General features: G+C 63.2%; 58 protein-coding genes and 1 riboswitch (1 of these 59 cut by a window edge). Of the genes, 25 read left to right on the top strand and 33 right to left on the bottom strand.

The genetic code is table 11. From position 1 onward, the window contains the following. The 5 genes from AC0L15_RS24620 to tlpA all read right to left on the bottom strand — a co-directional run. Nucleotides 1-772, bottom strand: partial view of a sn-glycerol-3-phosphate import ATP-binding protein UgpC gene (locus AC0L15_RS24620; RefSeq protein WP_287245761.1) — the 5' portion only. Its footprint begins 296 nt before the window's first position; the window shows 772 of its 1,068 coding nt (coding positions 1-772); the start codon lies at nt 770-772; its stop codon lies off the left edge, out of view. Between the two features lie 7 nt (nt 773-779). After that, nucleotides 780-1,628, bottom strand: a complete 849-nt coding sequence (ugpE, locus tag AC0L15_RS24615; protein WP_287212881.1) for a sn-glycerol-3-phosphate ABC transporter permease UgpE — start codon at nt 1,626-1,628, stop codon at nt 780-782. Between the two features lie 8 nt (nt 1,629-1,636). Then, complete coding sequence (gene ugpA, locus AC0L15_RS24610; protein ID WP_473497370.1) at nt 1,637-2,521, bottom strand: sn-glycerol-3-phosphate ABC transporter permease UgpA; 885 nt, start codon at nt 2,519-2,521, stop codon at nt 1,637-1,639. Nucleotides 2,522-2,605: 84 nt separating this feature from the next. Next, entirely contained in the window at nt 2,606-3,916 is a 1,311-nt protein-coding gene (gene ugpB / locus AC0L15_RS24605; RefSeq protein ID WP_091593059.1) for a sn-glycerol-3-phosphate ABC transporter substrate-binding protein UgpB, read from the bottom strand. A gap of 241 nt (nt 3,917-4,157) precedes the next feature. Next, nucleotides 4,158-4,844 (bottom strand): thiol:disulfide interchange protein TlpA, encoded by a 687-nt coding sequence (gene tlpA, locus AC0L15_RS24600; protein WP_287245760.1) that lies wholly within the window; start codon nt 4,842-4,844, stop codon nt 4,158-4,160. 34 nt (nt 4,845-4,878) lie between these two features. Between tlpA and argH the strand changes: the two genes are divergently transcribed. From argH to lysA, 3 genes are all read left to right on the top strand, one after another. After that, nucleotides 4,879-6,279, top strand: coding sequence for an argininosuccinate lyase (gene argH / locus AC0L15_RS24595; RefSeq protein WP_287245759.1), 1,401 nt, complete (start codon nt 4,879-4,881; stop codon nt 6,277-6,279). A gap of 227 nt (nt 6,280-6,506) precedes the next feature. Beyond that, a complete protein-coding gene (locus AC0L15_RS24590; RefSeq protein WP_023797221.1) occupies nt 6,507-6,713 on the top strand; it encodes a hypothetical protein in 207 nt (68 codons plus the stop codon). A 52-nt stretch (nt 6,714-6,765) separates the two neighbouring features. Continuing rightward, nucleotides 6,766-8,034, top strand: coding sequence for a diaminopimelate decarboxylase (gene lysA / locus AC0L15_RS24585; RefSeq protein WP_027153380.1), 1,269 nt, complete (start codon nt 6,766-6,768; stop codon nt 8,032-8,034). A 75-nt stretch (nt 8,035-8,109) separates the two neighbouring features. Here the strand turns inward: lysA and AC0L15_RS24580 are convergent, their stop codons facing one another. Further along, nucleotides 8,110-8,412: an ArsR/SmtB family transcription factor gene (locus AC0L15_RS24580; protein WP_287245758.1), complete on the bottom strand. Its 303-nt coding sequence runs from the start codon at nt 8,410-8,412 to the stop codon at nt 8,110-8,112. 50 nt (nt 8,413-8,462) lie between these two features. On the opposite strand from AC0L15_RS24580, the gene AC0L15_RS24575 reads away from it, so the two are divergent. Both AC0L15_RS24575 and AC0L15_RS24570 read left to right on the top strand, forming a co-directional pair. Further along, nucleotides 8,463-9,404, top strand: a complete 942-nt coding sequence (locus AC0L15_RS24575; RefSeq protein ID WP_287245757.1) for a threonine/serine dehydratase — start codon at nt 8,463-8,465, stop codon at nt 9,402-9,404. Nucleotides 9,405-9,577: 173 nt separating this feature from the next. After that, nucleotides 9,578-12,226, top strand: a complete 2,649-nt coding sequence (locus AC0L15_RS24570) for a TIGR02302 family protein (RefSeq protein WP_287245756.1) — start codon at nt 9,578-9,580, stop codon at nt 12,224-12,226. An 11-nt stretch (nt 12,227-12,237) separates the two neighbouring features. On the opposite strand, the gene AC0L15_RS24565 is transcribed toward AC0L15_RS24570, so the two are convergent. Further along, nucleotides 12,238-13,095: a LysR substrate-binding domain-containing protein gene (locus tag AC0L15_RS24565; protein WP_287121945.1), complete on the bottom strand. Its 858-nt coding sequence runs from the start codon at nt 13,093-13,095 to the stop codon at nt 12,238-12,240. A 312-nt stretch (nt 13,096-13,407) separates the two neighbouring features. Between AC0L15_RS24565 and AC0L15_RS24560 the strand changes: the two genes are divergently transcribed. Further along, nucleotides 13,408-14,358 (top strand): DMT family transporter, encoded by a 951-nt coding sequence (locus tag AC0L15_RS24560; protein WP_287245754.1) that lies wholly within the window; start codon nt 13,408-13,410, stop codon nt 14,356-14,358. 12 nt (nt 14,359-14,370) lie between these two features. Here AC0L15_RS24560 and AC0L15_RS24555 read toward each other — a convergent pair whose 3' ends face one another. The 3 genes from AC0L15_RS24555 to AC0L15_RS24545 form a co-directional block, all read right to left on the bottom strand. Continuing rightward, nucleotides 14,371-14,742 (bottom strand): response regulator, encoded by a 372-nt coding sequence (locus AC0L15_RS24555; protein ID WP_287245753.1) that lies wholly within the window; start codon nt 14,740-14,742, stop codon nt 14,371-14,373. A 61-nt stretch (nt 14,743-14,803) separates the two neighbouring features. Then, entirely contained in the window at nt 14,804-15,346 is a 543-nt protein-coding gene (gene hpt, locus AC0L15_RS24550; protein ID WP_287245751.1) for a hypoxanthine phosphoribosyltransferase, read from the bottom strand. 27 nt (nt 15,347-15,373) lie between these two features. After that, nucleotides 15,374-16,018 (bottom strand): hypothetical protein, encoded by a 645-nt coding sequence (locus AC0L15_RS24545; protein WP_473497362.1) that lies wholly within the window; start codon nt 16,016-16,018, stop codon nt 15,374-15,376. Nucleotides 16,019-16,212: 194 nt separating this feature from the next. Here AC0L15_RS24545 and ftsE point away from each other — a divergent pair, with 194 nt between their 5' ends. The 3 genes from ftsE to AC0L15_RS24530 all read left to right on the top strand — a co-directional run bounded on the left by ftsE (nt 16,213) and on the right by AC0L15_RS24530 (nt 18,652). Then, nucleotides 16,213-16,872 (top strand): cell division ATP-binding protein FtsE, encoded by a 660-nt coding sequence (gene ftsE / locus AC0L15_RS24540; protein ID WP_023797212.1) that lies wholly within the window; start codon nt 16,213-16,215, stop codon nt 16,870-16,872. Then, nucleotides 16,865-17,851, top strand: coding sequence for a cell division protein FtsX (locus AC0L15_RS24535; RefSeq protein WP_128168726.1), 987 nt, complete (start codon nt 16,865-16,867; stop codon nt 17,849-17,851). Before ftsE ends, AC0L15_RS24535 begins: the two co-directional genes overlap by 8 nt. A gap of 81 nt (nt 17,852-17,932) precedes the next feature. Continuing rightward, a complete protein-coding gene (locus AC0L15_RS24530) occupies nt 17,933-18,652 on the top strand; it encodes a YdcF family protein (protein ID WP_236368718.1) in 720 nt (239 codons plus the stop codon). A gap of 24 nt (nt 18,653-18,676) precedes the next feature. Here the strand turns inward: AC0L15_RS24530 and AC0L15_RS24525 are convergent, their stop codons facing one another. The 3 genes from AC0L15_RS24525 to AC0L15_RS24515 form a co-directional block, all read right to left on the bottom strand. Beyond that, nucleotides 18,677-19,309, bottom strand: a complete 633-nt coding sequence (locus tag AC0L15_RS24525; protein ID WP_287245748.1) for a pyridoxamine 5'-phosphate oxidase family protein — start codon at nt 19,307-19,309, stop codon at nt 18,677-18,679. A 12-nt stretch (nt 19,310-19,321) separates the two neighbouring features. Next, entirely contained in the window at nt 19,322-19,792 is a 471-nt protein-coding gene (locus AC0L15_RS24520) for a nuclear transport factor 2 family protein (protein WP_023797208.1), read from the bottom strand. 116 nt (nt 19,793-19,908) lie between these two features. Next, entirely contained in the window at nt 19,909-20,460 is a 552-nt protein-coding gene (locus tag AC0L15_RS24515) for a carboxymuconolactone decarboxylase family protein (RefSeq protein ID WP_287245746.1), read from the bottom strand. A 106-nt stretch (nt 20,461-20,566) separates the two neighbouring features. Here AC0L15_RS24515 and AC0L15_RS24510 point away from each other — a divergent pair, with 106 nt between their 5' ends. Both AC0L15_RS24510 and AC0L15_RS24505 read left to right on the top strand, forming a co-directional pair. Further along, nucleotides 20,567-21,478: a LysR family transcriptional regulator gene (locus AC0L15_RS24510; RefSeq protein WP_287245744.1), complete on the top strand. Its 912-nt coding sequence runs from the start codon at nt 20,567-20,569 to the stop codon at nt 21,476-21,478. Nucleotides 21,479-21,557: 79 nt separating this feature from the next. After that, nucleotides 21,558-22,352 carry a lysophospholipid acyltransferase family protein gene (locus AC0L15_RS24505; RefSeq protein ID WP_287245742.1) on the top strand — a complete coding sequence of 265 codons (795 nt, stop codon included), beginning with the start codon at nt 21,558-21,560 and terminating at the stop codon, nt 22,350-22,352. Nucleotides 22,353-22,384: 32 nt separating this feature from the next. On the opposite strand, the gene AC0L15_RS24500 is transcribed toward AC0L15_RS24505, so the two are convergent. The 3 genes from AC0L15_RS24500 to AC0L15_RS24490 all read right to left on the bottom strand — a co-directional run bounded on the left by AC0L15_RS24500 (nt 22,385) and on the right by AC0L15_RS24490 (nt 24,778). Then, entirely contained in the window at nt 22,385-23,002 is a 618-nt protein-coding gene (locus AC0L15_RS24500; protein ID WP_287140303.1) for a LysE family translocator, read from the bottom strand. Nucleotides 23,003-23,148: 146 nt separating this feature from the next. Next, the gene (locus AC0L15_RS24495) at nt 23,149-24,096 is read right to left on the bottom strand and encodes an aldo/keto reductase (protein WP_473497358.1); all 948 of its coding nucleotides are present in this window, start codon (nt 24,094-24,096) and stop codon (nt 23,149-23,151) included. A gap of 115 nt (nt 24,097-24,211) precedes the next feature. Further along, nucleotides 24,212-24,778 (bottom strand): gamma-glutamylcyclotransferase, encoded by a 567-nt coding sequence (locus AC0L15_RS24490; protein ID WP_287245740.1) that lies wholly within the window; start codon nt 24,776-24,778, stop codon nt 24,212-24,214. Nucleotides 24,779-24,895: 117 nt separating this feature from the next. On the opposite strand from AC0L15_RS24490, the gene AC0L15_RS24485 reads away from it, so the two are divergent. Together AC0L15_RS24485 and AC0L15_RS24480 are read left to right on the top strand one after the other, a co-directional pair. After that, nucleotides 24,896-25,894, top strand: a complete 999-nt coding sequence (locus tag AC0L15_RS24485; protein WP_473497356.1) for a DUF2125 domain-containing protein — start codon at nt 24,896-24,898, stop codon at nt 25,892-25,894. Between the two features lie 53 nt (nt 25,895-25,947). Next, nucleotides 25,948-26,871 carry a sugar kinase gene (locus tag AC0L15_RS24480; RefSeq protein WP_128176091.1) on the top strand — a complete coding sequence of 308 codons (924 nt, stop codon included), beginning with the start codon at nt 25,948-25,950 and terminating at the stop codon, nt 26,869-26,871. Between the two features lie 92 nt (nt 26,872-26,963). Here the strand turns inward: AC0L15_RS24480 and AC0L15_RS24475 are convergent, their stop codons facing one another. Both AC0L15_RS24475 and hisC read right to left on the bottom strand, forming a co-directional pair. Continuing rightward, the gene (locus tag AC0L15_RS24475) at nt 26,964-27,899 is read right to left on the bottom strand and encodes a prephenate/arogenate dehydrogenase family protein (RefSeq protein WP_287245736.1); all 936 of its coding nucleotides are present in this window, start codon (nt 27,897-27,899) and stop codon (nt 26,964-26,966) included. A gap of 6 nt (nt 27,900-27,905) precedes the next feature. After that, nucleotides 27,906-29,015 (bottom strand): histidinol-phosphate transaminase, encoded by a 1,110-nt coding sequence (hisC, locus tag AC0L15_RS24470; protein WP_287245735.1) that lies wholly within the window; start codon nt 29,013-29,015, stop codon nt 27,906-27,908. A 172-nt stretch (nt 29,016-29,187) separates the two neighbouring features. Continuing rightward, nucleotides 29,188-29,265, top strand: a riboswitch (SAM riboswitch). Between the two features lie 120 nt (nt 29,266-29,385). Here hisC and metX point away from each other — a divergent pair. Both metX and metW read left to right on the top strand, forming a co-directional pair. Next, nucleotides 29,386-30,555: a homoserine O-acetyltransferase MetX gene (gene metX / locus AC0L15_RS24465; RefSeq protein WP_287245733.1), complete on the top strand. Its 1,170-nt coding sequence runs from the start codon at nt 29,386-29,388 to the stop codon at nt 30,553-30,555. A gap of 115 nt (nt 30,556-30,670) precedes the next feature. Then, entirely contained in the window at nt 30,671-31,285 is a 615-nt protein-coding gene (gene metW / locus AC0L15_RS24460; RefSeq protein ID WP_023797197.1) for a methionine biosynthesis protein MetW, read from the top strand. Between the two features lie 72 nt (nt 31,286-31,357). Here the strand turns inward: metW and AC0L15_RS24455 are convergent, their stop codons facing one another. From AC0L15_RS24455 to AC0L15_RS24445, 3 genes are all read right to left on the bottom strand, one after another. After that, on the bottom strand, nt 31,358-32,257 hold the full coding sequence (locus AC0L15_RS24455) for a DUF1194 domain-containing protein (protein ID WP_473497353.1): 900 nt from the start codon (nt 32,255-32,257) through the stop codon (nt 31,358-31,360). Nucleotides 32,258-32,380: 123 nt separating this feature from the next. Continuing rightward, nucleotides 32,381-34,207, bottom strand: a complete 1,827-nt coding sequence (locus AC0L15_RS24450) for an ABC transporter ATP-binding protein/permease (RefSeq protein WP_287245729.1) — start codon at nt 34,205-34,207, stop codon at nt 32,381-32,383. Between the two features lie 115 nt (nt 34,208-34,322). Beyond that, complete coding sequence (locus AC0L15_RS24445; RefSeq protein ID WP_287246585.1) at nt 34,323-35,099, bottom strand: class I SAM-dependent methyltransferase; 777 nt, start codon at nt 35,097-35,099, stop codon at nt 34,323-34,325. A 219-nt stretch (nt 35,100-35,318) separates the two neighbouring features. Here AC0L15_RS24445 and gloB point away from each other — a divergent pair, with 219 nt between their 5' ends. Beyond that, nucleotides 35,319-36,086 (top strand): hydroxyacylglutathione hydrolase, encoded by a 768-nt coding sequence (gene gloB, locus AC0L15_RS24440; protein WP_287218382.1) that lies wholly within the window; start codon nt 35,319-35,321, stop codon nt 36,084-36,086. A gap of 40 nt (nt 36,087-36,126) precedes the next feature. After that, the gene (locus tag AC0L15_RS24435) at nt 36,127-36,567 is read left to right on the top strand and encodes a cupin domain-containing protein (RefSeq protein ID WP_287245727.1); all 441 of its coding nucleotides are present in this window, start codon (nt 36,127-36,129) and stop codon (nt 36,565-36,567) included. Here AC0L15_RS24435 and AC0L15_RS24430 read toward each other — a convergent pair. The 3 genes from AC0L15_RS24430 to AC0L15_RS24420 are packed head-to-tail and all read right to left on the bottom strand — an operon-like array spanning nt 36,542 to nt 38,914. Next, nucleotides 36,542-37,210 carry a lysoplasmalogenase family protein gene (locus tag AC0L15_RS24430; RefSeq protein WP_287245725.1) on the bottom strand — a complete coding sequence of 223 codons (669 nt, stop codon included), beginning with the start codon at nt 37,208-37,210 and terminating at the stop codon, nt 36,542-36,544. The two genes, AC0L15_RS24435 and AC0L15_RS24430, sit on opposite strands and share 26 nt — an antisense overlap. Continuing rightward, nucleotides 37,210-38,097: an aromatic amino acid exporter YddG gene (gene yddG / locus AC0L15_RS24425; protein ID WP_287245723.1), complete on the bottom strand. Its 888-nt coding sequence runs from the start codon at nt 38,095-38,097 to the stop codon at nt 37,210-37,212. Before yddG ends, AC0L15_RS24430 begins: the two co-directional genes overlap by 1 nt. A gap of 28 nt (nt 38,098-38,125) precedes the next feature. Next, on the bottom strand, nt 38,126-38,914 hold the full coding sequence (locus tag AC0L15_RS24420) for a DUF3108 domain-containing protein (protein WP_287245721.1): 789 nt from the start codon (nt 38,912-38,914) through the stop codon (nt 38,126-38,128). Between the two features lie 254 nt (nt 38,915-39,168). On the opposite strand from AC0L15_RS24420, the gene rpmB reads away from it, so the two are divergent. From rpmB to AC0L15_RS24405, 3 genes are all read left to right on the top strand, one after another. Beyond that, nucleotides 39,169-39,465 carry a 50S ribosomal protein L28 gene (gene rpmB / locus AC0L15_RS24415; protein WP_023797188.1) on the top strand — a complete coding sequence of 99 codons (297 nt, stop codon included), beginning with the start codon at nt 39,169-39,171 and terminating at the stop codon, nt 39,463-39,465. An 82-nt stretch (nt 39,466-39,547) separates the two neighbouring features. Then, the gene (locus AC0L15_RS24410) at nt 39,548-40,228 is read left to right on the top strand and encodes a queuosine precursor transporter (RefSeq protein ID WP_236368731.1); all 681 of its coding nucleotides are present in this window, start codon (nt 39,548-39,550) and stop codon (nt 40,226-40,228) included. Nucleotides 40,229-40,290: 62 nt separating this feature from the next. Next, on the top strand, nt 40,291-40,992 hold the full coding sequence (locus AC0L15_RS24405) for a spermidine synthase (protein ID WP_287245719.1): 702 nt from the start codon (nt 40,291-40,293) through the stop codon (nt 40,990-40,992). 32 nt (nt 40,993-41,024) lie between these two features. On the opposite strand, the gene AC0L15_RS24400 is transcribed toward AC0L15_RS24405, so the two are convergent. The 5 genes from AC0L15_RS24400 to AC0L15_RS24380 all read right to left on the bottom strand — a co-directional run bounded on the left by AC0L15_RS24400 (nt 41,025) and on the right by AC0L15_RS24380 (nt 46,423). Further along, nucleotides 41,025-42,056 (bottom strand): esterase-like activity of phytase family protein, encoded by a 1,032-nt coding sequence (locus AC0L15_RS24400; protein ID WP_287245717.1) that lies wholly within the window; start codon nt 42,054-42,056, stop codon nt 41,025-41,027. After that, nucleotides 42,053-43,951, bottom strand: a complete 1,899-nt coding sequence (gene cobT, locus AC0L15_RS24395) for a cobaltochelatase subunit CobT (protein WP_473497350.1) — start codon at nt 43,949-43,951, stop codon at nt 42,053-42,055. Before cobT ends, AC0L15_RS24400 begins: the two co-directional genes overlap by 4 nt. Further along, the gene (locus AC0L15_RS24390) at nt 43,951-44,664 is read right to left on the bottom strand and encodes a DUF5677 domain-containing protein (protein WP_473497348.1); all 714 of its coding nucleotides are present in this window, start codon (nt 44,662-44,664) and stop codon (nt 43,951-43,953) included. The genes cobT and AC0L15_RS24390 overlap by 1 nt, the downstream gene beginning before the upstream one ends. A gap of 19 nt (nt 44,665-44,683) precedes the next feature. Further along, on the bottom strand, nt 44,684-45,670 hold the full coding sequence (cobS, locus tag AC0L15_RS24385; protein WP_287245712.1) for a cobaltochelatase subunit CobS: 987 nt from the start codon (nt 45,668-45,670) through the stop codon (nt 44,684-44,686). A gap of 123 nt (nt 45,671-45,793) precedes the next feature. Further along, complete coding sequence (locus tag AC0L15_RS24380) at nt 45,794-46,423, bottom strand: J domain-containing protein (RefSeq protein WP_036262308.1); 630 nt, start codon at nt 46,421-46,423, stop codon at nt 45,794-45,796. Between the two features lie 191 nt (nt 46,424-46,614). Here AC0L15_RS24380 and AC0L15_RS24375 point away from each other — a divergent pair, with 191 nt between their 5' ends. Beyond that, nucleotides 46,615-46,917, top strand: coding sequence for a BolA family protein (locus tag AC0L15_RS24375; RefSeq protein WP_287245710.1), 303 nt, complete (start codon nt 46,615-46,617; stop codon nt 46,915-46,917). A 129-nt stretch (nt 46,918-47,046) separates the two neighbouring features. Here the strand turns inward: AC0L15_RS24375 and AC0L15_RS24370 are convergent, their stop codons facing one another. The 4 genes from AC0L15_RS24370 to AC0L15_RS24355 form a co-directional block, all read right to left on the bottom strand. Continuing rightward, a complete protein-coding gene (locus AC0L15_RS24370; protein WP_287245709.1) occupies nt 47,047-47,850 on the bottom strand; it encodes an alpha/beta hydrolase in 804 nt (267 codons plus the stop codon). A gap of 85 nt (nt 47,851-47,935) precedes the next feature. Next, the gene (locus AC0L15_RS24365; RefSeq protein ID WP_027153417.1) at nt 47,936-48,829 is read right to left on the bottom strand and encodes an HlyC/CorC family transporter; all 894 of its coding nucleotides are present in this window, start codon (nt 48,827-48,829) and stop codon (nt 47,936-47,938) included. Further along, nucleotides 48,826-49,989, bottom strand: a complete 1,164-nt coding sequence (gene aroB / locus AC0L15_RS24360) for a 3-dehydroquinate synthase (RefSeq protein ID WP_287245708.1) — start codon at nt 49,987-49,989, stop codon at nt 48,826-48,828. The genes AC0L15_RS24365 and aroB overlap by 4 nt, the downstream gene beginning before the upstream one ends. Continuing rightward, a complete protein-coding gene (locus tag AC0L15_RS24355; protein ID WP_236385079.1) occupies nt 49,986-50,591 on the bottom strand; it encodes a shikimate kinase in 606 nt (201 codons plus the stop codon). Before AC0L15_RS24355 ends, aroB begins: the two co-directional genes overlap by 4 nt. A gap of 272 nt (nt 50,592-50,863) precedes the next feature. On the opposite strand from AC0L15_RS24355, the gene AC0L15_RS24350 reads away from it, so the two are divergent. From AC0L15_RS24350 to AC0L15_RS24335, 4 genes are all read left to right on the top strand, one after another. Next, the gene (locus AC0L15_RS24350; RefSeq protein WP_236385312.1) at nt 50,864-51,028 is read left to right on the top strand and encodes a histidine kinase; all 165 of its coding nucleotides are present in this window, start codon (nt 50,864-50,866) and stop codon (nt 51,026-51,028) included. Continuing rightward, a complete protein-coding gene (locus AC0L15_RS24345) occupies nt 51,025-51,942 on the top strand; it encodes a site-specific tyrosine recombinase XerD (protein WP_236385077.1) in 918 nt (305 codons plus the stop codon). Before AC0L15_RS24350 ends, AC0L15_RS24345 begins: the two co-directional genes overlap by 4 nt. A gap of 99 nt (nt 51,943-52,041) precedes the next feature. Next, nucleotides 52,042-52,992 carry an acetyl-CoA carboxylase carboxyltransferase subunit alpha gene (locus tag AC0L15_RS24340; protein ID WP_023797175.1) on the top strand — a complete coding sequence of 317 codons (951 nt, stop codon included), beginning with the start codon at nt 52,042-52,044 and terminating at the stop codon, nt 52,990-52,992. A gap of 282 nt (nt 52,993-53,274) precedes the next feature. Beyond that, entirely contained in the window at nt 53,275-54,603 is a 1,329-nt protein-coding gene (locus AC0L15_RS24335; RefSeq protein ID WP_287245706.1) for a L,D-transpeptidase family protein, read from the top strand. Nucleotides 54,604-54,658: the final 55 nt, after the last annotated feature.

The following is a 54,658-nucleotide window of genomic DNA, read 5'->3' as shown; positions in this document are numbered from 1 at the left end:
TGCCGTCAGCCAGCATCGGGCCTGAGGAACTTCCGGTCAGCGCCAGGAGGTTCATCGGCGGCGCGCCGATGAAGGAAGCGACGAAGATCGACGCCGGCTTTTCGTAGATGTCGAGCGGCGCGCCCGTTTGCTCGACCAGCCCGGCGTTCATGACAACAAGGATGTCGGCCAGCGTCATCGCCTCGAGCTGGTCGTGGGTGACATAGACCGAGGTGACGCCGAGCGTGCGCTGCAAGTTCTTGATCTCGACCCGCATCTGCCCGCGCAATTTGGCATCGAGATTGCTGAGCGGCTCGTCGAACAGGAAGACCTTCGGATTGCGCACGATGGCGCGGCCCATGGCGACACGCTGGCGCTGGCCGCCGGAAAGCTCGCGAGGCCGCCGGTCGAGCAGCGCCGAAAGCTCCAGCACCTTGGCGGTCGAACGCACCCTGCTGTCGATCTCGTCCTTCGGCGTGCCGCGATTGCGCAGGCCATAGGCCATGTTGTCATAGACTTTCATATGCGGGTAAAGCGCGTAGTTCTGGAACACCATGGCGATGTCGCGCTCGGTCGGGCCGATGGCGTTGACCACTTTGCCGTCGATGGCGACCGTACCGGCTGAAATGGTCTCCAACCCGGCGATCATCCTCAGCAGCGTCGACTTGCCGCAGCCGGATGGGCCGACCAGCACGCAAAGCTCCTTGTCGGGAATGGCGATGGAGACCCCCTTCACGGCTTCGACGCCGCTGGGATAGACCTTCTTCACGCCCTTCAGATCGACGGTCGCCATCAGCTTCTCACTTTTCGGATTCGACCAGGCCGCGCACGAACCAGCGTTGCATCAGCACCACCACCAGGATCGGCGGCACGATGGCCAGCATCGCGGTGACCATGACCAGGTGCCATTCGGTATCGGCATCGGCAAAGGAAACCATCTTTCTCAACGCGATGACGATGGTGTTCATGTCGTTGCTGTTGGTGACCAGCAACGGCCAAAGATACTGCGTCCAGCCGTAGATGAAGAGGATCACGAACAGCGCCGCGATGTTGGTGCGCGACAATGGCAGGAGGATATCGAAGAAGAAGCGCCATGGCCCGGCGCCGTCGACGCGCGCCGCCTCGAGCAATTCGCCCGGTATGGTCATGAAGAACTGGCGGAACAGCAGCGTCGCGGTGGCCGAGGCGATCAGCGGGATGATCAGGCCGGCATAGGTGTCGATCATGCCGAGATCGACCATTACCTTGTAGGTCGGCAGGATGCGCACTTCCACCGGAAGCATCAAGGTGATGAAGATCAGCCAGAAGAAGGTCATGCGCAGCGGGAAACGGAAGAACACGATCGCATAGGCCGACAGGATCGAGATGCAGATCTTTCCCACAGCAACGCCGAGCGCCATGATCGTGGTGTTGAGGAGCAGTTGGCCGACGCTGACACCGCCGATGCGGCCAATGCCGCCGAACAGCGCCTCGCTGTAGTTGTTCCAGAGCTGGCCGCCGGGCAAGAGCGGCAGCGGCGGCCTGAGGATGGTTTGCAGCGTGTGCGTCGAGGCAACGAACGTGTAGTAGATCGGGAAAGCCACGATCAATATGCCGAGGATCAGCACGGCATGGGCGATAAAAGTGCGGAGCGGGGACTGGCCGATCATCGCTGCCCTCAACCGTAGTGGACTTTGCGTTCCACGTAGCGGAACTGGATGGCGGTGAGCGCAATGACGATTGCCATCAGGATGACCGACTGCGCCGCCGAGTCGCCCAGGATCAGATTGACGAAGCCGTCATTGTAGACCTTGTAGACCAGCGTCTCGGTCGCCTTGCCCGGCCCGCCGCCGGTGACGGCATGAACGATGCCGAACGTGTCGAACAGGGCATAGACGGTGTTGACGACCAGCAGGAAAAAGGTGGTCGGCGCGAGCAGCGGGAAGACGATGGTCCAGAAGCGCTTGGTCTCGCCGGCGCCGTCCATGGCCGCCGCCTCGATCAGCGTTTTCGGCACTGCCTGCAGACCGGCTACGAAGAACAGGAAATTGTAGCTGATCTGCTTCCAGGCAGCCGCCGACACCAGCAGGATCATGGCGTGGGTTCCGTTGAGCAGCGGATCCCAGGCGATGCCGAGGCTTCGCAGCAAATACGCCAACGAGCCGATCGAAGGATTGAACAGAAACAGCCACAGCATGCCGGCAATCGCCGGCGCCACGGCATAAGGCCATATCAACAGCGTGCGGTAGAGGCCTTTGCCGCGCACCGCCTTCTCGGCCATGACCGCAAGCAAAAGCGCCACAACCATGGCAACGATCGCGGTCGCAAGCGAGAACACCACGGTGACCTGGATCGAGTTGAGGTAGGCCGGATCGGCCAGCACCTTGCGGAAATTGGCAAACCAGACGAACCTGGTCCTCAGCCCGAACGGATCCTGCCTGAGCATCGACTGGTAAAGCGCCTGACCGGCCGGCCAGTAGAAGAAAATCAGTGTTATGGCGAGTTGTGGCGCCACCAGCAGGTAGGGCAGGATCTTGTTGGGAAAGACGACGCGTGGAGACAGGCTGATTTCCTTCGCTAACTCGGGAGACGCCCACGCGAGCTCGCGTGGGCGATATTCAAACCGACACCAACCGAGATAATCTCGTCAGTTCTCCAGCGCTTCCTTGATTGCGGCGTTGCCGCGCGTGACCGCGTTGTCGAGCGCCTGCTGAGCGGTTTGCTGGCCGGCCAGCATCTTCTCGAACTCCTCGTTCTGGATATCGCGCACCTGCGGCAGGTTCGGCAGGCGCACGCCCTTCGAGTTGTCGGTCGGTGCCTTGCCCGTCATTTGCAGGATGGGTGTCTCACGGCCGGGGTTCTTGTCATAGAAGCCCGATTTCTTGGTCGCCTCGTAGGCAGCGAGCGTCACCGGCAGGTATCCCGACTTCTGGTGCAGATATTCCTGCACATCGGTCTTGGACAGATAGGCGAAGAACGCCGCGACGCCCTTGTATTGCTCGTCCGACTTGGCGCCGAACACCCACAGGCTGGCGCCGCCCGGCGTGGTGTTCTGCGGTGCGCCCTTGGCGTCGCTGTCGTAGGGAAGCTGGCCGATGCCATAGTTCATCCCGGACTTGACGATGTCGCCGAGGCCGCCCGACGATTCGGTGAAGATGCCGCATTCGCCGGCGAGGAAGATCTGCTTGGCTTCGGAGGTACGCCCGCCATATTTGAAGGTGCCGTCCTTGGCGAGGTCTGCGAGCGCCTGGAAGTGGTTGACGAAAATCGGCGCGTTGATCTTGAGTTCGACATCACCGCCGGCCAGGCCGTTCTGCTGGGTCGCCCACGACACATCATTCCATGCTGCAAAATTCTCCAGATGGATCCAGGTCAGCCAGGTCGAGGTATAGCCACAAGGGGCGGCGCCGCTCGTCTTGATCTTCTTGGCGGCTTCCCACACCTCGTTCCAGGTCTTCGGCGGGTTGTTCACGTCGAGGCCGGCCTTCTGGAAGATGTCCTTGTTGTAGTAAAGGATCGGCGAGGAGGAGTTGTAGGGGAAGGACAGCATGGTGCCGTCCGGCTTCGAATAATAGCCGACGATACCGGGCAGATACTGGCTTTTGTCGAAGGTCATTCCGGCACCGGTCATCACCTCGGCAACCGGCTTGATCGCACCCTCGGCCGCCATCATCACGCCGGTGCCAACGTCGAACACCTGGAGGATATCGGGCGCCTGGCCGGCGCGGAAGGCGGCGATGCCGGCATTCAGCGTCTCCGGATAGGTGCCCTTGAACACCGGAACCAGTTCATAGTCGCTCTGGCTGGCGTTGAAATCCTTGGAGATCTTGCCGACGACCTCGGCGTTGGCGCCGGTCATGGCGTGCCACCAGCTGATCTGCGTGACGGCGAAGGCGGAGGTGGTGGAAAGCAGGGTCAAGGTGGCGGCGACACCGGCCGCGAAGCCGAACAACTTCATGTTTCATCTCCCGTTTGTCATTGGCGAAAGGGGCACTCTCGCAAAGCCAATATGTGCCGCCCGTGACAATTGGACAACGGTTTTGTTGCGGACCGATGAACTTGATTTCCACTTAAAGTGGCGTGCGCTTCGAGATGAGAGCCGATGGAAAGCAATTGAAAAGCCGGCTTACCAATCGAACATCGACGACGACCGGCAATCGCCGGCGCCTCCTAAAGAGCGCACTATTGCGCGACATGCGTTAGTACGACTTGCCGAGCGCCGTCTCGACCAGCCGCTTGGCGTCGGGGCTCGACCATTCGGCCGGGCCGTTCATGTGGGCAATCAGGCAGCCTTCCGCGTCAATCAGCATGGTGACCGGCAGGCCGAGCGCCAGGCCGCGTGTCTTGAGATCGTTGAACAGCGCCATCGTCGAATCACGGTAGTAGCCGAGCGCCTTGACGCCGGTCTCCTCAAGGAACTTCTTCGGTTTGGCGTCGTCGCCGGCATCGACATTGACCGCGACGACCTCGAAGGCATCGCTGCCCATTTCGTTCTGCAGCGCGTCGAGCGCCGGCATTTCGGCGCGGCAAGGCGCGCACCATGTCGCCCACAGATTGAGCAGCACCGTTTTGCCGGCATGGTCGGCGAGCGTCATCGGCTTGCCGTCGGGGCTATTGAAGGCAAGACCCTTCAGCGATTGTGGCGGATCGGCCGGCAAAAGTGCTGCAACCTGGCCGGTGGCAGCCGCCGCGACCGTCTTGGCGCGGTCGGCCTTGGCGGCGCAGGCGACATCGTCCTTGCTGTCGCCAACGGCGACTTGAGCGGGGGCGTTGTTGCCAGAACCGCTTTCGCTGACATATACCGCGACCGCGCCGGCCAGCACGCCTGCCACCAAAGCGGCGAGGATGAGGCGCGGGGCCGGGAAAAATCGATTGCCGTCTGCCATTTTTAAAACTGCTCCGGAAGCACGGGTTATAGCGATGAGCGACAAGAAGGCCAGCAACCAGATGTGGGGCGGACGTTTTGCCTCGGGTCCGGCCGCGATCATGGAAGCGATCAACACGTCGATCTCGTTCGACCGCAAACTCTACGCGCAGGATATCAGAGGCTCGATCGCCCACAGCGAGATGCTGGCGCAAACCGGCATTATTTCGGCGGCCGATCAAGAAAAAATCGCTCACGGGCTGAACACGGTCCTGGCAGAGATCGAAGCCGGCACGTTCGAGTTCTCGACCAGGCTGGAAGACATCCACATGAATGTCGAGGCCCGCCTTGCCGAGCTGATCGGCCCGGCTGCCGGCCGTCTGCATACCGCCCGTTCGCGCAACGACCAGGTGGCGGTCGATCTCAGGCTATGGGTCAAGGACGAGTGCTTTCGCGTCGCCGAGGCGCTGAAGGGCCTGATCACGGCGTTCCTGGAACGGGCCGAGGAGCATGCGGCAACGGTGATGCCTGGCTTCACCCACATGCAGGCGGCGCAGCCGGTAACCTTCGGCCATCACTGCATGGCCTATGTCGAAATGTTTTCGCGCGACCTGTCGCGTGTTCGCGACGCCATCGAACGGATGGACGAAAGCCCGCTCGGTGCGGCCGCGCTTGCCGGCACCAGCTTTCCGATCGACCGGCACCAGACGGCCAGGGCGCTCGGCTTCCGCGAGCCGATGCGCAATTCCCTCGACAGCGTTTCGGACCGCGATTTCGCGCTCGAGTTTTTGGGGCTGGCGGCGATCTGCGCGACGCATCTGTCGCGACTGGCCGAAGAAATCATCATCTGGTCGACGCCGCAATTCGGCTTCGTCAGGCTGTCGGACTCATTCTCCACCGGCTCCTCGATCATGCCGCAGAAGAAGAACCCTGACGCCGCCGAGTTGGTGCGCGGCAAGACCGGCCGCGTCACCGGCCATCTGGTTGGCCTGCTGACTGTGATGAAGGGCATGCCGCTGACCTACGGCAAGGACATGCAGGAAGACAAGGAATCCGTGTTCGACGCCGCCGAGACGCTCGACCTGATGCTGGCGGCGATGACCGGCATGGTGCGCGACATGACGGTGAATGCCGCCGCCATGAAGAAGGCCGCCGGGTCAGGCTATGCGACCGCGACCGATCTCGCCGACTGGCTGGTGCGCAGCCTCGGTCTGCCGTTCCGCGAGGCGCACCACGTCACCGGCCGCGCCGTGGCGCTGGCCGAAGAGAGGAAAATCGGGCTCGACAGGCTGCCGCTGGAAGACTTGCAGTCCATTCACCCCGGCATCACGACGGACGTGTTTTCGGTGCTTGCCGTGCAAAACTCGGTGAAGAGCCGCACGAGCTTCGGCGGCACCGCGCCGTCGGAAGTGAGGAAGCAGATTCGCTACTGGAAAAAGCACATCGCCAAGGCGTGATGCTCGTGCGGTGAATCCGAAATTCGCATCACGTTGGAGCAGCGCGGCGAGCGAATTTCGGATTCAAAAGCCGCACGAGTAATTCAATGAATTCTAGTGTGGTTTTGGATTTGAAGTTCCTCAACGCGAATGCCGTCAATGCCAGGAACTTCAAATCCACCACACTAGGTGCAATGCCAGCAAAACTCCGCTAAAAGCGGCGGGCAAAAGTTCGGACGGATGGATCGATGACCGCAAGCAGGATTTTGGTGACGCTGACGCTGCTGGCGGCGCTTGCAACCGTAACGGCCTGCGGCAGGAAAGCCGGGCTCGATACGCCCTATGAGGCGGCCGTGCAGGCGCGCAAGGACGCACAGAAGGCAGAGCAGCCCGTGCCGCCGGAGCCGGAAAAACCCGTCGAGGACAAGAAGTTCATTCTCGACCCGTTGATCTAGAGCCGATGAGATCGGCCGATCTCATCGTGCTCCAAATTCCGGAACCATTCTCGTGAACCATTTCGACTACCGCGACGGCGTGCTGCATGCCGAGGACGTGGCGATATCAGAGATCGCCGCAAGCGTCGGCACGCCGTTCTATTGCTATTCGACGGCGACGTTGACCAGGCATTTCCGCGTGTTTGCGCAGGCCTTTGCCGGGCTCGACGCTCTGGTCTGCTACGCCATGAAGGCGAATTCCAACCAGGCGGTGCTAAAAATCCTGGCCAAGCTCGGCGCCGGCGCCGACGTGGTCTCGGAAGGCGAATTGCGTCGCGCGCTGGCCGCCGGCATTCCGGCCAACAAGATCCTGTTTTCCGGCGTCGGCAAGACCGCGCGCGAGATGGATCTTGCACTCTCGGCCGGCATTTTGTGCTTCAACGTCGAATCCGAGCCGGAACTGGAATTGCTGTCAGCCCGCGCCGCGGCGCTGGGCAAGGTGGCGCCGATCTCGCTGCGCATCAATCCGGATGTCGACGCCAAGACCCACAAGAAGATCTCCACCGGCAGGGCCGAGAACAAGTTCGGCATTCCCTGGCAGAAGGCGCGAAAGGTCTATGCCCGCGCAGCTGAGCTGCCTGGCATCAAGGTCACCGGCATCGACACTCATATCGGCAGCCAGATCACCGAGTTGCAGCCCTTCGACGACGCCTTTGCGCTGCTGGTGGAGTTGGTCGGCGTGCTGCGCGCCGACGGGCACGCCATCGAGCATATCGACCTGGGCGGCGGCCTCGGCATTCCCTACCGCGTCGACAACAGCCCGCCTCCCCTGCCGGACGCTTATGCTCAGATCGTCAAGAAGCACGTCGCCAAGCTCGGGCTGAAGGTGATGTTCGAGCCAGGCCGGCTTATCGTCGGCAATGCCGGCATCCTGGTCTCCCAGGTGATCTTCGTGAAGGAGGGCGACGCCAGGAATTTCCTGGTCGTCGACGCCGCGATGAACGATCTGATCCGGCCGACGCTCTATGATGCCTTCCATGACATCAAGCCGGTGGTGCAGCAGCCGGCCGCGGCGCCGCGCATGACGGTCGACGTGGTCGGCCCGGTCTGCGAGACCGGCGATTATCTCGGCCTCGATCGCGACCTGCCGCGGCTGAAGGCCGGCGACCTGATCGCCGTCGCCACCGCCGGCGCCTATGGCGCGGTGCAGGCCGGCACCTATAACACCCGCCTGTTGGTGCCTGAAGTGCTGGTCGACGGCGACCGTTTCCATGTCGTGCGCCGGCGCCAGACCTATGACGAGCTGATCGGCCTGGATTCGCTGCCCGATTGGCTTGAATAGACCCATGATCCCGAAAAAGTGAGAACCGGTTTTCGGAAAGGATCATGGTCAAACAAGAATGGATCGTCTGCAGCGCTACAGCCGGTGCTGAATCAGCGCCCTGGTCTCGGCGATCCTGCCTTCGTCACGGCGATAGAACGTCCACTGCTTGATACGCTTGCTGCGCAGAAGGCCGGCCTGGGTCAGCACCCGCATATGCTCGCTGAGCGTCGCCTGGGTGATGCCAAGCTTTTCCGCAATCAGCAGCGCGCAGACGCCGTCCTCGACCAGATCGCCATCAGACTGCGGCGGAAAATGCTCGCGCGGATCCTTCAGCCAATCGAGGATTTGCAGCCTGCGCTCGTTGGCGATCGCCTTGAAGACATCAATTTCTTGCATTTAGCCATTTTGCTAAGTTACTAAGTGATGTCAACCCTTGGGAGCAGACCATGCTGAACGGCAATAGCATCACCCGCGAACGCATCGCCGCAATGGTACCGCGCATCCGGCCCTTCGTGCGCCACACGCCGGTGCTGCGCGTCGACATGGCCGATTTCGGCCGCCCGCCTCTTAGCGTCGACCTGAAGCTCGAATGCCTGCAGCATTCCGGCTCGTTCAAGGCGCGCGGCGCGTTCACCAATCTTCTCGAGCGGCCGGTTCCCGAGGCTGGCGTCGTCGCGGCATCGGGCGGCAATCATGGTGCCGCGGTCGCCTACGCCGCCATGCGGCTTGGCCACAAGGCAATCATCTTCGTTCCCGAAGTCAGCCCGCCGGCCAAGCTGGAACGCATCCGCGGCTATGGCGCCGAGCTGGTCGTCGGTGGCGCACGCTATGCCGAAGCGCTGGCCGCCAGCGAAGACTTTGCCGAAAGGTCCGGCGCGCTGCAGATCCATGCGTTCAACCAGGAGGAAACGCTGATCGGGCAAGGCACGCTCGGCCTTGAGATCGAGACCGACCTGCCTGAACTCGACACGCTGCTGGTCGCCGTAGGCGGCGGCGGCCTGATCGGCGGCATCGCCGCCTGGTTTGCCGGCCGCATCAGGATCATCGCCGTCGAGCCGGAGGGCGCGCCGACGCTTCATCGCGCCTTCGAGGCCGGCCGGCCCGTCGATGCGCCGACTGAGGGCATCGCCGCCGATTCGCTGGCGCCGAAGCGCGTCGGCGAGATGATGTTTCCGATCGCCGAGGCCTTCGTCGAGCGTTCCATACTGGTCAGCGACGACGAGATCATCGCCGCGCAGGCGGCGCTTTGGGACCGGGTGCGAATCATCTCCGAGCCGGGCGGCGCCGCGGCCTTCGCGGCGCTCCTGTCGGGCCGCTACGCAGCGGCTGCGGGCGAGCGTGTCGCCGTGCTGGTCTGCGGTGCAAACGCCAATCCGGCTAAATTCTGACGATAGCGGGGGCAGTCCTGTTCACGTTTTAGGGAACTGCCTCGCCTTCGCCGTGTTTCTTGGTATGTTTGGAGCGACGTGCATCTAAGACGTTGAGTCCTTCGCATCCGATCTTCGGGCCGGTGCGATAGATTTGTGAGGTTCGGGTTATCCCGCCCGAACAGGAAGGGCCGATGACGCAACGAGCCACCTTCACCAGCGATCGCAGCCTGGCCGGGCGCCTTGCCGTGAGCCGGCTGGCGACGCGGGTCTCGATGACGGTCGAGCGTGGCTGGCCGTTGCTGCTTCCACTCGTCATCGTCGCCAGCCTGTTCCTCAGCGTCTCGTGGCTCGGCCTCTTCCTTTTGCTGCCCGACATGGCGCGCATCGGTCTGGTGGCTGTGTTCGCCATCGCAGCCCTTGTCGCGCTCTATCCCCTGCGTTTCTTCCGGGTGCCGTCCAGTGCCGAGATCGATCGGCGCATCGAGGCCGCCAACCTATTGCTGCACAGCCCGGTGCTGGTGCAGATCGACCGGCCGAGCGGCAGGGAAAGCTTTTTTTCGCAAGCGCTGTGGCGCGAGCACCAGAAACGCATGGCCGAAAAACTCGGCAACCTCGGTGGCGACCTGCCACGCACCCGGGTGCCGGAGCGCGACCCGTGGGGGCTGCGCGCCGTGGCGGCGCTTGTGTTGGTCACCGCTTTCGCCTTCTCGTTCGGACCGTCGGGCGGCCGCATCGCGGACGGGTTCAGTGCCCACGCGGCGCGCGACGCCGTGCCGCCGCGCATCGACGCCTGGGTGACGCCGCCGGCCTACACCGGCAGGGCACCGGTCTTCCTCACTTCCCCAGCCTTCGCCAACCCGGCCCTCGCCAGCAATGACAATCAGGCTGCGTCCACCTTCACCGTTCCGGAAGGCAGCGATGTCTCGCTGCGCGTCACCGGCGGCTCGGGCGAGGAAACGCTGAGCTATGCCGACGCCGACGGCAACGCCCGCACTATCGAGCCGGCCGGGCAGCAGGCCGACGCGGCCAAGCCGGCGGCGGCAACGCCCTCCACGGCAACGCCCTCCACGGTGCGCCAGTTCACCGGCAAGCTGACGGCCAACGGCACGCTGACGCTGAACTCGGGCGGCGACGAACTCGGCAGCTGGGCCTTCGCGGTGATCCCGGACAAGCCGCCGCAGATCCGCTTCGTCGGCGAGCCGAAACGCGCCGTCAACGGCTCCTTCGAACTCAACTACCAGATCGACGACGACTATGGCGCGGCCTCCGCCAAGGCGGATTTCGTATTGGCCGACCCACCGGCGCCGAATGCGCATCCGCTGTATGGCCCGCCCGAAATGCCGCTGACGCTGCCGCGCCGCGGCGTCAAGGGGAATGCCGCCAAGACCACGAAGGACCTGACCGAGCATGTCTGGGCCGGCGGCGACATCAAGCTCAGGCTTGTCGCCACCGACGATGCCGGACATACCGCAACCAGCGAAACCAGGACCCTGGTGATGCCGGAGCGGCCATTCTCCAATCCGCTGGCCAGGGCCGTGATCGAGCAGCGCCGCGCCCTGGCGCTCGACGCCAACGCCAAGAGCCGCGTGCTCGACCTGATGGATGCGATCACGCTCAGGCCCGAAGACACGTTCGACAATATGGCGCACTACCTCGCCATCATGAGCGCCCGCACCCGGCTGAAGATGGCCGAAAACGACGACAAATTGCGCGACGAGGTCGCCTATCTCTGGGAGATCGCGCTCGGCATCGAGGAAGGCAATCTTTCGGACGCCGAGCGGCGGCTGCGCCAGGCGCAGCAGGCGTTGCAGGACGCGATCAAGAACGGCGCCAGCGACGAGGAAATCGACAAGGCGATGAAGGAACTGCGCGAGGCGATGAACCAATTCCTGCAGGAATTCGCCCAGCGTGCGCAGCAGAATCCGAACGCGCCGCAGATGCAGCAGAACGGCCAGGAGCTGCGCCAGAGTGATATCGAACGGATGATGGACCAGATCGAGAATCTGGCGAAGTCCGGCGATCGCGACAGCGCGCAGCAATTGCTTTCGCAACTGCAGGACATGATGAACAACCTGCAGGCCGGACGTCAGCAGCAGGGCGGCCAGCAGAACAGCGAAATGCGCCAGCAGATGGACAAGCTCGGCGAGATCATGCGGCGCCAGCAGGAGATGATGAACGAAACCTTCCGTATGGACCAGATGCAGCGCGGCCAGCAACAGCGTGGGCAGAACCGAGACGAGCAGCTCGGCGAGAACGGCGAGCAGGGCCAAATGGGCGAACAGGGCGAGCAGCCCGGCCCAGGCGAAGACCGCGATCCGCTCGGCCGGCCGAAGCCGATGACGCCGGAGGAATTCGCCGATGCGCTGAAGCAGTTGCAGGAAGGCCAGGGCAAACTGCAAGGCGAGCTCGACCAGTTGAGAAAGGGTCTCGAAGGTATGGGGCTCGAGCCCAATGAGGGATTTGGCGAGGCCGGCAAATCCATGGGCGATGCCGAACAGGCGCTTGGCGACAGCGATGGCGATCAGGCGGTCGGTCACCAGGGCCGCGCGCTGGAGGCGTTGCGCAAGGGCGCCAAGGACATGATGAAGCAATTGCAGGCCATGCAGGGCGACGAGGGCGACGGCCAGCGCGGCGGCCGCCAGCAGAATGCCGACCGCGATCCGCTCGGCCGGCCACGCGCCACCGAGGGTCCAGATTTCGGCGATTCGGTGAAGGTGCCGGACGAGATCGACGTGCAGCGCGCCCGCCAGATCCTCGACGCAATCCGCAAGCGGCTCGGCAACGCGCTCAGCCCCGATATCGAGCGCAGCTATCTGGAGCGGCTGCTGGAGCTGAAGTAAGCCGGCCTGCTCTAACGGTTGGTGAACGCCTCGCGGATCGCCTCTTCCATGCTGACGATGGCCTCGCCGGAAGCGTTCGGATTGCGCCGCAGCACCACGTTCGAGGAATCGATGTCGCCGAATCCATCGGCGGCGGTAAGCTCGCGGCAATCAGCCGGGATGTTGCTGCGCGAGATCGGCGCAATCGCCAGCCCGGAGGTGACGGCAAGCCGCAGGCCGCCATTCGTATCGCTGGTATAGGCGACCCGATAGGCGAGACCACGCTGTTCCAGCGACTTTATCGCGAAATCCTTGCACCAGCCGGCGCGGTTGTAGAGCGCGATCGGCACCGGCCGCTCCTCATGCATGTGATGCAGCTCCGACGTCACCCACACGGTCGGGTCATGCATCAGCACCTCACCGCCGGAGAGGTCCTGCCATTCGAACACCACCGCCAGATCGAGCTCGCCGGCGGCGAGCGCCGCGATCTGCGCACCGGAATGCGCGTAGCGGACGGTGATGTCGACCTGAGGATGGCGCTTGGCAAAGGCGCCGAGCGCGCGCGACAGGATCGCGTGGCCATATTCCTCCGGAATGCCGATGCGCACCGGTCCGCCAAGCGGCGCCGCGACCATCGATGCCGCCGTCTCGTCCAGCAGCGACACGATGCGGCGGGCGTTGACGATGAGTTCGCCGCCGCGGCGCGTCAGCGCCACACCCCGCGAACCGCGCTCGAACAGGCTGTCGCCGACCATATCCTCGAGCTTCTTCATCTGCATCGAAACCGCCGACTGGGTACGGCCGGCCTGCACCGCAGCCTTGGTGAAATTGCCGGCGTCGGCGACCGCGACGAAGGTGCGCAGCAGATCGCTGTCGAGCGTGGGCTTCATTTGTCCGCCATAAGAAAATCTGATTGCTGGCATCATTCCAATTCGTTTGCAACATGTCAAACGGCGGATAATAGTCACTTCACCCATTGGATATGCGGCTGCGAAATCGGCTGCGGACCAACGAAGTCCTCACTCGTACCCGCTGCCCGAAACGGTGGCGGGTTCTTTTTGATGCATGTCGCCCAAAAGCATGCCCTCGGGCCTGACCCTGGGCCTGACCCGAGGGTGCGAAGCGGTTTTGGGCGATATGCATAAAACAAAGTTACGCGCGCCCGGCTCTCGGGCCGCGCAAGCAAGGAGCCGTCGAACGCCATGCAGAACCGGATCGTCCTCGGCATGGCAAGCCTTTGCCTCGGCGTTCTGGTGTTCTCGCTCCAGGATCCGCTGATCAAGGCCGTATCGGGCACCTATCCGGTGACCGAGGTGATGGCGATCCGCTCGATCGTTGCCCTGCCCATTCTTCTCGTGCTGGTTCATGCCGATGTCGGGCTCAGGGCGATCTTTTCGAAGCGGTTTCGCATGCTGACGATGCGCGCCTTGATCCTGTTCACCTCCTACACGCTCTACTACCTGGCGATCGCCGCCCTGCCACTCGCCGACGCGGTGGCGCTCTATTTCATGGCACCGCTGTTCATCATGGCGCTTGCCGGCCCCTATCTCGGCGAACGGGTAGCGGGGCAGACGCTGGTCACCGTCATGGTCGGCATGCTCGGCGTGCTGGTGATGCTGCGACCCGGCGCCGGGCTGTTCGACTGGGCGGCGCTGCTGTCGCTGGCCTCGGCGGTGCTGTACGGTTTTTCGCAGTTGATGGCCCGCAAGATCGGCGACACCGAATCATCCACGGTCATGGCGTTTTATCAAAACGGCGTCTATCTCCTGGGCGCTGCAGCGGTCGCCGGGCTGTTCTGGCTGGCAGGAATGGCTCATGCCACGCATCCGAGCCTCGAATTCCTGGTCAGGCCATGGATCTGGCCGACGTCAATCGACTTCCTGACGATGGCCGCCTGCGGCGTCGTGGCGTCGGCCGGGATGATCCTGTTGTCGCAGGCCTACCGGCTGGCGCCGGCCAACGGCGTCGCCACGTTCGAATACACCGGCATCATCTGGTCGCCGCTGTGGGGCTTCCTGTTCTTTGCCGAAGTGCCGCGATCGACCACCGTCATCGGCGCCGCCCTCATCATCGGCGCCGGTCTGTTCGCGCTCAACGCCAGCCGGCGCCGGAGCAGCGCGCCGGCAATCGCAGCGACCTGCGATCCGGCCTGACCGCGCGGAATCTTAAGCGAAACAGGCGAGCGCCTGTTCGACGCGCGTGCGGATTTCGGCCAGCGTGAACGGCTTCTGCACGACGTCCACAATGACGCCGTTCAATTCCTCGGCGCGCTCGCGCTGGTCGGCATAGCCGGTCATCAGCAAGATCTTCATCGCCGGGAAAAGCGATGCAGCCGCGTTGGCCATTTGGATGCCGTCCATCTCCGGCATCCGGATATCCGAGACGACAAGGTCGTAGCCGCCACGTGCAGCGCGGATCAGGGCAAGCCCCTGCGCGCCGTCAGCGGCGATGTCGATCATGTGCCCGGCGCGTTCGAGCGCGCGAGCGGCGAGGGTGCGGACGGACTCATCGTCCTCGACGATCAGGAGCTTTGCCATAGCGGAATTTTGGCGTGGAAAAGTTGACTTTTCCTGAACCGCAACCGCATCGAAGATAAATCTAGGCGTCGCCCTTGACGACGCCGACAAACGGCAGTTCGCGAAAGGCGTGGGCGACATCCATGCCGTAGCCGACGACGAAATAGTCGGGGCAGTCGAAGCCGACATAGTCGGCGTTGAGCGCGGTCCGGCGGCGCATGCGCTTGTCGAGCAGCACGGCGATGGCGCAGCTTTTGGCGCCGCGCGACAGCATCAGGTCGCGGGTGAAGGACAGCGTCTTGCCGGATTCGAGGATGTCGTCGATCAACAGCACGTCTCGGCCGGCGACCTCATTGTCGATGTCGCGCAGCACCCTCACCTCGCCGCTGGTGGTGCCGGCGCCGTAGCTGGAGATGAAGATGAACTCGACCTCGGGCGACAGGCCGACATCGTGCATGGCGCGGATGAGGTCGGCGGCGAAGATGAACGATCCCTTCAGCACCGAAATCACCAGAAGGTCGTGATAATCGTGCCCGGCGATCTCCTTGGCTAGCTCCAGATTGCGGCGGGCGATCGCCGACGCCGAAAACAGGACCTCGATCTCCTTGCCGCGCACGATTGGCATTGGCTGCCCTTCCAGAAATGATCGCCGCTAATTGGCGAAGGTGACCGAGACGGTCTTGACCCCGTTTCTAGGCACGTCGAGCCGGCTGGAAAAGCCAAATCTTTCGCCGGGCGCCAGCGAACGGTTAAATGTCGCCCTATAACGGGTTGTGCGCCTGTCATTGCCGGTGACCCGGACTTCCAGCGGTGGCAATGGCGACGGGCTGGCGCCGTCATTCGCGGCCTCGCCACCGACGAACAGGATAGGTTGCGGCCCGGACGCATCGATACGCGACGTAACGCCTGAAATGGTCAGGGCAGCGCCCGCTTGTCGCGCCGCCAGAAGAAGCGGCGTCTGGCGCACCAGCGCGTGCCCGCCCGAGATCCAGAAGGCTGCAAACGCGGCACTGAGGCCGGCGATCCAGAAGATCGGCCCGCCGCGCGACGCCCGCAGCCGTTCCATCGCCGCTACCGGCTTGCGCAGCATGTCCATGCCTTTCATCGATGGCGTGGTGATCACGCGCAAAAGCGGCGGTGAAAGGCCCGTGCTGTCGGTTAAACGCGGCAGCACCTCGTAGTCGGCGTCGACGATGTCACCGGCCGGATCGCGCATGATGCGTTCCGGCGCAGGACTTGCGGCCGTATCGGTCATGATTTCGCCGGAAACCGGGCGCGCGGTTCGATCGTCAGCCATCGCGGCCCCAGCACTTCGCACTTGTTCGCTCTTCGTTTCTTATGCGTAAATGGAAATGGTTAACGTTTCCCCCGGAAACCCCTTGTGACGCGCCCAAAAAACCCCAAAATTAACCGCCGGTTAACCATGCCGGCCGATGGTCTTTTCTCAGAGAAGGCTGCCTCGTCGCCGCCGCAAGTTTCAGGTCGTCGAACGTGATCCGCTTCGAAAATGTCGGCCTCCGCTATGGCATGGGTCCGGAAATCCTCCGCGACATTTCCTTGCACATACCGGAGCGCTCCTTCCAGTTCCTGAGCGGCCCTTCGGGCGCCGGCAAGACGACGCTGCTGCGGCTTTTGTTCATGTCGCTCAAGCCGACGCGTGGCCTGATCACCATCTTCGGCAAGGACCGCTCGCGCATCTCGCGCGCCGAGCTGCCGCATCTGCGGCGGCGCATCGGCGTGGTGTTCCAGGACTTTCGCCTGCTCGACCACATGACGACCTATGAGAATGTCGCCTTGCCGCTGCGCGTGCGCGGGCGCGAGGAGGCCAGCTACCGCACCGACGTGACCGAGCTCTTGAAATGGGTCGGCCTTGGCGAGCGCATGCATGTGCTGCCGCCGGTGCTGTCGGGTGGCGAGAAGCAGCGCGCCGCAATCGCCAGGGCGCTGATCGAGCAGCCCGAAATCCTGCTCGCCGATGAGCCGACCGGGAATGTCGATCCGCCGCTGGCGCGACGCCTGTTGCGGCTGTTCATCGAACTCAACCGGCTGGGCACCGCCGTGGTGATCGCAACGCACGACCTCGGCCTGATGGAACAGGTCGACGCACGCCGCATGATCCTGTCCGGCGGAAGGCTGGATATCTATGACTGACCTTTCCGCTCGCCATGTCGAAGACCAACACGCTGACAGGGCTGGGACGCAGCGCGTTCAGCGCAAGATGGCGCCGATCGTGCCCGCCCAGAACATCGCCGGCCGGGCGCTGGTCCTGGTGATCGCCATCATGACATTCCTCTCCTGCCTGACCTTCGGCGCGGTGACGCTGGTGCGCGACACCGCCTCGGTCTGGGAGAACCAGATCTCACGCGAGGCGACGATCCAGATCAAGCCGATGGACGGCCTCGACATCGAGGCAGCACTTGCCCAGGCCTCGCAGATCGCCGGCGAATTCCCTGGCGTGAAGAGCGCCAGGATCGTCGACCGCGATGCCACGGCGCGGCTTTTGGAACCCTGGCTGGGTTCGGGTCTCAACATCGACGAGCTGCCGGTGCCGCGTCTGATCATCGTCACCATAGACGAGACCAACCCGCCCGATTTCGCCGCAATGCGCGCCGCGATCACGCCGAAACTGCCCAGTGCCTCGCTTGACGACCATCGCACCTGGGTCGACCGGCTGGTCGCCATGGCCCGCACCACGGTGACCATCGGCATCGCCGTGCTGGCGCTGATGCTGGCGGCAACCGTGCTGACCGTGGTGTTCGCGACGCGCGGCGCCATGGCCGGCAACGGCCACATCATCGAGGTGCTGCATTTCGTCGGCGCCGAAGCGCGCTTTATCGCGCGCGAATTCCGCCACCACTTTCTCGTCACCGGCATGAAGGGCGCCGCCGCCGGGGGTGCGGCGGCGGTGTTCGTCTTCATCGTCTTCTCGTGGTGGTCGTCGCGAAACATGGCGACGCCGCAGGCCGATCAGGCGACTGCCCTGTTCGGCAATTTCGCCATCGGTTCGGCGGGCTATCTCGGCGTTGTTCTCATGGTGCTGGTCATCGGTGCGCTGACGGCGGCAACCTCCCATGTCACCGTCGTCACCTATCTCAGCGACATCGATGTCCGCCAGCCGGACGCAGGGTGATCACGAATAGAGAATTAGCGTAACGAAATTTGTGCTTTCCGACCTACTAAACGCCGTATTTCGGAGTTAACGATAAGGACGATGGACGCGCGCGACTCGACCGGAATGGCTGGACAGTTGCCCTTGGTGATCACGCGTTCAAGCGAGCGCGTCAAGCCCGGCCGATCGGCGAGCGCGCTACGCATCTCAGCTTTCTTTCTGCTCGTGCTGGCAACGTTGTTTGCCGGCGGCTTCGGCTGGTTCGCCAACACCGTCAGCCGTCTCGCAACGCCCGCCAATCCGGCAAGGGCCGATGCCATCATCGTGCTGACCGGCGGCCATTCGCGTCTCGACGCGGCCATGGGCCTGCTGGCGTCCGGCAAGGGCGAGCGGCTGCTGATCAGTGGCGTGCATCCTTCCGCCAGCCGCCGCCAGCTTCAGGTTGCGACCCGCGGCGACAAGGAATTGTTTTCTTGCTGCGTCGACATAGACCGTGCCGCGCTCGACACGATCGGCAATGCCGAGGAAAGTGCCAAGTGGGTGGAAGACCACGCCTATGGCACCGTGATCCTCGTCACCAACAACTATCACATGCCGCGCAGCCTGCTGGAAATGGGCCGGCTGCTGCACAAGGCCAAGCTCGAGCCCTATCCGGTGGTCAACAGCAATCTTGGCAATGGCGGCTGGCTGACCAAGCCGAGAGCCTTGCGCGTGCTGTTCACCGAATACAACAAATATCTGCTGGCGCTGGCGCGTGGCATCGTGCCGGTCAAGCCAACGCCAACCGGCATCGCGCTGGCCGAGGCTGTTGCGCCGAACTGAGCCGATCTGGAACCGGCAGCGCTATCATTCCTTGAGCGTGGCGCTTGAGACGCTGCGCAGCCGCGCGATCTCGTGTTCGAGACGTTCGATACGCTTGTCCCGCTCAGCCAGCGCCGCCGCCACATCGGCCGCTTCGAAGCGCTGTGGAATGTGCTGCGGGCAATTGGAATCCCAGGCCGAAACCGTGAACAGGATGATCTGCTCCGGGCGCGCCTTGTAGCCTTCCGGCATCAGCTTCGCCATCAGTTCGGCGTCCTGCTCGACGACCCGCGCGGTGCCCCAGATCTTGATGCGCTGCCGATGCGCATAGTCGATCAGGAACAGGAAAGCGCGCGGGTTGTCGTCCAGATTGCCCTGGGTGATGAATTGCCTGTTGCCGGAGAAATCGACGAAGCCGATCGTCCGCTCGTCAAGCACCTTGAGGAAGCCGACCGGCCCGCCGCGATGCTGGATGTAGGGCTGGCCCTCACCATTGGCCGTCGACAGGAAGACGCTGGTCTGCGCCTCTATGAAGGCGGCGAGATCGGGCGTGATATCAGCTTGCCAGCCGCCGCGCTGTTCGACGCGGGCATAGGCCTCGCGTGAGCCTTTGCGGGCCTGGATCGCCTTGACGGTTGGCGTGAAGGCGACATCGCTGGTGAAGACGTGAGCATTCATGGAAAACCTCCTTCAAAGGCCGAGTTCCGATAGAGAGGGATGACCGTCCGGCCGGCGGCCAAGCGGCCAATGATATTTGCGGTCGGCCTCGAGGATCGGCAGGTCGTTGATGCTGGCGATGCGCAAACGCATCAATCCAAGCTCATCGAACTCCCAGTTCTCGTTGCCGTAGCTGCGAAACCACGAGCCGCTGTGGTCGTGCCATTCGTAAGCGAAACGCACGGCGATACGGTTGTCGCGGAAGGCCCAGACTTCCTTGATGAGTCGGTAGTCGCGTTCGCGACCCCATTTGCGTGTGAGGAAGGTCTGGATGGCCTCGCGCCCTTGCAGGAACTCGGCCCGGTTGCGCCAGCGGCTGTCGATTGTGTAGGCAAGCGCGACCCGTGCCGGATCACGGGAGTTCCAGGCATCCTCCGCCATGCGTGCCTTTTGTGCGGCGGTCTCGGCGGTGAATGGCGGGAGCGGCGGGCGGCTTTCAGACATGGGAACTCCTTGCGATGGGCTGGAGCGGCGGACTTTCAAGTCGAACCGTACCGCCGCTCTATCTCTTTTGTTTGAGCATCGGATTTTCCAAAAACCCGATACAGCGGTTGCTGAATTCAGGCTGCCCTGCGGGCAGGAACGACCGGAAAGTCGATCTCCGTCCCGGCAACCTCATTGACATAGTTGGTCCAGACATTGAGAGCGACATGCTGGACGATCTCGATGATCTGCGCATCGTCGTAGCCTGCGAGCCTGACGGCGCTGAGATCCTCGTCACCGATTTGGCCACGGTCGCGCGCAATCTTGGTGGCGAAACGCACGGCTGCGGCGGCCTTGGGATCGTTGGAGCCGCCCGCGCGGTTGGCGACCATTTCGGCATCGTCAAGCTTGGCGAGGTTCTTGCCGAGATAGGTGTGGGCGGAAAGGCAGTAGCTGCAGCCATTGACCTCGGCGATCGCCAGAGCGATGCGCTCGCGCGTCCGCGCGGGCAGGCGGCCTTTGGCAAGCGCTCCGGACAGACTGAGATAGCCTTCAAGCGCAGCCGGGCTATTGGAAACAAGCCTGAAGAGGTTTGGCACGACGCCGAGTTGCTTCTCGACGGCATGCAACATCGGCTGCGACGCAACAGGCGCGGCTTCTATGGACGCGGGTGTAGGGATACGGGGCATCGGCATTCCTTCTCGTTGATCAGGTTCGCCGCCAAAACATGGCCCTTCCATCATTCGGATGTAGCTGTCATATTTGCAATTGATCCTTCCAATTTTCGGGAGAAGTATGGATCGCCTCGAGGCAATGTCGCTTTTTGTCGCCGCGGTGGAGGCCGGCAGCCTTTCGGCCGCCGGGCGCCGTTTCGGCATCCCGCTTGCAACGGTCAGCCGCAAGGTCTCCGACCTGGAGCGGCATCTGAAGACGCGTCTTCTGAATCGCTCGACGCGGCAGCTGACGCTGACCGACGCAGGTCACGCCTACCTCGCTGCCTGCCATCGCATTCTCGACGAGGTCGGCGAGGCCGAGCGGGCCGCCGCCGGCGAATACAGCGCGCCGACGGGCGAACTGATCGTCACTGCACCGATCGTCTTTGGCCGCCTGCATGTGCTGCCGGTCGTCACCGGCTTTCTCGCTGCCTACCCCGACGTGGCTATTCGGCTGATGCTTGCGGACCGGATAACCCAGTTGATCGAGGAGCACATCGATCTCGCCGTCCGCATCGGCGAGCTTCCCGACTCCAGCCTTGTGGCCACCCGCATCGGCTCGATCCGGCGCGTTGTTTGCGCGAGCCCGGCCTATCTGGCCGAGCACGGCGCGCCGGAGACGCCGAAAGACCTCGCGGCGCACAACTGCGTCACCTTCGAGGGGCTCACCGCTCCCGCCGCATGGACTTTCGCCACGGGCAAGACCGACCTCACCGTTCCGATCCGCTCACGGCTTCGGGTCAACACCGCGGAAGCGGCAATCGATGCCGCGATTGCCGGCGTTGGGTTAACGAGGGTGCTTTCCTACCAGATCGCAGCTGCAGTGCGGTCGGGCACCCTCCGCACCGTGCTGGAGGCATTCGAGCCGCAGCCATGGCCGGTCAGCCTTGTGCATGCCGGCCAGGGCCTGCTGCCGCTGAAACTGCGTGCGTTCCTCGATTTCGCCGCCCCACGCCTGAAGAAACGGCTGGTGCAAGCGACGTGGCAGGCCTGACGAACGGGCCATCGCACCGTTTCCTTTTTGCCCGCGCTTGGTGTAACCAACGCACACCTCCTCATCGGGCTTTTCCTGCATGCTTTATGTCCGCTCGCTGGCGTTCAACTTCGTCTTCTACGTCAATCTGATCGTCCAGATGATCCTCTGGACCCCGTACTATTTCCTGTCGCCGCGCCACCGCGCCTGGTTCGTGCCGAAATTCTGGTCGCGAACCAGCATGTGGCTCTATGACAAGATCGCCGGCACCAAAAGCGAGATCACCGGCCAGGAAAACCTGCCCGAGGGTTCCTTCATCCTGGCGCCGAAGCATCAGTCCTTCTGGGACGCGATCGCCTTTTTCCCGTTTCTGCAGGATCCGATCTACATCCTGAAGCGGGAACTGACCTGGATCCCGTTCTTCGGCTGGTATATCCTGAAAATGCGGATGATCCCGGTCGACCGCGGCAGCCGCTCGAAGGCGCTGAAAGCGGTGGTCGCCGCGACCAGGCAGGAACTGGCGCGCAATCCCCGCCAGCTGATCATCTATCCCGAGGGCACGCGCCGGGCGCCGGGCGACGAGCCGGCCTATAAATACGGCATCGTCGAGCTCTATACCCAGCTTGGCATTCCGGTGGTGCCGGTCGCCCATGTCGCCGGCCTCTACTGGCCGCGGCGGAAATTCCTACGCTATCCCGGCACGATCAAGGCCCGCTTCATGCCGCCGATCCCGGCGGGTTTGGGCAAGGAGGAATTCATGGAACGGCTGATCGGCGAGACGGAAACCGCCTGCGACCAACTGCTCATCGAGGCGTCCCAAGCGCCCAACCCGCCGCCAATGCCGCCGACGGCGGTAAAGCGGCTGAGGGAACTTGGCTCCGATACCCTGGCCTGAACCATCTGCTTGGTCGGCAGTATCCCCTAGGCCTAGGGAATCACTGCCAGCGCCGTTGTCAAAACCAGTGTTGCCGCGAACGTTAGATTGATGATCCGCGAGGCCAGCGGCTTGCGCAGGAAGCGCGCAAACGCTGCCCCGGCGAGAAGCCACAGGACATGGATGGCGACGATCATCGAAGCGAGGACCGCCAGCCTGAGCCCTGCATCGAGCTCACCGGCGGACGACGTGCCGGCAAATACGGCGGCAATCGCCACATAGGCTTTCGGGTTGGCAACGGCCAGAAGAAACCCGCCGAGGAATGTGGGACGTGCCGCCCCGCCGCTACGCGCTGCCAGAGGCGGGGCCGTTGCTATCTTGAAGGCGAGGTAGAGGATGTAGGCTGCGGATGCCACCGCCAGGAGCGGTGTGAGCGTCGGCACAGAGGCGAGCATGGTCGTAATGCCCGTCGCCACGACCAAAAGCACGGCGACCGTACCAAGAATGATGCCCGAGGCATAGCGGAGCGAATCGCGCAGGCCGAAGGCGGCGCCGACGGCGGTGACGCTTATCGTCGCCGGCCCCGGACTGCCCATTACGACCGCCGATGCCAGCACAAGCGCGAGCAATTGCTGCCATAGTTCCGGATGGGAAAAGACCTGTTCGGCCATCTGTATACCAGTATCCAGGCGCGATGCCGGCAATGGTATGGCAGGGCACAGCAGGCGTCTTGAACGATCGTGCAGGGAGCGTTCCGGCGCGGGCCGCGCCCGGTTCTTGGCTGCTGTTTGATCAAGCCACCGCTTCGCGCTGGCGTCTAAGCACTCGCGCTGTCGAGCTCGACGATATCGTCCGGACCGAACTCCAATGATGCGGCGCGGACGAGGCTGTCTACCTGATCCAATGTCGTGGCACTGGCGATCGGCGCGGTGACGCCGGGCCGCGCGATCACCCAGGCGAGCGCCACTTCCGCCGGCTTGGCCGCGTGACGCGCCGACACGGCGTCGAGTGCCGCCAGGATGCGCATGCCGCGCGCGTTGAGATAGTTCTTCACGTCGTCGCCACGCGCGCTTTTGCCGAGATCGGCCTGGCTGCGGTACTTGCCGCTCAAAAACCCCTTGGCGAGGCTGAAATAGGTGATGACGCCGATATCCTCGGCCATGCACAGATCGCGCAGCGGCCCATCGAAGGAGGCGCGGTCATAGAGATTGTACTCCGGCTGCAGTACCGCATAGTCCGGCAGGCCCCGCAAGCTTGCCACGTCGAGCGCGGCGCGCAACTGGCCGGCGTCGAGATTGGAGGCGCCGACATGGCGGATCTTGCCCTTGTCGAGCAGCTTTTGATAGGCGCCGAGCGTTTCCTCGTAGGGGGTGGTCGGGTCCGGCCAGTGCGACAGATAGAGATCGACGACATCGGTCTGCAGCCGCTTCAGCGACGCATCGATGGCCTTTTCGATATAGGCGGCGGAGAGGTCTTTCCTGCCCTGCCCCATGTCCGACCCCACCTTGGTGATCACCACGACCTTGTCGCGATTGCCGCGGCTTTTCATCCATTCGCCGATGACCGTTTCGGATTCGCCGCCCTTGTTGCCGGGAACCCAGCGCGAATAGGCATCGGCGGTGTCGATGGCGTTGAGGCCGGCGCCGACGAACCGGTCGAGCAGGTCGAAAGAGGTTTTCTCGTCGGCGGTCCAGCCGAAGACGTTGCCACCCAGAACCAGCGGCGCGATGGACAGGTCGGTTTGACCGAGACGACGTTTCTGCAAGGCTGATCTCCGTGGGGAATGGAAAGAAGCGGGCGAAAAGCCCCGTGACCGGCTTAACCTATGGCGGGTCGCACCAACGTCAAAGGGCCGGCCGACTTTTCCACCGACCAGCGCTTCACAAAGGCGCGATCCGTTTCGCCACCTCTTCCAGCCAATGGTCGCGGATCCCCAGCGCCTCGAGGTGCTCCAGCGTGCTGGACACGTAGTCCTCATTCTTTCCCGACTGGCCGACGGCGCCGCGAACGACGCTCGCCGCATCGGCCGCATCGAGCGCACCGGCATATTGCTCGTGGGTACGGTCGACGACATAGGCGACAGCCTCGACCGTCTCGCCTCCGTCTGTGTCGCCCCCACCCTTGTCGGCCTCACGCGTGTCCCCCTTGTCGAGGCGAATGCTAAGCATGCGCTCGAGATAGACATTGGTGACCAGCTCGCGTTCGCGCAGATAGGTGATGACCTCGTTGCGCAGATCGCCGGGGACGCGGAAAGCCAGCCCGATGCAGGAGCCGCCACGGTCGAGGCCGAGCACCAGGCCGGGCCGTTCGCGCGTGCCGCGATGCACGAAGGAGTAGACGCACAGCGAGCGGCGATAGCCATGGAGGCGGGCCCGCCGCGTCTCGACATGCGCAAATCCCGGCCGCCAGATCAGCGAGCCGTAGCCAAAAACCCAAAAATCGCCCATATCGCCAAGCCTGGTTGCAGCACCGCACTGGAATCGGTGTTTTTTTCAATCCGTCTCCGTCTACCCGATCTTGCCGGAAACGACACCTCTGCAACACGCGCCAACGAGAGCCGCAGCATGACGTCAAATGACGAACGCCCGCCGAATTTTCTCCGCCGGCTGTTCTGGCTCGGCGTTTTCATCGTCGTGCTGTTTGGCCTCTACAGCGCCGGCTGGTTCTACCTGGCAGACAAGGTCAAGAGCGAAGCCGGCAAAGCGGTGGCCGAGTTCAACGGCAATGGCATCGAGGCGGACTGCGTCAATCTCACGGTCAGCGGCTACCCCTTAAGCTTCGCCGTTACCTGCGACAGCCTGGCTTATCAGGACGACAGCAGGAACGTCGCCGCCTCGCTCGGCAGCCTCAAAGCAGTCACGCACATCACCCAGATCCTGTCCCCTGGCGCCGACCTGCAGGGGCCGCTCAGGACCTCCGTGCCGGGGATGGCGCCGCTGTGGATCGACTGGGATAATCTGCGAGCGAACGTCAAACTGTCCTGGCCCCTGCCCCAGCGCGTTTCACTGGAGGCAGAGGCTCTGTCAGCCCAGACCGATCCCGCCGATGGCACAGACCCGGTCGAGCTGTTCAGCGCTGGGACAGCGGTCGGAGAATTGCGTCCGAACGGCCAGGACATCGACTATGCCGGGGGTTTTACCGATCTCGAAATCGATCCGGGCGCGATCGATGGCCGCGTGCTGCCGCCGCTCGACGGCAGCGGCGACGTGACGCTGAAGAACGGCGTGGCGCTGATCAATAAACAAACAGAGAGCCTGCGCGGCCAGGCGGTGGATATCGGCAAGCTCGATCTGTCGTCGGGAAGCGCGCGCGTCACCGTTTCCGGGCCGGTCTCGGTCGATGCCGACGGGCTGATCGACGCCGATTTGATGATCAGGCTCAGCGATCCGAAGGCGGTGGCGGAAATCCTCGGCAAAGCCATTCCCGAGCAGAAGAGCCAGATCAAAACCGGCTTTGCCGGGCTGGCGCTGCTTGGCAACGAACCGTCGATGCCGCTCAAGATCGTCAAGGGCAAGGCCTCGCTCGGTTTTATCCCTCTGGGCAGCATCAAGCCGGTCGATTAGGCGATGATTGCGAACCTCCAGTTCGGAAATACCATGGCCAAACAGGAAGATAGATGAACCGCCCGGTGAAGCTCCTGAGTGTTGGCGCGCTGACGCTAGATACGATCCTTCGCGTCGACACGCTTCCGGCGCGTCAGGGCAAGTTCATCGCGTCCGACGGCGTCCAGATCGCCTCGGGCATGGCTTCGAGCGCGGCCTGCGCCGCACGCCGCCTCGGCGCGGAGGTATCGCTGTGGGCGAGCGCGGGAGACGACCTCGTCGGCGATCAGCTGGTCGCAGGCATTGAGGCCGAAGGCGTCGATTGCAGCTTTGTCCGGCGCGTCGCCGGGGCGCGGTCGGCACTGTCGGCCATCCTGGTCGACACGCATGGCGAGCGCATTATTGTTCCGTTCTATGACAAGCTCGCCCAGGCCGACCCCGAAGCGCCCCCCACTGAGGATCTCACCGCATTCGACGCCGTCCTGGTCGACGTGCGCTGGCCGGGCGCGGCAGCTCTGGCCCTGACGGCGGCGCGCGCAAACGGCCGTCCAGCCATACTCGATGCCGACACCGCGCCACGGGCCGTGCTGGAACGGCTGTTTCCGCTCGCCTCGCACATCGTCGCGTCGGAGCCGGCGGCGTTCATCCTCTGCGGCGAGGAGCAAGGCCCGCAGGAGGCCTGTGAAGCGCTGGCCAGACGCACCGATGCATTCGTAGCGGTGACCGGCGGCGCAGCGGGAAGCTGGTGGTTCGACCGTTCGGTGGCGTCGGTGCGCCACGTCGCCGCGCCAAGGATCAAGGCAGTGGATACGCTTGCCGCCGGCGACGTGTTTCACGGCGCCTTTGCCGTCGGGCTGGCCGAGGCCATGCCGATCGAACGGACATTGCGCTTTGCCAGCGCCGCCGCCGCGCTCAAATGCCTGCGCTTCGGCGGCAGGCTGGGCGCGCCGGACAGGGCCGAGACACTGGCGATGATGGCGGCTCACTGGCCGGATTGAGGGCGAGGCGGCCTTCAAATCGGATGGTTACCGCCGCTCTATCTTTTGCTTGAGCATCGGATTTCACCTAAAACCGGTACGGGTCCGATGCTCTATCCCTTGGCCGGATGCTCGACTGCCTGCCGGCCAAAGTCCGGCACGTCGATGTCCTGGCCGGCCTCGATGATCGAGCGGCGCACGGCGCGGGTGCGGGTGAACAGGTCGAACAGCTTTTCGCCGTCGCCCCAGCGGATCGCCCGCTGCAGCGAGGCCAGATCCTCCGAGAACCGCGCCAGCATTTCGAGGATGGCATCCTTGTTGTGCAAGCAGACGTCCCGCCACATCGTCGGGTCGGACGCGGCAAGGCGCGTGAAGTCGCGAAAGCCGGAGGCCGAATATTTTATGACCTCGGACTTGGTCACCGACTCCAGATCGTCGGCGGTGCCGACGATGTTATAGGCGATGATGTGCGGCAGGTGCGAGACGATGGCCAATGTCATGTCGTGATGCTGGGGATCCATCGTGTCGATGTTGGAGCCGCAGCGGCGCCAGAATTCCGAGAGCCTTTCCAGCGCCTCGGGATCGGTGCCGGGTAGCGGCGTGAAGATGCACCAGCGGTTTTCGAACAATTCGGCAAAGCCGGCGTCCGGACCCGATTTTTCAGTGCCGGCCAGTGGATGGCCGGGAATGAAATGCACGCCGGCAGGCACATGCGGCTGCATCTGCGCGATGACCGACGCCTTGGTCGAGCCGACATCGGTGAGGATGGCGCCCTGCTTCAGCGCCGGTGCGATTTCCTCGGCGACCTCGCCCGAAGAACCGACCGGCACCGAAACGATGACCAGGTCGGCATCGCCGACCGCCTCTCTCGCGTCCGTCGTGTAGGAGGAGCCGAGGCCGAGTTGTTTCGCCCGCGCCAGCGTCGTTTCGCTGCGCGTCGAGATGGCGACGTGACCGGCAAGGCCTTCCCGATGGATGACGCGGGCCAGCGACGAGCCGATCAGGCCGATGCCGACCAGCGCGATCTTTTCGAACATCGGTGATGTCATGGTATTCTAGCTTTTCAGAAATGTCGCGAGGGCGGCGACAACGCCGCGATTGGCCTCTTCGGTGCCGATGCTCATGCGCAGCGCATTCGGGAAGCCGTAGCCGGAAACGCGCCGCAATATGTAGCCGCGAGCACAGAGGTAGTCGTCCGCGGCTGCCGCAGAATGTTTTTTGTCCTCGGGAAAGTGGATGAGGACGAAATTGCCGACGCTCGGCGTCACCCGCAGTCCGAGCCTGGTCAACTCCTCGCTCACCCAGGTCAGCCAGGTCTCGTTATGCGCCACGCTGCGCTCGACATGGGCGCGGTCGCGGATCGCGGCAATGCCGGCCTCGATCGCCGTCGCGTTGACGTTGAAGGGACCCCGCACGCGGTTGATCGCATCGATGACATGCAACGGTGCGTACATCCAGCCGATCCGCGCGCCGCCGAGGCCGAGCTTGGAGAAGGTGCGGGTCATGACCACGTTTTCCGCGCCAGCCACCAGTTCGACGCCGGCTTCATAGTCGTTGCGGCGGACATATTCGGCATAGGCTGCATCCAGCACCAGAAGCACGTTTCGAGGCAGGCCGGCATGCAGGCGGCGCACCTCCTGGAACGGCAAATAGGTGCCGGTCGGGTTGTTGGGATTGGCAAGGAAGATGATCCGCGTACGCGGCGTTACGGTGGCAAGGATCGCATCGACGTCGGCACGCTCATTGGTTTCCTTGACCGAGACCGGGACAGCACCTGCCGACTGGATGTAGATCTTGTAGACCATGAAGCCGTGTTCGGTGATCACAGCCTCGTCGCCGGGTGCGAGATAAGTCTGCGCAAGCAGGCCCAGAATCTCGTCGGAACCATTGGAACAGACGATGTTCGCCGGATTGAGGCCATGCACCTCGGCGATCGCCTCCCGCAGGCGCCTGGCGGTGCCGTCGGGATATATGTCGAGCTTGGCCGCGACGTCGCGCGCGGCTTCTATCGCCTTCGGCGAGGGGCCGAGCGGATTCTCGTTCGACGACAATTTATGGACCTTGGCAACGCCGGCCGGCGCCGTGCTTTTGCCCGGCACATAGGCTTCGATGTCCATGATCCCCGGGCGGGGCGTTGGACGTGCCTGATCCGATGCCTGGTTCATATTGCAAAAATCCGTCGAGAACGCTTCCGCTGCTCCAACGCGATGCGAATTTCGGATCCGCCACACTGGAAGCCGCCGCGGAAATACAAGCCGTGGCCTGGAATGTCGAGAGGCGGCAATGATCGGTGCGTGACTGGCCGTTGACGCCGAGGCGCGCCGGTCCTAAAGAAAGGCGAAATCCCGTGGTGATTTGGCCGGTCGGCTTGCAGCCACGTTAAACAACTCGCTAAAGGGCCGTTTGCTTCCTGTAACCGGCTTTGCGAAGGCAATGCCGGTTTTTTTGTTGTCCGCAGCCGGCCGGACAGTCGCATCGACCCGAAAATCGCAATCGACTTTCGGAAAACACGATGGGTTAATGTAAGAGGATGCGATGGTCGCGCTGCGCACGAAAAGAACCAACAACGAGGCCGACGAGCCGTCGAGCCCGGTGTTGCGTTTCGGTGCCGACAAGCCGCTCAAGCTCGATGCCGGCACGCTGCTGTCACCGTTCCAGATCGCCTACAAGACTTACGGCACGCTCAACGACGCCCGCTCCAACGCCATCCTCGTCTGCCATGCACTGACCGGCGACCAGCATGTCGCCAGCACCAATCCAGTGACCGGCAAGCCGGGCTGGTGGGAAGTGCTAATCGGCCCCGGCAAGATCATCGACACCAGCCGCTTCTTCGTCATCTGCTCAAACGTCATCGGCGGCTGCCTCGGCTCGACCGGCCCCGCCTCGACCAATCCAGTCACCGGCAAGCCCTACGGGCTCGACCTGCCGATCATCACCATCCGCGACATGGTGCGGGCGCAGTTGATGCTGGTCGACCATTTCGGCATCGAAAAACTGTTCTCGGTGCTGGGTGGCTCGATGGGCGGCATGCAGGTGCTGCAATGGGCGTCAAGCTATCCGGAGCGCGTTTTCTCGGCGCTGCCGATCGCCACCGGCGCGCGCCATTCCTCGCAGAACATCGCCTTCCATGAGGTCGGCCGGCAAGCGGTGATGGCCGATCCCGACTGGCATGGCGGCAAATATTTCGAACAAGGCAAGCGCCCGGAAAAGGGACTGGCCGTGGCGCGCATGGCCGCTCACATCACCTATCTGTCGGAGGCGGCCCTGCACCGGAAATTTGGCCGCAACCTGCAGGACCGTGAAGCGCTCACCTTCGGTTTCGACGCCGACTTCCAGATCGAGAGCTATCTGCGCCATCAGGGCATGACCTTCGTCGACCGCTTCGACGCCAACTCCTATCTCTACATGACCAGGGCGATGGATTATTTCGACCTCGCCGCCGACCATGGCGGCCGGCTCGCCGACGCCTTTGCCGGCACCAAGACCCGTTTCTGCCTGGTCTCCTTCACCAGCGACTGGCTGTTCCCGACCGAGGAGAGCCGATCGGTCGTTCATGCGCTGAACGCCGCCGGCGCCTCGGTGTCCTTCGTTGAGATCGAGACCGATCGCGGCCACGACGCCTTCCTGCTCGACGAGCCGGAGTTGTTCGCCGCCATCAACGGCTTCATCGCCTCGGCGGCCCGCGCCAGGGGGCTCAGCACATGACCCCTAAAGATTGCAGCCTTTTCGAACCGGCATCTTGCGCCAGGCAGCAGCGCATGACGCCTGAAGTTTGCAGGCTTTTCGGATCAAGGTCATGCGCCAGTCAAGAGGCACGATCATGAGTGTCAACCACGCCCAGCGCGTCGACCTCGAAGTCGTCGCCGATCTCATCCCGCCGCAGTCGCGGGTGCTGGACGTCGGCTCCGGCGATGGTCTGCTGCTCGAATTGCTGCAGGCGACGAAGCAGGTCGACGGCCGCGGCATGGAACTGTCGCAGCGCGGCGTCAACGAATGCGTGGCGCGCGGCCTGTCCGTCATCCAGGGCGACGCCGACAAGGACCTCAAATTCTATCCCGACAAGGGTTTTGATTTCGTCGTCCTGTCGCAGACCTTGCAGGCGACCCGCAACCCAAAGCTGGTGCTCGACGAGTTGCTCAGGATCGGCAAGCACGCCATCGTCTCCTTCCCCAATTTCGGCCACTGGCGGGTACGCCTTTCGCTTTTCGTCGAAGGGCGGATGCCGGTAACCAAGGACCTGCCCTATTCCTGGTACGACACGCCCAACATCCATTTCTGCACCATCCGTGACTTCGTCAATCTCTGCGAAGAGCTCGGCGCAACGGTGGAAAAGGCAACCGCGCTCGACGCCAATGGCCAGAAAATCGGCCTGTCGATGCCATGGTGGTTCTGGAATTTCTTCGGCCAGCAAGCGGTATTCCTGCTGAAGCGGTAACGGCGGCCATCGCTTCGGCCAGCCGGCGCCCGAGTCCGGAGACATCCGGGACTGATCGCCATTCGTCGAGGTCTAGCGATCAAGTTCCGGAAAATACGGATCGGAGAAAAACCGCCGACCGCGCTCGCCTTGCAAACAGTCGACCGGTGCTGCCGCATCGACCGGGTCGGATCCGGGATCGACATTGGGACCGGCCCCAGGACCGGCATTGGGATCGGCAACACCGCTGACCTCGAGGACCAGCTTGCGGCGTATGGCGGTCACGAATTCCGAAGCGGCATAGACCGGCAGCACGAAGGAGCCTGGCCCGCCTGTGACGCACTCGGCATAGTATTGGTCGAGATGGCTGAAGCTGGGCGACGGGCTGATCAGGATCGGCAGGCCATTGATGACGATGCCCTCTGCTATCGCGGCGTCGCGTGTCGTGATGACGGGCGTCCCGATATTGTTGGGGCCATCGCCTGAGATGTCGATGACGCTGCGCGTCGCGTCGAAGGCGGCTCCATCCAAAAGCTTGGCGCCGAAGGCGAGCGCAGCGGAAATCGAGGTGCCGCGAAAGCTCCTGAACGGGCGCGCCTCGATCTTGTCGGCGAATGCCTCGGCGCTCTCGGCATCGTCGATGACCTGCCAGGCAATGACGGCATCGTCGCGGACGGTGCCTGCCCATTCGAAATAGGCCAGCGCAATGCGGCCGTTCACGCCCGAACGCACCGCATTGATGAAGTCGGGGTGGCGCAGCGCCTTGACATAGCCGGCGCGCTGCAGGGCGAATTCCTTTTCGTCCATCGAGTGCGAGATGTCGACCGCCAGCACCAGTTCGACGTCCACGGCAATGGTGTCGGCGGGCGTGGCCAGTGGTGCTGCCTGAGCGCAGGCAAGGCAGGCAAGCAGGCTGACGCAGGTCGCCCAAAAGCGCGCAGCGGTTTTGGGGTAACGACAAGCATCGAAACAAAGACTCAAAGCGTGTCGCATGAATCTCTTCACCGGGACGCGCTTTCAGCGCGTCAAGCATGGGTCCAACGCCGCAGGCTTCCGAACGATGCCGGCAATCTTTCGCCGCGATCACGGCAAAATAAAGCTTGGCTGTACGGCCGGCTATGCCTGTTGGCGGGCTTTGGCGACGGCCGGGGGTGGTTCGATCGCGCCGGCCCTGACACGGACTGGCTTGAGAGCCGGTCGCTCGAAATCTTTCACGATCGCCAATGAGCGCGGGAAGAATTCAATGTTGTGCTGGCCACGGCCTATATTGAGGATCGCGGCGTCGGCAAGACGCGCCTCCAGCATCGACAGCACCCGCCGCAGCGTCGCGCCGTCGAACGTGTCCAAAGCCTCATCGATGATCACCCATTTCGGCTGCCGCAAGACCAGCCGGGCAAAGGCAAGCAGGCGCTGCTCGTCATCGCTCAATTCGCGCTCCCAGCGCGCCGACCGGTCGAGCGAAGATGACAGCCGCCCGAGACCGACCTCGGCAAGCACCGCCGAAATCTCGGCGTCGCTGACCGCGGCATCGGCGTGGTCGAGCACCTCGCGCAGCGTGCCGAGCGGAAAATAGGGTTTTCGGGGAACGAAGGCCGGCACCTCTCCGGCCGGCATGCCGATCCGCCCGCTTCCCCACGGCCACAGACCGGCAATGGCGCGGAAGAACAGCGTCTTGCCGGCGCGCGGATCTCCGGTGATCATGACGCGCTCGCCGGCGCGGATCTCGACATGGGGCTCGGCGAGCTTTGTGCAACCATCCCGCGACGCAATTTCGAGCTTGTCGAATGTCAGCCTGCCGTCCGGATTTTCGCCGAACTCGATGCGCCTCTCGCTGTGGTGGAGCACATCCGTTTCAGCAAGCGCGATGCGGAAATCGGCGACGCGCATCAGCGTGGCGCGCCAATCGGCGATGCCGCCGATATTGTTGATGAACCAGCGCAACGAGGAATGCACCTGGTTGAAGGCGCCGACAGCCATCATCAGCCCGCCGAAGCTGATGTCACCGGCGAAATAGACCGGCGCGGCGACGAGGATCGGCGCGACGACAGTGATCCAGCCATAGGTGTCGGTCACCCAGGAAAGATTGATCTGGGCGCTGTAGATGCGCCGCATCGCGCCCAGCACCGTGCCGAGGTCGAGCTCAAGCCGCCGTCGCGCGTCGGCCTCGCCGTGCGCAAGCGCGATGGCATCGACATTCTCGTTGACGCGGACCACCGAGGAGCGCAGCTCCGCCTCGCGCGTATAGCGGTCGCTGTTGAAGCGGATGAGCGGCCGTCCGACCAGCCAGCTCAGCCAGGAGGCGGTGCCGGCATAGAGGATTGCGGCCCACACCATGTAACCCGGAATCGCCAGCGAATAGCCGCCGACATGGAAGACGAAGCCGGAAGACAGCGACCAAAGGACGCCGACGAACGAAACAAGCAGAATGAACGACTGCAATAGCCCTATGCCGAGACCTGTAGAAAGATCGGAGAGATGCCCGGCATCCTGCTGCAGGCGCTGGTCGGGGTTGACGCCGATGGCGCCGGCGTTGGCGAGCCGGAAAGCCCGCGCCGGCCGCATCCATTCACCGATCAGATCGACGGTCAACGCCTCACGCAGCTTCAGCCGGATCGTCTGGTCGAGCCAGGTCTGGCCGACATTGAGCACCACAAGCCCGCCGGCGATGGCGGAAAACACCAGAAGCTGGTGCAGGAAACCCTGCATGTCGCGCCGAGCCAGCGCGTCGTAAAAGGGCTCGTTCCAGCGATTGAGCAGAACCTGCCCGATCGAGGTTGCCACAATGACGGCGATTATGCCGAGGCAAGCCCAGAGTAGTTGTTTGCGGATCGGCGACGTCGCCAGCGCCAGCCTGATTGTCGCCAACTGGTCGCGCAGGCTGCTGGCCTCGACCGACGCCGCAATCGGCTTGGCGCTGGCCTCGAGATCCGGATGATCGGCCATTGATGAAGACCCTTCGCAAGCGGTGCTGAAACCCGTGAACAAGTCGACTCAATCGGGTAGCAAACCCGCCCACGACAGATAGGTGGGAAAAAGCGTGATTCCGATCACGAAAACGTCATCGGCGGCCCGGCGACGGCGCCTTCCCGCTCGGCGATATCCGGCCGAGCCTTGTGGCGCCATGCGGCGAGAAAACCGGCACGAAGACGCGGCGAGAGGCGCGCTGGACGACCGGCACACCCTGATAGAGCCGCTTCTGCGCCTCGACGATGATGACGCCGGAAAAGATCGGCCAGAACCTGCGGCCGGCGCGCTCCAGCACATTGTGGAACCGCATCATGAAGCGTCGCCGCGATGGCGGGAAGAACAGGGCGTCGGACCAGGCCGCTGGCGTGAAATTCGCTTCGCGCAGCAACTCGGTGAGTTGGCCGCGCGAGAAAGGCCGGCCGCTGCCGAACGGCGTATGCTCGAAACGGGCCCAGACACCGCGCCGGTTGGGCACGACGATGACGACGCGGCCGGCGGGCGACAGCACCCGCCAGATTTCGTTCAGCGTCTCGCGCGGGTTCTCGGCATGTTCGAGTGAATGGACGAGCAGCATGCGGTCGATGGAGGCATCGACCAACGGCAATTCCTCATCGAAGACCAGCGCGGTCGCGGTCGGCCCGGTGGCCGGCCAGACCACCGCGCCTTGCGTCGCCGGCATGAAGGCAAAGACACGTTCGGCATCGGTGCCGAACCGCTCCAGCCACGGCAAGGTGTAGCCGAGGCCGACCAGCCGCTCATTGGGCACGACAGCCCATATCGAGGACAACGCCATGGTGATCGAGCGTTCGGCCAATCGCCCGAGCGTGGTCGAATAAAAGGAGCGAAGGTCGACGATATCGGAATGCATGCGCGGCACGCTATCTTCGATGCTGTCCAAGTTCAACAAAGGCGCCCAGTTCTACAAAGACGGATGACATCCGCGGGCAAGCGCCCTATGTCTGCGGCGACTGCTGCATCGGCAAGAAATCGGTTTCGATTTCGGAAGACACGATGCAGCAGGTAAAAAGTGTCAGAAGCGTCCTTTGTGCGTCCAACTGGACGCGCGGCGCTCTCGTGGAGAGATGCGATGCCGGTTGAAATCGAACAATTCATGTGCCGCAGCGACAATTTCGGTGTGCTGGTGCATGACCCGAAAAGCGGCCAGACCGCGATCATCGACGCGCCCGAGGAGGCGTCGATTCTGGCCGCGATCGAGCGCACCGGCTGGACGCCGACGATGATCCTGACCACCCATCACCATGTCGACCATGTCGAGGCCAATCTGGCGCTGAAGGAGCGCTTCAAGCTGCGCATCGTCGGACCGGAAGCGGAAAAGGCAAAAATCCCCGGCATCGACGAAACCGTCGAGCAGGGTTCGGTCATCCACCTCGGCGAGGAGAGGATCGACGTGATCGCCACGCCCGGCCACACGGCGGGCCATGTCTCCTATCATCTGCCGGCGTCGAAAGTGGCGTTCACCGCCGACACGCTGTTCGCACTCGGCTGCGGCCGGCTGTTCGAATGCAAGCCGCCGGTGATGTACGATTCGTTGAAGAAGCTCGCGGCGCTTCCGGCCGAGACGGTCGTCTATTGCGGCCATGAATACACGCTTTCCAACGCCCGCTTCGCGCTGACCGTCGACCCGACCAATTCGGCATTGAAGGAGCGCGCCGCGAAAATCGAAGCGCTGCGCGCCGACGGCAAGCCGACGCTGCCGACCACGATCGGTGAGGAACTGTCGACCAATCCGTTCCTGCGCTGGCACGATCCGGCAATCCGCAAGCATCTCGGCATGGAGAACGCCTCCGACGCCGAAGTGTTCGCCGAAATACGCAAGCGCAAGGATAATTTCTGAGCACCGTTGATGGTCTGGCATCCATGAAGGTCTGAGGAAAATGACCAGTTCCGCCGAAATCATCGCGGCGCTCGGCCTGAAACCGCATCCGGAAGGCGGCTGGTATGCCGAGACCTTTCGCGATGGCGCGGAAGGCGCTCGCGGCCATTCGACCGCGATCTATTTCCTTTTGGAGCAGGAGCAAGTGTCGGCCTGGCACCGCGTCAAGGACGCCGCCGAGGTCTGGCATTTCTATGCCGGCGCCCCGCTGGCACTGTCGATGCATCGGGAAAACGGGCCGGTGATCGAGCAGGTGCTCGGCACGGCACTGGCGGCGGGCGAGCGGCCGCAGATCGTCGTGCCGGCAGGCTGGTGGCAGTCGGCGCGCAGCCTCGGCGAATGGACGCTGGTCGGCTGCACCGTGGCGCCGGGCTTCGATTTCGCCGCCTTCGAGCTGGCCGAACCGGGCCGGAGTCCTAACCCAGCAGGAAACCCATCGTGATCCCCAACTGGGCGGCGTAATACAGCATCCAGACCGCGTGGCGCGTCCAGATACGGTGCGGCGAAATGGCGCTCAACAGGAACTTTTCCGCGGCGAGCAGCCCGTCGGACGCCATGAACAGAACGGCGCCGCCGACGACCCAGAGATTGCTCAGAGTGAGGGCCGAAATGCCCATGACAAAAATTGTCGCGATATAGACGCTGATCGGAAGGCGCAGGGCGGGGCCGACACGGCGCCAGAGCGCAAAATGCATGGTGAGCGCGAACACGGCCATTGCCACGGCAATCGCCGCGCGCCACAGCTCTGCCAAAAACAGTCCAACGCCATCGCCGGAGCGCAGGAACAACGCGATGTAAAGCCCATGTGCCACGAGGAAACTGGCCAGCCCGCCAACAAAAGCCTTTTCACCGTCGCGCGACAGTAATGCGTCGCCGATGGCGCTGAGCGCCAGCGCAGCGATGAGCAGCCACGGACCGCCCTGCAGCGATGCCAGCACCGCAAGCATTGCCACGGCCAGCGTCTTGACCGCGGAACGCGCAAGCTTCGGCGGCATGTCGATGGTGAAGGCGTAGATCATCGCGGCGGCCAGCGAAAACAGCAGCGTCGCATTGGCGTTGGCGTCGATGCCGCCGGGAAACGGCATCACGCCCCTGCCTCGCTCGCAGCCCTCTTGCGCAAGAACAGCGATTTCGCCGCAAGCGCTGCGCCGCCGGTGATCAACACGCAGGCGGCGAGGATGCGCAGGGACGGTTCGGCGAAACCGGCTGATATCAGTACCAGCGTCGACAGCAGCGGCGCGGCATAGCTGGCCGTGCCCAGAACCTGGATGTTGCCGCGCTTGACGCCGATGTCCCAGGCGTAGAAGGCAGCCCCGAGAGGCATCAGCCCGAGGCCGAGCACGGCCAGCCATTGGCCGGCGCCGTCAGGCCACACCGTCTCTTCCAGCACGAGATGGCAGACGAGCGAGAGCGCTGCCGTCGCCGCGCAGAACCAGGTGACGATGCTGGTCGGCACCGAAGGGAAGCGCCGCGACAACAGCGAATAGGACGACCACAGCACCGCGCAGACGCCGGCCATCGCATAGCCGAAGGCATAGCGCGCGTCGAAAGCAAGACCACCGCCCTTGGTGACGATCAGGAAAGTGCCGGCAAGGCCGAGCAGCGCGCCGGCGACATGGTTCCAGGCCAGACGCTCGCCCGGCATCAACGCCGATCCAAGCACGATCAGCAGCGGCCACAGATAGGCGATCAGGCTCGCCTCCACCGCCGGCGCGTTGCGCAGTGCGGTGAAGTAGAAGAAGTGGTAGCCGAACAGGCCGGCAATGCCGATCAGCCACACTTGCGGCGGTATTCTCTCGCTCCCGGCGGTGGCCGGCATGAACAGCCGCGCGACGAGCCCGACGCCGGTGCCGATCGTAAAGGTGATCGCCGACAGCAGGAAGGGCGGCACGGCGCCGGAAGCGTCGGTAAGCAGCGCCAGCAGCGCCCACATGGCGACCGCCGAGAAGCCGATCAGTGTTGCGCGCCCCATGTCCGTCTCCGGCGGCGCGCGATCGCGCCTATTCTGTCGCTTCGAACCGCTCCGCGCTGACGGTGAGGGTGCCGATTTTCGTGCCGACCGTGGCGTGGATCGGCGCATATACGCCGGTTTGGCCGACCGGTGCAAACGTCACCATGATGCGGCTGCGCTTTCTCAGGTAATCCAAGGATTTGCGGTTCTTGCGATAACCGGCCACCGGCTCAAAATCCAGCCGGCAAGTGACAGTATCGCCGTTGTAGCCGCGCACCGAGGTCGAGCCTTTCGACTCGTAGGTCAGCGTCAGATCGGCGCGCATCTCGCCGTCATAGAGCTTCACCGTGCGCCCGCAGACCTTGTCGAGGCTATCGGCATGGATGACGGTGGCGGCCATTGGATCGAGCACCGAGGCGAGATGGCTGGCGGCCAGCGGTATCCATTTCTTGGAATTGCGCTTCTTCGGCGCAGGCACGACCTTGGTCGCGGTAACAGTGCCGTTGGCGAACTGGATATCGATCATCGATGCCTTGTCGCCCGATTTGTAGTCGGCGCGGAACGCCTGCGGCTGCAATTGCTTGCCCAAAATCTTGCCCTTCGACGAGACCGTGCCACGCGTGTCGTCGAATATTGTGGCGAGGCCGGCGCTGGAGACGCTGCCTTCGATCGAATAGGTATCGCCTTCGTAACTGCTGGAAAAGCTTGCCTTGGCCACCGAGAAGCCGTGGACCGAAACCGTATACTCGCCCTTGAAGGATTGTTGCGTGGCGGCAGAAATTGTCGTCGGCAGCGCCAGGGCGAGCGATGCAAGGAGAGCATGAGACCAACGAAGCATGGCGGGAACGATCCTCGATTTCAGCAGAAGCGCGCAACTCCAGCCTGGCATCTCCTTGTGCGACCGCTTATAGACTGAATTTCGGCCTTTATGTGAAAGACGTCGTCACACCCGGGCGCAAGCCGGAGCTTGACGCATCGCCGAAATGCAACTATGGAACGCCAACTTTTTCCATAAGGCCGCCTGACCGAAACCGCGCGCCACCCGGCGCGGGTCGAATGTTTGGCCAGACCGAGAACTGAAGGTTTAGAACCATGTCCCGCACCTGCGAACTCACTGCCAAGGCAGTCATGTCCGGCAACAATGTGAGCCACGCCAACAACAAGAGCAAGCGTCGCTTCCTGCCCAATCTCGTCAATGTGACGCTGATCTCGGAAGCGCTGAACCAGAATGTGCGCCTGCGCATTTCGGCCAACGCGCTGCGTTCGGTCGAGCATCGCGGCGGGCTTGATGCGTTCCTGGCCAAGGCCGACGCCAAGGAGCTGTCGCAGCGCGCGCGGCTGCTGAAGAAGCAGATCGCCAAGAAGCTCGCCGAACAGCCGGCCGCTTGATTTCTCAAGGCAACCGCCTTCCAAGGAGTGTCGTCCGAACTCGGCATGACACCCCGCTGGTTCCATTACCCAGGATAAAAAAATGAGCTTTTTCTCCCGATACCTGCCCTTTGTTGCGGCCATGGCGCTTGTCGTGGTGGCGTCGAACGTCCTCGTGCAGTTCCCACTGCAGGGTGCAATCGGCGGCCTGTCGCTGGCCGACATTCTGACCTGGGGCGCCTTCACCTACCCGTTCTCCTTCCTGGTCACCGACCTTGCCAATCGCCGCTACGGCCCGGCTGTGGCGCGCCGGATCGTGTTTGTCGGCTTCACGGCGGCAGTGATCTGCTCGGTCGTCATCCCGCCCTTGCTGTTCCGCTACGGCCTGATCGAATTCGAAACGGCTGCCGACCGGCTGGTGCGCATTGCGGCGGCTTCCGGCACCGCGTTCCTGATCGCGCAGCTGCTCGACGTGACCGTGTTCAACCGGTTGCGCCGGCAGAGCTGGTGGCGGGCGCCGATCGTCGGCACGCTGGTCGGCTCGGTGTTCGACACCGCGGTGTTCTTCACGATCGCCTTTTCGGCGGCTTTCGCCTTCGCTGGGCCGAACGATGGCTTTGCGCTCGAAACCGCGCCGCTGATCGGCGTGCTGCCGGTCGAGGCCATGCGCTGGGTGTCATGGGCGCTGGGCGACCTCGGCGTGAAACTGATCATCGCCGTGGTGGCGCTGATCCCCTACCGGCTGCTTGCCGCCCGCTGGAGCCAGCCGGCACTGGCGGCATAGAGCATGATCCCTAAAAGTGGGAACCGGTTTTCGGAAAAGATCATGCTCACAGGTTCTCAAGCATGATCCCTTGGGTCCAACTCGATACCGCGAAAGCGCCTGACGGCGACCATGAGCTCCGCCTGAAACAACGCGGCGCCGAGTTCTCGATCATGCTCGGCTCGAACGAGCTGATGAACAGCCGCCTCAGCGGTTCTGAGGAAGCGCTGGCGAGGCTGTCCTGCCACAGGATTTCCGGCCGCAGGCAGCCGAAAATCCTGATCGGCGGGCTGGGCATGGGTTTCACGCTGCGCGCCGCGATTGCCGAGCTTGGCGCCGATGCCGGCATCGTTGTCGCCGAGTTGGTGCCCGCCGTGGTGGCGTGGGCGCACGGCCCGATGGCCTCGCTGTTCGGCGGCTGTCTCGACGATCCGCGCGTGACCATTCGCGAGGCGGATGTCGGGCAGATCATACGATCGGAAGCCTCGGCCTGGGATGCTATCCTGCTCGACGTCGACAATGGGCCTGAAGGGATCGTCCACAAGGCCAATGATGCTCTTTACAGTGTAGCCGGGCTGATCAGCGCGAGAGCAGCGCTCAAGCCCGGCGGCGTGCTGGCGGTCTGGTCGCAGGGATCCGACAGCGGTTTTACCCGCCGGCTCAAGCAGGCGGGCTTCGCGGTCGAGGAGGCCAAGGTGCGAGCCAATGGCAAGCGCGGGGCACGCCAAATCATCTGGATCGCGACCAACGGACCCCGGCCTGCTGCAACCGGCGCCAAGCTGTAGCTTGTTATCGGCCGTCCTTTGCCGACCGCCTTTCAATCCTCGTGCAGCACAAATTCCAGATACAGATTACGCTGCAGCATCGAGTGGTTGTCGTCCGAGACCAGCGACACCATCAGGGCGCCGTCGTCGCGGGTCCAGACGTCGAGCCCTTCCATATTGTCGATCTGGTAGCCCATGTCGGCTTCCATCAGCATCGGCCCGTCGGCAACCGCGCCCTTCTCGACGCTTTCGCCATAGATGCGCCGCAGCCGCATCTTGACGCCGCCGGCCATCGAAAAGCTGCGCTCCAAAAGCAAGAGGTCGCCGTCCGGCAGGAAGGCACCGTCGGCAATGTCGAAATTGCCGTTGCGTTTGACGGTGAAGACGCCCTTGTGCGGCCCTTCAATAACGGCCGCATAGATGTTGCCTGATTTGTCGAGGCTCTTTTCCGAGACCACGACCAGCCCGCCTTGGTGCTGGCCGTCAGGATTGGCGTGGGTGACGGTCTCAAAGCCGCGATTGCGGCGAAGCTCCCAGGCTGGAATCAGGAAGTCGAGCTGCCTGAACGACGGCTTCATGTCGCCCGGTTCGATTTTGAACTGTGCAATGCGGTGATCGCGCTCGAAGCCGACTGTGGCAATGCCGTCCTTGAGCGCAAGGCCTTCGGCGTCGACCTCCCATTTCTCGTCGATCAGCTGGCCCGCCTCGTCGGCCATCTGCTGCATACGGAAATTCCGGATGCCGGATGGGCGCTTGTCGGCATCATGGGTGACGGTGCCGAAGAACCAGAAACCGGTATCGGCGACGCCGATGAAATCACTGCCGGGCTTACGGAAGCGAAACGCCGACAGCGCGCCGAAATCACGTGACGGCGAGGTCATTTCCAGCCCGCCGACGAATTCGAGCGGGCCGAACCGCTTTTCGTCACCGCCGATATGAAACCGGTCTATCGGCCGTGCCGAGATTTCGATCGGCTCGACCGAAGCGGTGCCGGCAGCGATGGGAGGCGACAAGGCGATGCCGGCAACGAACAGGGCTGTGGCGGCGAAAAGCGTCTGCCGAAAGCCGCCCCGAGAAAAAATCATCCGGCGCGCCGCATGCCGCCGCGTCGCGTGTCGCGCATGCTTTCCTCGCCAAACAGCGAGGCCAGTTGCTCGGTCATGGCGCCGGCCAGTTCCTCGGCATCGACGATGGTGACGGCGCGGCGATAGTAGCGGGTCACGTCGTGGCCGATGCCGATGGCCAGGAGCTCGACCGGCGAGCGTGTCTCGATCAGTTCGATCACCGCGCGCAGATGCCGTTCGAGATAGTTGCCCGGATTGACCGACAGCGTCGAATCGTCGACCGGCGCGCCGTCCGAGATCATCATCAGGATCTTGCGCTGCTCCGGCCGCGCGATCAGGCGGTTGTGGGCCCACAACAGCGCCTCGCCGTCGATATTTTCCTTGAGCAGGCCTTCGCGCATCATCAGGCCGAGATTGCGCCGCGCCCGCCGCCATGGATGGTCGGCGGATTTGTAGATGATGTGGCGCAGATCGTTGAGCCGCCCAGGATTGGGCGGCTTGCCTTCCTTCAGCCATTTCTCGCGCGCCTGCCCGCCCTTCCAGGCGCGGGTGGTGAAGCCGAGGATCTCGACCGAGACGCCGCAGCGTTCCAGCGTGCGCGCCAGAATGTCGGCGCAGGTGGCGGCGACCGTGATCGGCCGGCCGCGCATCGAGCCCGAATTGTCGAGCACCAGCGTCACCACCGTGTCGCGGAATTTGGTGTCGCGCTCCTGCTTGAAGGACAGCGGCTGCATCGGGTCGATGACGACGCGCACCAGCCGCGCCGGATCGAGATAACCCTCTTCGAGATCGAAATCCCAGGACCGGTTCTGCTGCGCCATCAGGCGGCGCTGCAGCCGGTTGGCCAGCCGGCCGACGACGCCGGACAGGTTGGCAAGCTGCTTGTCGAGGAAGGCGCGCAGCCGATCCAGTTCTTCCTCTTCGCACAGATCCTCCGCACCCACCGTCTCGTCGAAGGCGGTGGTGAAGACCTTATAATCGATCTCCTTCGACAGGTTGGTGAAGGGATTGTCGTTGCGGCGCGCCTCGCCGGGCGTCTCGGCATCGGCGTCGTCATCGTCTGACAGGTCGTCGGCGGTAGCATCGGATGCCTCCGTCTCGGCCGATTGCTCGTCGTCGGACGACGCCTCGGTATCGTCCGACTGCGACTGCTCGGAGCCGGAATCGTCTTCGCCGCCCTCCTCGCTCTGGTCCTCGCCTTGCGGCTGGTATTCATCGTTGTCTTCGGAGTCTTCGGTCTCCTGGTCGTCACCGAGTTCCTCGGCCATTTCCATGGAAGCAAGCATCTCGCGCACGACACGGGCGAAGGCCTGCTGGTCGTCGAGCTTTGCCGACAGTCCGTCGAGATCGGCACTTGCCTTCTCCTCGACCCAAGGGCGCCAGAGATCGACCAGCCGCTCGCCGCTCTTCGGCACGGCGCGGCCGGTCAGCTTTTCGCGCACCATCAGGGCCAGCGCTTCCTCGATCGGCGCATCGGCCTTGTCCTTGACATCGATGAGGTTGGCCCTGGCGTATTTGTCCTCGAGCATCGAGCCGATATTGTCGGCCACACCCTGCATGGCGCGGGAGCCGATAGCCTCGACGCGGGCCTGCTCGACCGCATCGTAGATGGCGCGGGCCTGTTTGCCCTCCGGCGCCAGCCTGGTGTGGATGCGCGTGTCGTGGCAGGCGCGCTTCAGCGCCATGGAATCGCCGAGCCCGCGGGTGATGGCGATGTCGGCCTTCGAGGCTTTTTTCGGCAGTTCAGGCAGCCGGGCGCGGCTGCCGGCGAGCGCCGGCCGATCCTTGGCGAAACCGACCTCGAGGTCCTTGTCGCCGGCAATCGCGCGCATGCAGACGGTGACGGCGCGCTTGAAGCTGTCGGCTTCAGCCCCCGTCTTCGACTTGTTGCGCGTGTTGTCTCCCGGACCCGCCATCAATGTACTGCTCTGCGCTCAACAATCATAAGCTCTTTAGGGACCGAAAAGACCCCAGATATGCGAGAGAGAGCATCCCAAGCATAAAGTTGTAAATGTACCTGTAAAATGGCACGCATTTCCTGCGCAGCGGCGTTGTCGTAATTGTTAATCAGATAGGAGCTTGGATGAACCAATTTAGAAAACATTTTGAATAACGCTTTGTGCCCACTAGTGGAACCCAAATCTGCCGCCATAGATGCTGCACTAGCAGGCGTTTTGATCTCCGGAAGCTTATATTTATCTGCTAAGTTTTTGAGGCGATCAACTTCCGAACGAAGTTGCGCCCGCTCGCGCTCCATTTTTCTATTTGTATTGAGCGAGAGTAGACCCTCTAGTGTCTGAATTTTATCAGTGAGCGCTTCTGACATCCATCTCTTTAGTTCATCTTCGGATCTGACGACCAATCTCACTTTCAAGTGAATTTCGTAGACACTTCGAGTAGCTAGAGCCAGTATTGAAACATGACCATTGCCAATCAGCGACGCCATGTTGAGGTATTCACAAATTGACGTTATAAAATTGATCATCACTACCCGACGATCGGTGCGAGGGATATTATTGTTGATCCATGTTTTCACCTCACCTAGGTGTAAAACCAAGTCTGAAATAGCTTTGTCAACCTCCGCCTGGGTTCCTATTACAACATAGCCGCGCAGGGATGCGGAATTCATTTTATTTCTTTTTACCGAGTTACCCCAGAACCACGTTGGCGGCGCTCTCGGGCAAATCTTGGCCGAAGGCGCGCTGGTAGAACTCGGCCACGAGCGAGCGTTCCAGTTCGTCGCACTTGTTGAGGAAGGTCAGCCTGAACGCCATGCCGATATCGCCGAAGATCTCGGCATTCTCGGCCCAGGTGATGACCGTGCGCGGGCTCATGACAGTCGACAGGTCGCCATTGATGAAGGCCGAACGCGTCATGTCGGCGACACGCACCATCTTGTTGACGATCTCCTTGCCCTTGGCATCGCGATAGTGCTTGGCCTTGGCCAGCACGATGTTCACCTCATTGTCGTGCGGCAGATAGTTCAGCGTGGTGACGATCGACCAGCGGTCCATCTGCGCCTGATTGATCTGCTGGGTGCCGTGGTAGAGGCCGGTGGTATCGCCGAGACCGACGGTGTTGGCGGTCGAGAACAGCCGGAACGCCGGATGCGGGCGGATGACCCGGCTCTGGTCGAGCAGCGTCAGCCGGCCGGACGATTCCAGCACGCGCTGGATGACGAACATCACGTCCGGACGGCCGGCATCGTACTCGTCGAAGCACAGCGCGACATTGTGCTGGTAGGCCCAGGGCAGGATGCCGTCGCGGAATTCGGTGATCTGCAGCCCTTCCTTGACGACGATGGCGTCCTTGCCGACGAGGTCGATGCGGCTGACATGACTGTCGAGATTGACGCGCACCATGGGCCAGTTGAGGCGGGCGGCGACCTGCTCGATATGTGTCGACTTGCCGGTGCCGTGATAGCCCGACACCATGACGCGGCGGTTGTAGGCAAAGCCGGCGAGGATCGCCATCGTCGTGTTCTTGTCGAACAGATAGTCGGGATCGATGTCGGGCACATGCTCGCTCGACACCGAATAGGCCGGCACCACCATTTTGGAGTCGAAGCCGAATTTCTCCTTCACCGGCACGGTGGTGTCGGGCAGGTTGGCGATGTCGCGATCGACCTTGTTCATCTTTATCAACGTCTCCACGGGCGAAGCGCCTGATTTCGCCGGCAATCGATTTTGTCCGGGGGCGGTCTTAGAGCCTTTTCCAACCTTATGAAAGTTGGAAAACGACACGGACCGTAAGGCCGCTCAGCACAATCCTGCCTGCTTGAGCACGCGATAGGCCTGGAGCACATCGCGGAACCGGTCTTCCGAACCTCTGTCCCCGCCATTCGCATCCGGATGGTGGCGTTTCACCAGTTCCTTATAACGCGCCTTGATATCCTTGCCAGTCGCCTTTGTATCAAGGCCAAGCGTTTCCAGCGCCTTGGCCTCAAGCGGCTTGGCCTTGCGCTCACGCGCCTCGCGCGGGTCCTTCGGGCCTTTGAACAGGTCGAACGGATCGCGCATGCGGTTGTAGTAGCCGGCGCGGCCGGAACGCTGCTGGGCGAAATCGGGCGAGGAGCGCGTCGAGGCGCCGTTGACGCCCATCTTCCATGTCGGCCGGTGTCCGGTCATCGCTTCCTTCTGGAAGCGGGCGATCTCGGTATCGGGGACACCGGAGAAATAATTGAAGCCCTTGTTGTACTCGCGCACATGATCGAAGCAGAACTGAAAATACTCGCCCTCCTTCATGCGCCCGACCGGCGCCCGATGGGTGCCGGCCTCCTTGCAACCGTCCCACTGGCAGATCGGCGAACGAGACTTCAGCTCCGCATCCTTCTCCGGGCGGATGCGAATTTTCTCGAAATATTTGGGGTACGGTTTCATCTCACCCATTTATGGGCTGTTCGCCGGTGCGAAACAAGAATTGACATTTTCGCGATGATCGCCCTAACCGCTGAATCGCGGCATAAAGCGGGCGATCGGCGAATTTTGTCGCGACGGCGGCGCCGCGCGTCCTTCCGGACGCGCAAAGGCCGCCGATTTTCGGGGGTTGCACCCGCCATATGTGGTGAAGGGAAGTAAGAATGTCCATACAGTCGACGATGGAAGGCAAGTTGAAGAAGGCGTTTTTGCCGGAGCGGCTGATCATCATCAACGAAAGCCATCTCCATGCCGGCCATCACCATCAGGACTCCGACCATCACGGCACCTATGACGGCACTGGTGAGACGCATTTCCGCGTCCGCATCGTCTCCTCGGCCTTTGCCGGCATGAGCCGCATCGAGCGCCATCGCGCGGTCAACGCATTGCTGGCCGACGAATTGAAGGCTGGTGTCCACGCGTTGGCGATCGAGCCGGCCGCGCCGGACGAAAAGACCAGATGGTAGCCACTAGAGCAATTCCAGGAAAAGTGTGAAACGGTTTTCCCGGGAAAAGCGCAATAGCGCTTTCCCTAGGAATTGCGCAAAAACAAAGAGATAGAGCGGTTCGGCGTTTTCGTGAAACGATGAACCGCTCTATCCGAGCGCTGCCTTCAGGAAAATCATCACCGCGCCGGTCAAGGCGTCCCCTTCGTCGCCGAAATTGCGATTGATCGACATGTGCGAATAGGCGCTGCCGTCGAACAGTGTCACCTCCGTTCCGGTCGCCTGCAGACGCTCGGCGAAGGCCCGTGAGACTGCCGCACGACCCGTTGCGCGCGAATAGGCGATGAAGGTCGGCGGATGCTTGCGGCTCCCGACATGGACGGCAGGCGACAGCGCTCGCCACTGCGCCGGGTCTGGAAAGGCCCGGGCATAGGCCCGTGTCATGCCGCCGCTCCGCGCCAGCGCCTCCAGGTCATAAGCCCTGGTATCGTTCAGAACCAGCGCCGCGACGCCGGGCAGACCGCCGCGCAGCCCGGTCAGTGCGGCGAGATGGCTGCCGGCCGAATGGCCCATCACCGCAATCCGGTTCGGATCGCCGCCATATCTGGCGATATTGGCGCGCACGTAGCGATAGGCCTGCTCGACATCGTTGGCCTGGGTGGCGACATCAGCCTCAGGCAGCATCCGGTAGTCGATCGAGACGAAGCAGAAGCCATTGTCGAGCAGGAAGTCCGGCTTGACGTCGACGTTGCTGCGATTGCCGGCTCGCCAGGCACCGCCATGGATGAAAACGATCACAGGCAGGGAGCTGGCGCCGGCGCGCGCGTAGATGTCGAGCCTGGCCGGTCCGTAGTCGATGGTTTGCGGAGATGGCGAAAGCCGGCGCGATGCCGCCGCAGCGCTGGCCGTCGACAAAGCCATCGACATCAAAAGCAGGGTTCGCCGATCGATCACCGTCACCTCCAGACAGCCCGGTCGAAAGTGCACGCCGGCGCGGGGAGCGTCCAGGATTGATTAGCCGCGAAAGAACCTATCAGAACTAAATCTCGCCGGCCGGCCTGATCCTCAGCCTTGCAATCCGGTTCTTGTCGCGCTTCATGACGACGAAGCGCTTGCCGTGAAAGGTGAAAGCCTGCTTCTCGTCCGGGATCAATTGCGTCTCGTGGATGACGAGACCGGCAATGGTGGTGGCTTCTTCGTCCGGCAGGTCCCAGTCGAGCGCCCGGTTCAGGTCGCGGATCGACACGGTGCCGTCGACGACGACTGAGCCGTCGGCTTCCTGCTTGACGCCCTGCATGTCGATATCGTGCTCGTCGGCGATCTCGCCGACGATCTCCTCGATGATGTCCTCCAGCGTCACCAGCCCCTCGACCTCGCCATACTCGTCGACGACGATAGCGAAATGCGCCTTGCGCCGCAGGAAGGCGTTGAGCTGTTCCTGCAGCGTCGTGGTATCGGGCACGAACCACGGTTTTGAAGCGATCTTCATCACATCGATCTTGGAAAAGTCGTTGCCGACATCGTTCAACGCGCGCAGCAGGTCCTTGGCGTGCAGCACCCCGACGATGTTGTCGAGCGAGCCCTTCCACAAGGGCATGCGGGTGTGCGGGCTCTGCAGGATCTCGCGCACCACCGCTTCCGGCGGATTGTCGGCATTGACCGAGCGCATGTTGGTGCGATGGACCATGACATCGGACACTTCGAGCTCATCGAGATCGGACAGGCGGCCGATGCGGGCGCGATCCTCGCGCACCACCTGTCCGTCGCGACGAAAATCGTCGACGGCGCCCCGCGATTCATCATGGTTCGAATGCTGCGGCTCGATGCGCTGCAATTCATAGCCGAATGCAGCGAGCAGGCGCGCGCGAAAGGCAAAGGCAAGCAGGCCGAGCCCGGCAAGGACAGCAGCGACAATCCAGCCGGCCTCGCTCATCCCGGTCGGCCTCTCGGCTGACCCGGTCGGCCTCTCGGCTGACCCGGATGGTTCTCCCTCAGAAACGACAGCACTTCCGACGCCGGCACATCCTTGGCGATGAAGGCCTGGCCGATGCCGCGCGTCAGGATGAAGGTCAGCGCGCCGCGCGACACCTTCTTGTCCTGGGTGATGAAGGCTAGCAGCGCTTCGGCGTCAGGCAATTCACCCGGAATATCGGCCATGCGCCAGGGCAGGCCAACGGCGCGAAGATGCGCCTCGACGCGCGCCGCATCGTCGGGACTTGCCAGGTTGAGGCGTGACGAAAAGCGATAGGCCAGCGCCATGCCGATGGCGACGCCCTCGCCGTGGACGAGACGGGCGCTGTCATATTGGGTGGCGCCCTCGAGCGCGTGGCCGAACGTGTGGCCGAGGTTGAGCAGCGCGCGGTCGCCGGTCTCGAACTCGTCGCGGGCGACGACATCGGCCTTGGCGCGGCAGGCTTCGGCGATGGCCTCGGTCCGCTGCGGGCCGCCGGCGAATACTTTGCCCCAGTTTTCCTCCAGCCACGCGAAGAAGTCGGGGCGATCGATGAGCCCGTACTTGGCGAGTTCGGCGTAACCCGCCCGGAATTCCCGGATCGGCAGCGTGTCGAGCACTCCGGTGTCGGCCAGCACCAGTTTCGGCTGATGGAAGACGCCGACGAGGTTCTTGCCGCGCGCACTGTTGATGCCGGTCTTGCCGCCGACGGAAGAGTCGACCTGCGCCAGCAGCGAAGTCGGGATCTGCACGAAGTTCATGCCGCGGCGCACGATGCCGGCGGCAAATCCGGCCAGATCGCCAATAACACCGCCACCGAGCGCGACGACGACATCGCCGCGTTCCAGTCTCGCGGCGAGCACGCCGTCCACCACCTCTTCGAGATGCGCGAAACTCTTGGTCTTTTCTCCCGCCGGCAAAGTGATGACCGCAGGCTGGATGCCGCCCTTTTCGAGGCCGGCCTTCAACGTCTCGAGGTGGGCGGCGGCGACATTGACGTCGGTGACCACCGCGGCGCGCGTGCCGGGCAGGCGGCGCGAAATCTCGGTGCCGGCGCGCAGCAGCAGGCCCGAGCCGATCAATATGTCATAGGCGCGGTCGCCGAGCCCGACTTCGACGGTGACTGTCGCATTGCTTTTCACGAGCGCGCCTCGCCTGTCGCGGCTGCCACGCCGAAATACCCGCAAAGCGCGTTCACCACCTCGGCGGCGATGACCTCCTTGCGATCGTCGCGGGTCGGCACGGTAACATCGGCGGTTGCGTAGACCGGATAGCGCTCGGCCATCAACCGCTCGATCACGGCACGGGGATCGGCGCTTTTCAGCAGCGGCCGGTTCTGCTTCTTGGAAACGCGGTCCATCAACAGGTCGATCTCGGCCTTCAGCCATACCGACACGCCATGGCCGGCAATGGCCTCCCGCGTCTGCGCGCTCATGAAGGCGCCGCCGCCCGTCGACAGCACCTGCGGGCCGTGTTCCAATATGCGCAGGATGACGCGCTGCTCCAGCGCCCGGAACTCGGGCTCGCCATAGCGTTCGAACAGTTCCGGGACGCTCATGCGCGACACGCTTTCGATCTCCTGATCACTGTCCATGAAAGGCAGTCCCAGCATCCCCGCTACTTTACGGCCGATCGCCGTCTTGCCGGCGCCCATCAGGCCGACAAAGACAATGGAACGGCTGCCCAGCCGGCCGAGCAGTGCGGCATGGCTCTCATCGGGAGGATTGGCTGGCAACGCGTTCATGACACCATGATGTTTCTAAGCAGGTTCCGTAGAAGTATCCCAGGTTTTGCGGCAGAACCTGCGACAAGCCAAACAATCCAGGCAGGCTTTCAGGGGCTAGCCCACGAATGCCTGCTTGGGCCCTCTTGCCGGCGTATCGACATCAAAAGCCTGATTGCGTCAAGCGTGGCGCCGCCGCGCGTCGTCCGAGCTTCGCCCTTGAATTGGCCGGATTGGCGTCTCATAAGGGCACAGGGTTTGGAAACGCAGAACAACAAGACGGGCGAGAATTGATGCCGACACTGTTCCGCTTTGTCGTGACGCTCACGATTCTGGCCGGCATTGTCTATGGCGCGATGTTCGCTCTGGCGATGTTCGTCGAGCCGAGAAAGGCCGAAATGAGCGTGCGCATCCCTGCCGAAAAGCTGAATCCCAAAAAAACTGACCCGAAGCAATGAACAGCGCGGCCCGCATCGAAGCCTTTCTGGAAATGATGAGCGCCGAGCGCGGCGCTGCCGAAAACACGCTTTCCAGCTATCGCCGCGACCTCGAAGACGCGTCAGCCGAGATCGACGGCGGGCTCGCTGGTGCCGCCGCTGCCGATATCCGTAACTATCTCGACGAGATAGCCGCACGTGGTTTTGCCGCCACCTCGCAGGCACGCAAGCTGTCGGCGATGCGCCAGTTCTTCAAGTTCCTCTACGCCGAGGGTCTGCGCGGCGACGACCCGACCGGAACCCTGGACAGTCCGAAGAAGGGCCGGCCGCTGCCGAAGACGATGAGCGAGGCCGACACCGGCCGGCTGATCGACCGTGCGGCGCAGGAGGCAGGTGACACCTCGCTGAACGATGGCGACGGCCTGGCGGCGCTGCGTCTGCATGCGCTGGTCGAGGTGCTCTACGCCACCGGCCTGCGGGTTTCCGAACTGGTCGGCCTGCCGGTGACGGTGGCGCTGCGCGACGATCGTTTCTTCATGGTGCGCGGCAAGGGTGACAAGGAACGCATGGTGCCGCTGTCGGCAAAGGCGCGCGTGGCCATGCGGGCCTGGCTCGCTGCCCGGGCAACGGTGCCGGCTTTGGCGGATAGCCCGTTCCTGTTTCCGGCGGCAAGCGACAGCGGCTATCTCTCCAGGCAGGTCTTCGCCCGCGACCTGAAGGGCCTTGCCGCGCGGGCCGGCATCGCCTCGGCGAAAATATCGCCGCATGTGCTGCGCCATGCTTTCGCCAGCCATCTCTTGCAGAACGGCGCCGATCTCAGGGCCGTGCAGCAGTTGCTTGGCCATGCCGATATTTCAACGACGCAGATTTACACACATGTGCTGGAGGAGCGGCTGGTGCGGCTGGTCAACGATCATCACCCGCTTGCCGACTAGGCGTCATATCGCTATGTGAGGACCACGTTCCACCGCCCGGAGCCTCTATTTCCCAGGTTCCGTCAGTCATTGCCTCCCGGCTTATCGGTCCGCTCAAGAATGTACAATTACCTCGATTTCGAAAAGCCGGTCGCCGATCTCGAAGGCAAGATCATCGAGTTGAAGAAGCTCGCCGAGAATGGCGAGGCGGTCGATGTCGGCGATGAGATCAGCCGTCTCGAGAAACGCGTGCGCGACGCATTGCGCGACACTTACAAGGCACTGACCCCGTGGCAGAAGGTGCAGGTGGCGCGCCATCCGGACAGGCCGCATTGCGTCGACTACATCAAGGGGCTGTTCAACGATTTCACGCCGCTTGCCGGCGATCGCAATTTTGGCGAGGACCAGGCGATCGTCGGCGGCTTCGCCCGCTTCCGCGGCGAGCCGGTGGCGATCATCGGCCAGGAAAAGGGCTCGGACACGGCCAGCCGGCTGAGGCATAATTTCGGCTCGGTGCGGCCGGAGGGCTATCGCAAGGCGGTGCGGCTGATGGAACTCGCCGACCGCTTCAATATCCCGTTGCTGACGCTGGTCGACACGGCCGGCGCCTATCCGGGCGTCAATGCCGAGGAGCGCGGCCAGGCCGAAGCCATCGCCCGCTCGACCTCGGCCTGTCTTCGCCTGAAGGTGCCGTCGATCTCGGTGGTCATCGGCGAAGGCGGCTCGGGCGGCGCCATCGCGATCGCCACCGCCAACCGCGTCTACATGCTCGAACATGCCATCTATTCGGTGATCTCGCCGGAGGGCGCCGCCTCGATCCTGTGGCGCGACACCACCCGCTCGAAGGATGCGGCGACCAACATGAAGATCACCGCCCAGGATCTGCTGGAGCTGAAGATCATCGACGCCATCGTTCCCGAACCGCTCGGCGGCGCCCATCGTGGCCCGGATACGGTGATTGCCGCCACCGGCGATCTCATTGCCAAAACGATGAAAGAATTCTCCGGCGCCAACACCGATTTTCGTGAGCAGCGCCGCGAGAAATATCTGGCTATGGGGCGAAACCTCTAGACTATGATCCCGAACCGAAGCTCAGCGCAGCAAAAAAGTGGGTACGGGTTTTCGCAAAAGGCGTGGTCGAACAAGAGGATTCAGGCCGGCCGATTTCAGTCGGACGGTTTCGACGCCGCAATGTGGCGAGATTAAGCACCTTCGCCACAAAAATGCCGCTGCACTCGTTTCAATCGGATTGCCGTAAGGCCCGGCGCTGCGGTAAGGAATTTTCAAGGTTAACGGGCTTAGGGTTGGGCCTGTCGGCCCTGATGCCTGCGGTCCGAAAGAAAAGACATAGCCATGTTTGCCAAGCTTGCCCCCACCGCACTTGTGATTGCCGCGATAGGCGTCGCTGGCTGCAATGATTCTTCGATGAAGGATTTTGCCCCCCACGCCAACAAGCAGTTGCCCGACAAGATCCTGGCCAGCATGAAGGCCAAGGGGATGACCCGCACCTCGCCGGTGATGGCCCGCATCTTCAAGGAAGAGGGCAAGCTCGAAATCTGGAAGGCCAAGACCAACGGCCGCTACGATTTGGTCGCCAGCTACGACATCTGCAAATGGTCGGGCAAGCTGGGTCCCAAATACACCGAAGGCGACCGCCAGGCGCCGGAGGGCTTCTATACGGTCCGTCCGGCGCAGATGAATCCGCGGTCGAGCTACCACCTTGCCTTCAACATCGGCTATCCCAACGTCTACGACCGCGCCAATGGCCGCACCGGTTCCCATCTGATGGTCCATGGCGCCTGCTCGTCGTCGGGCTGTTATTCGATGACCGACGCGCAGATCGAGCAGATCTACGCCTTCGGCCGCGACGCTTTCCAGGGCGGGCAGACCGAGTTCCAGATCCAGGCCTTTCCGTTCCGCATGACCGCCGCCAACATGGCGCGCTATCGCAAAGACCCGAACTACGAATTCTGGAAGATGCTGAAGGTCGGCTACGACAATTTCGAGATCACGAAAGTGCCGCCGAAGGTCGATGTCTGCGAGAAGCGCTATGTCTTCAACCAGGTCGCGCCTGACGGCGAGACCTTCGATCCGACCGGCGCCTGCCCCGCGACGACGCAGCCGGATTCGCTGAAGAGCGCCTTCAATGCCTACCAGAGCACCTACGAGGCGGCCTTCAACGGCGCGGTCAAGGCCAGCGTGCCGGCGCCCAAGCCGACCATCGGCGGGATCAAGGAAGCCAGCATCGTTTCCGAGTGGTCGAAGAAACGCGCCCGTGGCGAACGCGTGCCGATCGATCCGCCGTCGTTCAACGCCGACGGCTCGGTGACCGAGACGGCGCGCATGGGCCGCATCGATTCTCCGGCGGGCCGCAAGATGGCCGCGCTCGACGCGGAGAAGGCCGCCAAGCAGAAGGCCGACGAGCAAAGGCTTGCCGCGATAGAAGCGGCCAAGGCCGAGAAAGAGGCGGCCAGGGCTCAGGCTCTGGCCGAAAAGCAAACGGCCAGGATCAATTCGCTGGCCGAAGAGGAGGAGGCCAGGGCCGCTGCCGAAGCGCCTGTCGCTACCGCGACAATCGCGTCGTCCCCCGATGCCGCCCCGGCCGCAACGCAGGCGGCGAATGCCGGTGAAAGCAGGACGGCAAGGCTGAGGAAGAAGCTGCTCGGCATGTTCGGCGGCTGAGCTTCATGCCTGAACACGGAGATGGGGGCCAGGAAGATAGGCCCTCAACCAGCCC

This window comes from Mesorhizobium sp. WSM4846 (assembly GCF_055811415.1).
The sequence above is the reverse complement of the archived record's forward strand: the minus strand, read 5'-3'. Positions and strand labels throughout refer to the sequence as shown.

Excerpts from the sequence above, each read along its gene's own strand:
- ugpE (WP_287212881.1), bottom strand. The coding sequence starts at position 1,628 with ATGATCGGCCAGTCCCCGCTCCGCACTTTTATCGCCCATGCCGTGCTG.
- ugpB (WP_091593059.1), bottom strand. The coding sequence starts at position 3,916 with ATGAAGTTGTTCGGCTTCGCGGCCGGTGTCGCCGCCACCTTGACCCTG.
- tlpA (WP_287245760.1), bottom strand. The coding sequence starts at position 4,844 with ATGGCAGACGGCAATCGATTTTTCCCGGCCCCGCGCCTCATCCTCGCC.
- argH (WP_287245759.1), top strand. The coding sequence starts at position 4,879 with ATGAGCGACAAGAAGGCCAGCAACCAGATGTGGGGCGGACGTTTTGCC.
- AC0L15_RS24590 (WP_023797221.1), top strand. The coding sequence starts at position 6,507 with ATGACCGCAAGCAGGATTTTGGTGACGCTGACGCTGCTGGCGGCGCTT.
- AC0L15_RS24580 (WP_287245758.1), bottom strand. The coding sequence starts at position 8,412 with ATGCAAGAAATTGATGTCTTCAAGGCGATCGCCAACGAGCGCAGGCTG.
- AC0L15_RS24575 (WP_287245757.1), top strand. The coding sequence starts at position 8,463 with ATGCTGAACGGCAATAGCATCACCCGCGAACGCATCGCCGCAATGGTA.
- AC0L15_RS24570 (WP_287245756.1), top strand. The coding sequence starts at position 9,578 with ATGACGCAACGAGCCACCTTCACCAGCGATCGCAGCCTGGCCGGGCGC.
- AC0L15_RS24565 (WP_287121945.1), bottom strand. The coding sequence starts at position 13,095 with ATGAAGCCCACGCTCGACAGCGATCTGCTGCGCACCTTCGTCGCGGTC.
- AC0L15_RS24560 (WP_287245754.1), top strand. The coding sequence starts at position 13,408 with ATGCAGAACCGGATCGTCCTCGGCATGGCAAGCCTTTGCCTCGGCGTT.
- AC0L15_RS24555 (WP_287245753.1), bottom strand. The coding sequence starts at position 14,742 with ATGGCAAAGCTCCTGATCGTCGAGGACGATGAGTCCGTCCGCACCCTC.
- hpt (WP_287245751.1), bottom strand. The coding sequence starts at position 15,346 with ATGCCAATCGTGCGCGGCAAGGAGATCGAGGTCCTGTTTTCGGCGTCG.
- AC0L15_RS24545 (WP_473497362.1), bottom strand. The coding sequence starts at position 16,018 with ATGGCTGACGATCGAACCGCGCGCCCGGTTTCCGGCGAAATCATGACC.
- AC0L15_RS24535 (WP_128168726.1), top strand. The coding sequence starts at position 16,865 with ATGACTGACCTTTCCGCTCGCCATGTCGAAGACCAACACGCTGACAGG.
- AC0L15_RS24530 (WP_236368718.1), top strand. The coding sequence starts at position 17,933 with ATGGACGCGCGCGACTCGACCGGAATGGCTGGACAGTTGCCCTTGGTG.
- AC0L15_RS24525 (WP_287245748.1), bottom strand. The coding sequence starts at position 19,309 with ATGAATGCTCACGTCTTCACCAGCGATGTCGCCTTCACGCCAACCGTC.
- AC0L15_RS24520 (WP_023797208.1), bottom strand. The coding sequence starts at position 19,792 with ATGTCTGAAAGCCGCCCGCCGCTCCCGCCATTCACCGCCGAGACCGCC.
- AC0L15_RS24515 (WP_287245746.1), bottom strand. The coding sequence starts at position 20,460 with ATGCCCCGTATCCCTACACCCGCGTCCATAGAAGCCGCGCCTGTTGCG.
- AC0L15_RS24510 (WP_287245744.1), top strand. The coding sequence starts at position 20,567 with ATGGATCGCCTCGAGGCAATGTCGCTTTTTGTCGCCGCGGTGGAGGCC.
- AC0L15_RS24505 (WP_287245742.1), top strand. The coding sequence starts at position 21,558 with ATGCTTTATGTCCGCTCGCTGGCGTTCAACTTCGTCTTCTACGTCAAT.
- AC0L15_RS24500 (WP_287140303.1), bottom strand. The coding sequence starts at position 23,002 with ATGGCCGAACAGGTCTTTTCCCATCCGGAACTATGGCAGCAATTGCTC.
- AC0L15_RS24490 (WP_287245740.1), bottom strand. The coding sequence starts at position 24,778 with ATGGGCGATTTTTGGGTTTTTGGCTACGGCTCGCTGATCTGGCGGCCG.
- AC0L15_RS24485 (WP_473497356.1), top strand. The coding sequence starts at position 24,896 with ATGACGTCAAATGACGAACGCCCGCCGAATTTTCTCCGCCGGCTGTTC.
- AC0L15_RS24480 (WP_128176091.1), top strand. The coding sequence starts at position 25,948 with ATGAACCGCCCGGTGAAGCTCCTGAGTGTTGGCGCGCTGACGCTAGAT.
- AC0L15_RS24475 (WP_287245736.1), bottom strand. The coding sequence starts at position 27,899 with ATGACATCACCGATGTTCGAAAAGATCGCGCTGGTCGGCATCGGCCTG.
- hisC (WP_287245735.1), bottom strand. The coding sequence starts at position 29,015 with ATGAACCAGGCATCGGATCAGGCACGTCCAACGCCCCGCCCGGGGATC.
- metX (WP_287245733.1), top strand. The coding sequence starts at position 29,386 with ATGGTCGCGCTGCGCACGAAAAGAACCAACAACGAGGCCGACGAGCCG.
- metW (WP_023797197.1), top strand. The coding sequence starts at position 30,671 with ATGAGTGTCAACCACGCCCAGCGCGTCGACCTCGAAGTCGTCGCCGAT.
- AC0L15_RS24455 (WP_473497353.1), bottom strand. The coding sequence starts at position 32,257 with ATGCGACACGCTTTGAGTCTTTGTTTCGATGCTTGTCGTTACCCCAAA.
- AC0L15_RS24450 (WP_287245729.1), bottom strand. The coding sequence starts at position 34,207 with ATGGCCGATCATCCGGATCTCGAGGCCAGCGCCAAGCCGATTGCGGCG.
- AC0L15_RS24445 (WP_287246585.1), bottom strand. The coding sequence starts at position 35,099 with ATGCATTCCGATATCGTCGACCTTCGCTCCTTTTATTCGACCACGCTC.
- gloB (WP_287218382.1), top strand. The coding sequence starts at position 35,319 with ATGCCGGTTGAAATCGAACAATTCATGTGCCGCAGCGACAATTTCGGT.
- AC0L15_RS24435 (WP_287245727.1), top strand. The coding sequence starts at position 36,127 with ATGACCAGTTCCGCCGAAATCATCGCGGCGCTCGGCCTGAAACCGCAT.
- AC0L15_RS24430 (WP_287245725.1), bottom strand. The coding sequence starts at position 37,210 with ATGCCGTTTCCCGGCGGCATCGACGCCAACGCCAATGCGACGCTGCTG.
- yddG (WP_287245723.1), bottom strand. The coding sequence starts at position 38,097 with ATGGGGCGCGCAACACTGATCGGCTTCTCGGCGGTCGCCATGTGGGCG.
- AC0L15_RS24420 (WP_287245721.1), bottom strand. The coding sequence starts at position 38,914 with ATGCTTCGTTGGTCTCATGCTCTCCTTGCATCGCTCGCCCTGGCGCTG.
- rpmB (WP_023797188.1), top strand. The coding sequence starts at position 39,169 with ATGTCCCGCACCTGCGAACTCACTGCCAAGGCAGTCATGTCCGGCAAC.
- AC0L15_RS24410 (WP_236368731.1), top strand. The coding sequence starts at position 39,548 with ATGAGCTTTTTCTCCCGATACCTGCCCTTTGTTGCGGCCATGGCGCTT.
- AC0L15_RS24405 (WP_287245719.1), top strand. The coding sequence starts at position 40,291 with ATGATCCCTTGGGTCCAACTCGATACCGCGAAAGCGCCTGACGGCGAC.
- AC0L15_RS24400 (WP_287245717.1), bottom strand. The coding sequence starts at position 42,056 with ATGATTTTTTCTCGGGGCGGCTTTCGGCAGACGCTTTTCGCCGCCACA.
- cobT (WP_473497350.1), bottom strand. The coding sequence starts at position 43,951 with ATGGCGGGTCCGGGAGACAACACGCGCAACAAGTCGAAGACGGGGGCT.
- AC0L15_RS24390 (WP_473497348.1), bottom strand. The coding sequence starts at position 44,664 with ATGAATTCCGCATCCCTGCGCGGCTATGTTGTAATAGGAACCCAGGCG.
- cobS (WP_287245712.1), bottom strand. The coding sequence starts at position 45,670 with ATGAACAAGGTCGATCGCGACATCGCCAACCTGCCCGACACCACCGTG.
- AC0L15_RS24380 (WP_036262308.1), bottom strand. The coding sequence starts at position 46,423 with ATGGGTGAGATGAAACCGTACCCCAAATATTTCGAGAAAATTCGCATC.
- AC0L15_RS24375 (WP_287245710.1), top strand. The coding sequence starts at position 46,615 with ATGTCCATACAGTCGACGATGGAAGGCAAGTTGAAGAAGGCGTTTTTG.
- AC0L15_RS24365 (WP_027153417.1), bottom strand. The coding sequence starts at position 48,829 with ATGAGCGAGGCCGGCTGGATTGTCGCTGCTGTCCTTGCCGGGCTCGGC.
- AC0L15_RS24355 (WP_236385079.1), bottom strand. The coding sequence starts at position 50,591 with ATGAACGCGTTGCCAGCCAATCCTCCCGATGAGAGCCATGCCGCACTG.
- AC0L15_RS24350 (WP_236385312.1), top strand. The coding sequence starts at position 50,864 with ATGCCGACACTGTTCCGCTTTGTCGTGACGCTCACGATTCTGGCCGGC.
- AC0L15_RS24345 (WP_236385077.1), top strand. The coding sequence starts at position 51,025 with ATGAACAGCGCGGCCCGCATCGAAGCCTTTCTGGAAATGATGAGCGCC.
- AC0L15_RS24340 (WP_023797175.1), top strand. The coding sequence starts at position 52,042 with ATGTACAATTACCTCGATTTCGAAAAGCCGGTCGCCGATCTCGAAGGC.
- AC0L15_RS24335 (WP_287245706.1), top strand. The coding sequence starts at position 53,275 with ATGTTTGCCAAGCTTGCCCCCACCGCACTTGTGATTGCCGCGATAGGC.